Genomic DNA, 43,978 nt, shown 5'->3' on the forward strand with positions numbered 1-43,978 from the left:
AACGCTCTGCTGCGCGCGGACTTCTTGTTTTCGCCGCGCTTCTCACCGCCCCCCCCCCCCAACTCTAATTGTCTTTTTATCCAAACAAAACCCCCCACCCCGGGGGGGCCCGCCCCCCCCCCCCCCCACCAGGCTTGGGAGGCTTAGCGAGCTGCGGTCCAGCCCTTGTAATCCTTCAAATTGTCGGCCGTGATCAGCTTCGGGTCGAGCAGTACCGTCGGCTCGGCCGGCTTCTTGCCGGCAAGCAGGTCAGCCGCCATCGTCAGCGACTGGCCGGCCATCACATAGGGATCCTGCGAGGCCGAGGCTTTGATCATCGACGTGCCGGAAGCGAGTTCCTTCTCGATATCGGGCGCGCCGTCGACCGCGGTGAAGATGAACTCCGAGCGGTTGAGCTGCTTGGCCGCAAGCTGGGCGCCGATCGCGGTCGGATCGTTGATGGCGAAGACCGCGTCGATCTTGTCGAAACGGGTCAGCAGCGACTGGAACACTTTCAGGCCGCCGTCCCGCGAGCCTTCGGCGTTCTGGTCGTCGGAAAGGATCTTGATGTCGGGGTGTTTTGCCAGCACGTCCTTGCAGCCCTTGACCCGCTCTAGGATCGATGACGAGGCCGGGCCGTTGAGGATGACGTAGTCGCCCTTGCCGCCGGTATGATCGACCAGATACTGGCACGCCTCTTCGCCGGCCTTGACGTTGTTGGTCATCACGGTGACGTCGGCGCCCGGCGCCGAAACGTCGAAGGCGGCAACAACGATGCCTGCCGCCTGTGCCTTCTTGACCGCCGGCGCGATCGCTTTGGCATCGACGGCGTTGAGCATGATGACGTCGACGCCGGCGGCGATGAAGGAATCGACCTGCGAAACCTGCTTGTTGAGGTCGTAGTCGGCCGATACCGAGGTCACCTGCACATTCGGATTGATCTTCTTGGCCGCGTCCTCGATGCCCTTGATGGTGGCGACGAAGAACGGATTGCCGAGCAGGCCGACCGAGATGCCGACCTTGTTCAGGTCCTTGGCCGATGCCGGCGCGATGACGGCGGCCGCAAAGGCTACGCCGCAGAGCAGTTTAGCGATGGTCTTCATTGTTTTATTTTCCTCCTGATGCCCCGCGCCTCTCACGGTGCGTTACACATGAAACCGGCTCGTTGGATGCCGGCGACTAAGGGCCATCACGTTCTTGCTCCTGCCTGGAGCCGGTAACGGTCGAGGGCGACCGCCACGATGATGACCAATCCCTTGATGATGTACTGCCAGATGTCCGAAACGCCGGCGAGGATGAGCCCGTTGGACAGCACGGCGATGATCAGGCCGCCGATCAGCGTGCCCCAGATCGAGCCGACGCCGCCGACGAAACTGGTGCCGCCGAGGATGACCGCGGCAATGGCGTCGAGTTCGTAGGACTGGCCGAGCTGCAGCCCGTTGGCGGCATAGAGCCGGGCCGCCGACATAGCGCCGCCAAGCCCGGCCAGAAGGCCGGAAACGCCATAGACGAAGAGCAGCACCAGCGGCACTTTGATGCCGGTCAGCCTGGCGGCCTCGGCGTTACCACCGACGGCGTAGATCCAGGTGCCGAGCACGGTGCGCTTGAGCACCAGCCAGGACAGCACCACCACCGCCAGCGCGATGATTACCAGCCACGGAATGCCGAACAGCGAACCGTTGCCGATGAAGTCGAACGGCAGGTCCGCGTTGAACACCGTAGTGTCCTGGCCAAGCAGGCGGGCGACGCCGCGCACGGCGGTCAGCGACCCCAGCGTGACGATGAAAGGCGGCAGCTTGATATAGGCGATCAGCAGCCCGTTGATGATGCCGAAGCCGAGCCCGACGAGAATGGCCGCCGGCACGCCCAGCAGTCCCCAATCGGGCACCAGCGACACCATCACCGCCACCATCGCCGAGGCGGCAAGGATCGAGCCGACGGACAGGTCGATGCCGCCGGTCAGGATGACGAAGGTCATGCCGGCTGCCAGCACGATGTTGATCGACGATTGCTGCATGACGATCAGCAGATTGGTTTGGGTGAAAAAGCGCGGGTTGATGAACTGGAAGCCGACCGCCAGCAGAATCAGGATCGGCAGCATGCCGAGTGCGGCGATGGCGGTGCGCCACCTCGTACTTCTGCCGATCGCCCGGTCGTCCGCTTTCATCGTGTCGGCCACCTTGTCGGTCATCGCTGAGCCGCTCCCGTTGCAAGTTCAATGATCGCTTCCTGCCGCAGCGGCTCGCCTTCCGAGGCCGTCACCTCGCCGGCAATGGTGCCGTCGCGCATCACCAGCACGCGGTCGGCGATGCCGATCACCTCCGGCAGTTCGCTGGAGATCATCACGATGGCGATGCCTTTCTTGGCCAGGTTGTCGATCAGCCGGTAGATTTCCGACTTCGCCCCGACATCGACGCCGCGGGTCGGCTCGTCGAGGATGACGACCTGCGGCTCGGTTTCCAGCAGGCGGCCGAGCAGCACCTTCTGCTGGTTGCCGCCCGACAGCGAGCCGGCATTGGCCTGCACCGAGCTGGTGCGGATGGAGAGGTCTGACACCGCCTTGGCGGCGCGCTTTTCGGCAGCCGCGAAGTCGCGGAGACCGCCGGCCTTCGCGTCCTTTGCCAGCACGCCCATGCTGATGTTGTCGGAGATCGACATGTCGAGAAACAGGCCAAGTTGCTTGCGGTCCTCGGTCAGGTAGGCGATGCCGGCATCGAGCGCCTCGCTCGGCGAACCGATGGATATCGGTTTGCCGCCGAGCTCCAGCGTGCCCGAGATGTGCCTGTCGGCGCCGAAGATCAGCCGTGCCAGTTCGGTCCGGCCCGAGCCGACCAGGCCGGCCAGTGCCAGCACCTCGCCTTTGTGGAGGTCGAAGGAACAATTCTTTATGAGATTGCCGTCCGACATGCCGCGCACCGACAGCGCGACGGCGCGCTTGCTGTCCGGCGGGCGATGATCCTTCTTGTAGAAGGTCGACAGATCGCGCCCGACCATCATCGATACCAGGCGCGAGGCGTTCAGGTCGGCGCGGTCGAGCGTGCCGACATAGCCGCTGTCGCGCAGCACGCTGACGCGGTCGGCGAGCTGGTAGACCTCTTCCATGCGGTGGCTGATGTAGATGATGGCGATGCCTTGCGACTTCAGCGTCGCGATCACCTCGAACAGCCGGTCGGTCTCACGCGAGGTCAGCGACGTGGTTGGCTCGTCCATGACGATGATGCGCGCATTGGTCGACAGCGCCCGGGCGATTTCCACCAGCTGGCGCTCGCCGAGCGACAGGCTGGTGACCGGGGTGCGCGCCGAAAAGGCCACGCCGAGCCGCGCGATGATCTCGCTGGCGCGCCGGTTGCACTGCTCGCGGTCGACGATGCCGAACCGTCTTGGCTCGTTGCCGAGGAAGATGTTCTGCGCCACCGACAGATTGGGCGCCAGCGACAGCTCCTGATAGATTACCGCAATGCCGGCGGCGCGCGCCTTGATCGGGTCGCCGGTGGCGGCCGGTACGCCGTCGATCAGGATTTCGCCGCCGGGGTCCGGGCGGTAGGCGCCGGACAGCACCTTCATCAGCGTCGACTTGCCGGCACCGTTCTCGCCCATCAACGCGTGCAGCTCGCCGGCGTGAATGGTCAGCGACACATCATGCAAGGCGCGGATCGCCCCGAACGTCTTCGAGATGTGGCGCATCTCCAGCAACGGCCGGCGCACCGTCTCGATCCGGGCGGCGGCGCTCATCGTGCACCTCCCGAGGCTGCCCTGGCCACGCCCCGGTCGGCGGCAAGGCCGCGCCAGTCGTTGCGGTAGCCGGCAAGGCCGCTGAAGCTTGCCGCGTGCACCGCCTCCGGCGCCTCGGTGGCAAACTCGCGTCCGACGCTTTCAAAGGCAAGTGCGGCAGCACCGGTGGCGCTGCCCTCCAGCGTTGCGCCCTGCAGGAAGGCCTGCCCGGGCCGCAATTGCGCCAGCAGCGCGGCAAGCAGCCCGCCATTGTTCAGGCCGCCATCGACGATCACCGTATTGTCCGAATGGATCAGCTCGAGGCACAGATCAAGCATCAGCGCGACGTAGAGCAGCGCCACGGCCGCGCGTTCCTCGGCATTGGGCGTACGCCCGACCAGTTCGCCTCGGCGGTGCGGCATCGGGCCGCCGGGTGCGAAGCTCGGCAGCGCCATGATGCTGGCGTCGATCACCCGTTGTACCGATGACGGAGCAATTGCGCCCTGCCAGCCGGCGCTGATCGTGGCGAATTCGCGGCCGCCCATGAAGCGGATGGTCGGCACCGGGCCGCCGTCGACATCGACATTGACCAGCATGTCGCGCTCGCCATCGAGTGCATCGAGCGGACAGTCCGGATTGAGCACGACCACCCAGGTGCCGGTCGAGACCACGGTCACCGGCCCGAGCTGCTGTCGGCGGTAGGCATGGAGCGCAGCATTGCTGTCATGGACGCCGTTGTGGACGGCGACCGGCTTGGCGGCCCGGCTGAAGCGCTGCTCGCCGATCACCGCGCCGGCACGCTCGAAGGCGGGCATCTGGCCGCGCCAGCCCTCGGCATCGACCAGCGAGCTGAAATCGCGTTTGCGCGGCGCCCATAGATGCGAATGGCAGCCTAGATAGGAGACCTCCGACACCGGCCGGCCGCCAAACCGCCAGCTCCAATATTGGGGGTAGCCGAGGATCGATTTCGCTGTGGCGAAGGCACCGGGCTCCACCTCCTTCAGCCACAACATGTGGCGGCCGTAGTTGAAGCCAAGCGGCAGGCGCGGCGAAAAGGTCTCGGCAAAATCTGGAATGCGGCGGTCGATCTGCGCGGCGATTTCAGCTGGCGGTTCCTGCTCGTAATCGAGGATCGGATGCGTCAGCGCGGCTTCGTCGACCAACGCGAAGGTGCAGCCATGGCCGGATACCATCAGCCCTTCCACGCCATGCGTGTCGACTGCATCATCGATGGCGCGGGCCGCCCAGTCGTGCAGCGCTGGCTCGTCGAGCACGCTGAAGCCGCCTTTGCGGATCCAGCTCGGCTGGGTGCGGCGCTCGTCTAGGATCTGTCCGTTCTGGCCGAAGACGAACAGCTTCGAATTGGTCTTGCCGAAATCGAGGACCGCGATGTTCACTGGGCGCCTCCCGAGGAAGCGGCGATCCTCACCGTGACGCCGGCATCTTCGAGCATGCGGGCATCTGTCTCGGACAGGCCGTCATCGGTGACCAGCGTGCCGATCCGCGACAGCGGCAGTGCCACATTGCGCGCGTGGATCGACAGTTTTCGGCTGTCGGCCAGCACGACGATCTGGTCGGCGCAGAGGCTGAGCTCGACGATCGAGCGGACCAGCAGCGGGTGCGATTCCAGAAGGCCTTCCTGGCCGATGCCTTGCGCGCCGAGAAAAAACTTCGAGGCGTAGAACGGCACCGTCTGCGTCAGCGAATGGATGATGCCCGGCTCGCGGTAAAGGTCGCCGCCGGCAACGGTCAGACTGCAATGGCCGTGATCGCTGAGATAGGCCGCGAGCGGCATCGAGTTGGTGTAAAGCCGGATATTGCGGTCGGCGAACTTGACGCCGAGATGGAAGCAGGTCGAACCGCCATGCACGATGACCGCGTCGCCGTCGCGCACCATGGTGGCGGCGAGAGCGGCGATCTGCCGCTTGGCCTCGACGGCGAGGTCGCGGTTCTCGTCATAGGGCCTGGCATAGGCGACGCCGGCTTGCGAAGCGCCATCGAGCGCCGAGATGCCGCCATAGACCTTGCGCGCTTCGCCGGCCTCGTCGATCTTGTCGATGTCGCGCCGCACCGTCGCCGCCGACACGCCAAGCCGCTCCTGCAGCTCGCGCACCGATGCGAAAGGCCGGTCCCGCAAAAGCTCGACGATCTGGCGCTGGCGGCCGGAGTCGCTCAACCCTTACCTCCCAATGCGCTTGCCTCCCAAGCATTTTGCACGCATTGCCATTTTGCACGGCAATTGGTGCAACTTACTCAACGCGCCTCGGATTGCAAGCCTGATCTGACGCGATAACATCACTGTTGACGTAACTTACTCGCATCTGCGATACCAGCGTCGGTCTTCGTCCCGGCACCGGGACGTCCAAAGCCGTGGCCACGCGGCCGGTTTGTGGAGGAATTTCGATGACGATCAGTGCGGATGCGCAGGAACTGGCAGCGCTGCGGTCGCTTTCGGCCGCCATCGGCAGCGACCCGCATCTGACCCAGGCCGCCGGCGGCAACACCTCGCTGAAAGCCGGCGACACGCTCTGGATCAAGGCCTCCGGCACCTGGCTGAAGGACGCGCTCATCGCGGACATCATGGTGCCGGTCGGCATCCCGCCATTGCTCGACGCCATCGAACGGCGCGACCCGGCCGCCGAACAGCCGCAGGCCTTCACTGTCGGCGCCCTCAACGCGCGCGGCTTGCGCCCGTCGATCGAGACCACCGTGCATGCGCTGATGCCGCAGCGCATCGTTCTGCATGTTCACTGCGTCGAGACCATTTCGCTGGCCGTGCAGGCCGACTGCGAGGCCGAGGCCGCAAGGCGGCTCGACGGCCATCAATGGGCGTATGTTCCCTATCGCCGGCCGGGACTGCCGCTCGCGCAGGGTATCGCCGAGCGCCTTCGGCCAGGCGTGGATATCCTTATCCTCGGCAATCACGGCCTGGTCGTTGCAGCCGAGACCGTCGCGGCGGCCGACATGCTGCTGCGGCGCGTGACACGACTGTTGGCGCGGCCGCCGCGCCAGGTGGCGGAACCGGACATCGCGGCATTGACGGCGCGCGCCGGCGACAGCGACTACAGATTGCCGGCGGACGTTGAGGCGCATGCGGTGGCGATCGACCCCGAAAGCTGCCGCATGGCTTCGGGTGGCAGCCTCTACCCCGACCACGTCATCTTTCTCGGCGAAGGCTCGGTCGTGGCGAGACCGGACGAGGGTGTGAAGCGCGTCATCGAGCGCTGCGGCGCCGCACCCGTGGCGATCCTGTTTCCTGGACTCGGCGTGTTGATGCGCGGCGACGCCGGCGCCGGTGCCGACGCCATGCAGCGCTGCCTTTCCGACGTGACAGCGCGGATCGATGTCGCGGCGAAGCTGAATTATCTGACAGCGGCGGAGAATAACGAGCTGATCAACTGGGACGCCGAAAAATATCGCCAGAAACTCAATGCCGGAGGCAGCTGACATGCCGCGTTCGTCTGGTCCGCTTGCCATCGGCATCGACATCGGCACATCCGGCGCGCGCGCCGTCGCCATGCGTCCGGATTTTTCCATTGCCGCGCATTCCGCTATTACCCTCGAGCGATTTGGGCCGAACGGCCGCGACCCCGCCATATGGTGGGGGGCGGTCGGCGCGACGTTGGCGGAACTGCTCAAATGTATCGATCGCGCGGCAGTGCGCTCGATCGCCGTCGACGGTACGTCGGGCACGCTGCTGCCGGTCGACGGCGCCGGGCGGCCGCTGGCCGAACCGCTGATGTACAACGACAAGGTCGCTGACGACACTATCCTGACAGCAATAGCCGGCGCGGCACCGGCAACGAGCGCTGCACTCGGGGCGACGTCCGGTCTCGCCAAGGCGCTGTCTTTCCAGCACCTGCCCGGCGTCGCCGCTGTGCTGCACCAGGCCGACTGGATCGCCGGACAGTTCTCCGGCCGCTTCGATGGCAGCGACGAAAACAACGCATTGAAAACCGGCTACGATGTCGAAACCCGCCGCTGGCCCGACTGGATCGCGGCCACCGGAATGCGCATGGAATTGCTGCCTGGCGTCGTGCGGCCGGGCGATGTCACGGGCACGCTCACCGCCAGCGCCGCGAAAATGTTCGGCCTGCCGCGTGATGTGGTCGTGGTCGCCGGCACCACCGATGGCTGTGCGTCGTTCCTGGCAACCGGTGCGACGGCGGCGGGCGACGGCGTCACTGCGCTCGGCTCATCGCTGATCATCAAGATTCTCTCCGACCGGCCGATCTCGGCGCCGCAATTCGGCATCTACAGCCATCGGCTGGGTGACACCTATCTGGCGGGCGGCGCCTCGAACTCCGGCGGCAAGGTTCTGGCCCAGCATTTCCCCGTCGCCCGCATTGTCGAACTCAGCAAAAAAATCGACCCGGCGACCGAGACCGGTCTCGACTATTACCCGCTGCCGGCGCCGGGCGAACGCTTCCCCATAGCCGATCCGGCCTTGCCGCCGCGCCTCGAGCCGCGGCCCGCCGACGACGCCGATTATTTGAAAGCGATGCTTGAGGGTATTGCGGCGATCGAAGCGCTCGGCTATCGCCGGCTTGCCGAACTCGGCGCACCCCGGCTGACATCGGTCAGGAGCGTCGGCGGCGGAGCGGCCAATCCGGCCTGGACGGCAATCCGGCAGCGCAAGCTTGGCGTCGCTCTCGTGCCGGCTCTTTCGGAGGAGGCCGCCGCCGGCACGGCGCGGCTGGCGCTGATGGGCGCTAGCGCAGCGGGGCTTTTATGACGGCCAAGGCAATTCAACACCTCGACGGCATCGCCGCGCTGGCCGAGCGCTATCAGGTATTCCTGCTCGACCAATTTGGTGTGCTGCACGACGGCACCAGCGCCTATCCAGGCGCTGTCGAGGCCTTGTCGGCACTCAAGCACACCGGCAAGACCATCGTGCTGATCTCGAATTCCGGCAAGCGGGCGCAACCCAATGAGCGCCGCCTGCTGAAGCTCGGCTTCGAACCGGGAAGCTGGGATCACTTTGTCTCCTCCGGCGAGGTGGCGTGGCGCTCCTTCCATCAAATGGCGGCATCCGGAGCCCTGCGCCCGCAGACAAAATGCCTGCTGATCCGCCGCGACAATGACCGTTCGGCTGTCGACGGCCTGCCCTTCGTCCTGGCCAAGGACGGCGACGATGCAGAACTGGTGCTGATTTCCGCCAGCGAGGGCGATCGCTACGACCTCGACCATTATCGCCGGCTTCTTGGTCCGGCGGCGGCGCGCCGGGTGCCATGCTTCTGCACCAATCCCGACAAGATCATGCTGACTGCCGTCGGTCCTCGCTTCGGCGCCGGCCGGCTCGCCGATCTCTATGAGAGCCTCGGCGGCAGCGTGGCGCGCATCGGCAAGCCCAATCCGCAGATATTCGAGGCAGCGCTGGCACTGGCGGGTCACCCGGAGCGCGACAGCGTGGTCTGCGTCGGCGACAGCGTCGAGCACGACATCGCCGGCGGCAACGGCGTCGGCGTCGCGACGACGCTGGTCCTGTCGGGCATATTGGCGGGGGCGCCTGATCTGGACGACGTTTTCGCCGCGCTCAACGCCCGTCCCGACTACATCGCGGATAGCTTCAGGTTTCGTTGAGTTGTTAAGGCGAGACAAAGCTATCGAGGTTGAAACGCCCGATCACCGGCACGTGGTCCGAGGGCCGTTCCCAGCCGCGTGCCAGCCGCAGGATTTCATAGCCGGCAAAATGCGGCACCAGGTTTGGCGACGACCAGATATGGTCGAGGCGGCGGCCACGATTTGAGGCCTGCCAATCCTGGGCGCGATAGCTCCACCAGGTGTAGAGTTTCTCCTCATAGGGCACATTGAGCCGCATCAGGTCGACCCAGTCGCCGGAGAGCCGCATCGCCTCGAAATTTTCCGTCTCGACCGGCGTATGGCTGACGACATTGAGGAGCTGCTTGTGCGACCAGACATCGTGCTCGAGCGGCGCGATGTTGAGGTCGCCGACCAGGATCGAGCCGGAGTGCTCGTCATGCTCGGCCCGCACGGCGTTCATCTCGGCAACGAAATCGAGCTTGTGTTTGAACTTTCGGTTGACGGCCGGGTCGGGCTCATCGCCGCCGGCCGGAACGTAGAAATTGTGCAGCAGGATCGTTTTGCCGCCGGCCTTGACGGTGACCGACAGATGCCGGCTGTCGTCGATCTCGCAGAAGCGGCGCTTTTCGACCACCTCGATCGGACGGCGCGCGATGGTCGCAACGCCGTGATAGCCCTTCTGGCCATGGAAGGCGATGTGCTCGTAGCCGAGCTTGCGGAACGCCTTCTCCGGAAACAATTCGTCCGGAACCTTGGTTTCCTGCAGGCAGAGCACGTCCGGCGCCTGCTCGACCAGCAGGCGCTCGACGATTGGCATGCGCAGTCGAACGGAGTTGATGTTCCAGGTAGCGACGGAAAACGGCATGTGGGGTTCCGGACAACGCAAGATCCGCCGGATGGCTCCGACGGAAGTCAATCGCGGAAACTACTGCCAGCCGCGCACCGCAAAAACAAGCCGCCCGCACCAACGCGGAAAAGCCATCCCGCAGCAGTAGAAAGTTACCGCGTCTTGGTGTTCAGCTCGCGGTTCGCCGTATAATCGATGGCGAAGGTGTCGGGGGCGAAGCTGACGCCCTCCTTGGTGTTGAAGATCATCACCGTTGTGTCCTTGCCCTGCGCATCGGTGATGGTCCACTGCCGCAATTCATAGGATTTCGGATCGAACATCATGGTGATCTTCGAATTGCCGAACACCGATTTGTCGGCAAGCTGGATGGTGGTGAGATCGTTTTCTTCCTTGACGCTTCTGACGCGCCCGCCCGACAGATCGATCTTGTCGTCGAGCAGCAGCTTCAGCGGCGTCTTCGACAGCGGATAGAGGTCGGAGGTCCGCAGTTTCTTGTTGAGGATGACCACCGACTTGCCGTCGGAAATCACCCTGAAATTCGAGGCGCCGTCATAATTGAAGCGGATCTTGCCCGGCCGTTCCAGAAAGAACTTGCCGCCGGTCTGCTCGCCCTTGGGCCCGAACTGCACGAACTCGCCGCTCATCGATTTGACCGAGGAGAAATGATCGGCGATCTTCTGCGCCGTCGCCGGAACCGCTGCTTGCGCCGACGCCAGCAGCTGGAAGCCGGGCACGACATTGGCGGCCGCCGCACCGGCCAGGACCAGACCGAGGCCGAGCACCTGCCGGCGGGTTGGGGCAAAATCCCTTTTTGGGGCGAGAGTTGCGTTTTTCATGCCGGTCACCATCATCTGATTGCTTGCTCGTTATATTGGTCTGGCCCCCCAGTTGGGCTTAAGTTTGGCGGGCCGCACGGCGCTCATCGTTGCAACGCGCCAAAAGGTTCAAAGTTGCCGGCGCGGATGCGCTCTAGAACTTGTCGTCCTCCGTCGGCACCAGGATTTCGCGTTTTCCGGCATGGTTGGCCGGGCCGACAATGCCTTCCTTCTCCATCTTCTCAATGATCGAGGCGGCGCGGTTGTAGCCGATGCCGAGCCGGCGCTGGATGTAGCTGGTCGAGGCCTTGCCGTCGCGCAGCACCACCGCAACCGCCTGGTCGTAGGGATCGTCGGAATCCTCGAAATTGCCGCCGTCGCCGCCGCCACTGCCTTTGCCCGTCGGCTCGTCGTCATCCTTGTCGTCGTCCTCGGTGATAGCGTCGAGATATTCCGGCACGCCCTGCAGCTTCAGATGCGCGACGATCTTCTCCACCTCGTCGTCGGAGACGAAGGGACCGTGCACGCGCTGGATGCGGCCGCCGCCGGCCATGTAGAGCATGTCGCCCATGCCGAGCAGCTGTTCGGCGCCCTGCTCGCCCAGGATGGTGCGGCTGTCGATCTTCGATGTCACCTGGAAGGAGATGCGGGTCGGGAAATTCGCCTTGATGGTGCCGGTGATGACGTCGACCGACGGCCGCTGCGTTGCCATAATGACATGGATGCCGGCGGCGCGCGCCATCTGCGCCAGGCGCTGCACCGCGCCTTCGATGTCCTTGCCGGCGACCATCATCAAATCGGCCATCTCGTCGATGATGACGACGATGTAGGGCATCGGCTCGAGGTCGAGGTTCTCCGTCTCGTAGATCGCTTCGCCGGTCTGGCGGTCGAAGCCGGTCTGCACGGTGCGGGAGATCCTTTCGCCCTTTTTCTCGGCCTGCTGCACGCGCGCGTTGAAACCGTCGATGTTGCGCACGCCCACCTTCGACATCTTGCGGTAGCGGTCCTCCATCTCGCGCACGGTCCATTTCAGCGCCACCACCGCCTTCTTCGGATCGGTGACCACCGGCGTCAGAAGATGCGGAATGCCGTCATAGACCGAGAGTTCCAGCATCTTTGGATCGATCATGATCAGCCGGCAGTCCTGCGGCGTCAGCCGATAGAGCAGCGACAGGATCATGGTGTTGATGGCGACGGACTTGCCCGAGCCGGTGGTGCCGGCGACCAGCACGTGCGGCATTTTGGCGATGTCGACGATCACCGCCTCGCCATTGATGGTCTTGCCCAGCGCCAGCGCCAGCTTGGCCTTGGTGGTCTCGAAATCGCGGCTGGCCATGATCTCGCGCAGATAGACGGTCTCGCGCCTGGCGTTCGGCAATTCGATGCCGATGGCATTGCGGCCCGGCACCACGGCGACACGGCAGGCGATGGCGCTCATCGAGCGGGCGATGTCGTCGGACAGGCCGATGACCCGCGACGATTTGATGCCCGGCGCGGGTTCCAGCTCGTAGAGCGTGACGACCGGACCCGGACGCACATGGATGATTTCGCCCTTGACGCCGAAATCCTCCAGCACGCCCTCGAGCAGGCGGGCGTTCTGCTCCAGCGCGTCCTTGGACAGGCTTGCGTCGCGCACCACGTTCTTCGGTTCCGACAGGAAATGCAGCGACGGCATCTCGAATTTCTCCGAGCCGATCAGCGACGCCTGCGCCTCGCGCTGGACGCGGGCGCCTGGTGCCGGCCGCGGCGCCGGCGCCTCGACGCGCGTCGCCGCGTCGGAGCGGAAGTTCTGCACCTTTGCCGTCGGCGCGGCGCGGCGCTGGCCGGCCGGCTCGGGCGCGAAATCCATGTCGTCATTGTCGTCGTTATCGAAGACGTCGGCATCGTCGGGGTCGATCGAGGCACTGCGGTCGTTGACCATGGCGGCGAAGAATTCCGGCTCGACGCGGGCGCGCCCGCCCGGGCTCATCCGCGCCTCGGCGAACTCGGCCGATTCGACCCGTTCGGCCGCCCGTCGCCAGGCGCTGGGGCGCGGTTCCATCTCCGGTTCGAAATCGTCGCGCTCGCGCCGGCGCGCGGCGCGGCGGCGCAGATAGGCCCGCAGCGACAGCCACCAGTGGGTGATGGCGCCAAGTGCCAATATGCCTTCGTCGCCCTCGTCCTCGTCATTGTCGAAAAGCAGGTCGTCCTGCGGATCGGGCACGGCAGGCTGTTCGAGGACGGCAAAGCCGTTCTTGCGCGAAATCAGCGCCGAGCCATACAAGAATACCCACAGCGCCGGCGCTGCCAGGAGCACGGCGAGCACGCTGGCGACGAGGCCGGTCGGATAGCCGCCGATGATGAGGCCTGGGATATTGAGCACCATATCGCCGAATACGCCGCCGAGGCCGGTCGGCAGCGGCCAGGTCTTGGGCGGCACCACGCAGCCGGCGATTGCCGCGCCAAGCAGCGAAAACCCGAACCAGGCGAGCGCCCGTTTCGGCAGCCTGTCGACGCCGCGCGCGGTAAACAGCAGAAATCCCCAGATCACCGCCGGCACCAACGCCGCAACGGCGGCAAGCCCGAAGAACTGCATGGCGATGTCGGAAAAGACGGCGCCCGCATAACCCATTGCATTGGTGACGATATTATCGGTGGCGTGCGAAAAGCTCGGATCGGCGACGTTCCAGGTGGCAAGGGCGGCGACGCCGAAGCCAACCAGAGCAAACAGCCCGGCACCGACCAGCCGCCCGACCTGGCGCCTTGCGAACGCCCGGATGCCGTGCCCCGTATCGGCCAGCGCAAGCGGTGCTGAAACCCCTGAACGCATGCTCTTCCTCGTCTGTCGTTGCCCGGCCGGGCGCGGACGCGCAACACGGCAGATTCGGCTGTCAGACTAGCGGCGGGAAGGTTAAGGGCGCATTAACCATGGGCAATCTGCGTCTCAGGGACGGGCGCAAGATGTCATGCCTGACGTCCCATTCGAACATGACGACCGCCACCACAGTTCGGAGCCGCCGCGGCCGATGTTTCACGCCGCCGGCGGATCGAGCACCCTTGATCAAGCGACCGCGATCGAGCCATCACGGCCATCCGCGCGCAAAAAAGAGGCCCGGAAGGTTTCCGGGCCTCAAGGCGTGAGTCCTTTCGGGAGCGTCACGACGGGATCTTCCCGGCACCGGCAAAACGCCGATGCCGGCCAATGCCTTTACGCCACCACTTCGCCGTGCTGGCTGATGTCGAGGCCTTCGACCTCTTCCTGGGTGGAAGGACGCAGGCCGACCAGCGCCTTGACGATGTAGAGGATCACGAAACTCGCGATCGCCGTCCACAGGATGGTGAAGACGATACCGTAGAGCTGCTTGCCGACGGAGGCGCCCGAGCCGAGGCTGTTGATCGCCGGATCGGCGAGCACGCCGGTCAGCAATGCGCCGATGATGCCGCCGATGCCGTGCACGCCGAATGCATCGAGCGAGTCGTCATAGCCGAACGCGTGCTTGAGCTTGACGGCTGAGACGTAGCACAGCACGCCGGCGACGATGCCGACGATGAAGGCGCCGGTCGGATTGACGAAGCCGGAAGCCGGCGTCACCGCGACCAGGCCAGCAACGGCGCCCGAGATGATGCCGAGAACGCTCGGCTTCTTGGCGACGATCCATTCGGCGAACATCCAGGCAAGCGCCGCGGCGGCAGCGGCAACCTGGGTGTTCAGCATCGCGGCACCGGCAAGGCCGTCGGCGGCCAGTTCCGAACCGGCGTTGAAGCCGAACCAGCCGACCCACAGCAGCGAAGCACCGATTACGGAGTAGACGAGGTTGTGCGGCGCCATGTTGGCGGTGCCGTAGCCTTCACGCTTGCCGAGAACCAGCGCGCAGACCAGGCCGGCAACACCGGCATTGATGTGAACGACCGTGCCGCCGGCGAAATCGAGAACGCCGGCTGTGCCGAGGAAGCCGCCGCCCCACACCCAGTGCGCGATCGGGGCATAGACCACCAGCAGCCACGCCCCCATGAAGATGAGCAGCGCCGAGAACTTCATGCGTTCGGCGAAGGCGCCGGCAATCAGCGCCGGCGTGATGATGGCGAAGGTCATCTGGAACATCGAGAAGACGAACTCAGGGATGTTCGCCACGCCCGGCAGCCACAGCGACGAGGTGGTGATGCCGTTGTGGAAGAACTTCGAGAAGCCGCCGAGATAGGCATTCATGCCGCCGCCATCCGAGAAGGCCAGCGAGTAGCCGAACATGAACCACAGCACCGTCACCAGGCAGGTGATGGCAAAGCTCTGCATGATGGTGGCGAGCACGTTCTTCTTGCGCACCATGCCGCCATAAAACAGCGCCAGGCCCGGTATGGTCATCATCAGCACCAGCGCCGTCGAGGTCAGCATCCAGGCGGTGTTGCCGGTGTCGAGCGCGGGCGCTGGGGCAGCTGGTGCTGCCGGTGCCGCTTCCTGCGCGAACGCAGCAACCGTGCCCAGTGCAGCGAGAGCGAGCGAGCCCAAAACGGCCGCGCGTCCCGTTATCTTCAAGGTGGAAGGAATATTCATTGAACTCTCCATTGGAATACGTATCGGCGGCTCAAAGCGCGTCGGTGTCTGTTTCGCCGGTGCGAATGCGCACCGCCTGGTCGATGCCGAAAACGAAGATCTTGCCGTCGCCGATCTGGCCGGTCTTGGCCGCGGCGGTGATGGCTTCGACCGCCCTGTCGACCATGTCGACGGCGACCGCGACTTCGATCTTGATCTTCGGCAGGAAGCTGACCGCGTATTCCGCCCCGCGATAGATTTCCGTGTGCCCCTTCTGGCGTCCGTAGCCTTTTACTTCGGTGACGGTCAGGCCCTGGATGCCGACCGCGGTGAGCGCCTCGCGCACCTCGTCGAGCTTGAACGGCTTTATGATTGCCATCACGATCTTCATAAGGTTTCACCCTTTGCTGTTGCGGGTCCCCGCGTTTTGCACGACTTCGCCGATCCCCATGAGAGCCGGAGAGTGCCCGCTAGGATTCAAGCTCCGTGCCAATTGCCGAAGCAGGGTATTAAGCTGTTGTTAAACAACGAAATCGGGAAGGTTTGCCGGCTGCCTGTTCACAGTCGCGGCAGCGCATATGATTAAAAAATAGGCAAATTTCGAAAAATGCCTACTCCGCAGGCGGTCGCCTTAGCCGGATGAGTCCTTCTTGGGCAACCGAGGCGATCAACGTGCCGTCGCGGGCAAACAGCGAGCCGCGGGTAAAGCCTCGCGATCCTTGTGTCGACGGGCTGTCTTGCGTGTACAGCATCCAGTCGTCGAGTGGATGGCTACGATGGAACCACATGGCGTGGTCGAGGCTCGCCGCCTGGATATCACGATCGAAAATGGCGCGGCCATGGGCAAAGGTCGAGGTGTCGAGCAGAGTCATGTCGGAGAGGTATGCGAGCACGGCCGCCCGCGTGGCGCGATCGGCCGGCACCGGACCGGTGGTGCGGATCCAGATATTCTGCTTCGGCTCGAGCTTTTCCCGGCTGGTATAATGCTTCAGCATCACCGGCTTCATCTCGATCGGCCGGTCGCGCTCCCAATAGCGCTTGATGCCCTCGGGCACCGCTTCGCCGAACTTGCCCAGCAACTCGCGTTGCGACAGCAACGTGTCGGGCGCCGGCACGTCCTGCGGCATCGGCACCTGATGTTCCAGGCCGACCTCATCCTGCTGGAACGAGGCTTCCAGCGAAAAGATCGCCTGGCCGTGCTGGATAGCGACGACGCGGCGCGTGGTGAAGGAGCCGCCGTCACGGATACGGTCGACCTCGTAGATGATCGGCACCTTGGTGTCGCCCGGCCGCATGAAATAGCCATGCAGTGAGTGCACATAGCGCTCGGGCTCAACCGTTCGCTGTGCGGCGACCAGCGCCTGGGCGATGGTCTGGCCGCCGAAGATGCGCTGCCAGTCGAGCTTGGGGCTGCGACCACGATACAGGTTGTGTTCCAGCTGCTCGAGGTCGAGAATGCCGAGAAGCTCGTCCATGGCTGCCGTCATCTTGACCTCGCCGCAAAATTACCATGGCGGTTTCCGACAGGAACAGCGGGCAGTCAAGGGCGGAATGCCCGGCGACGGTCAGGCTGCGAAAGGAATTGCCATGGTGGACAGCAAGAATTCGCTCGACGTTCTTGTCGCCGGCGCCGGCTATGTCGGCCTGGCCGCCGCCGTATCGCTGAAGCAGGCGCGGCCGAGCCTTGCCGTAGCCGTCGTCGATGCAGCACCCGCCGGGGTCTGGGGGAAGGACGGCCGCGCCTCGGCGATTGCCGCCGCCGCGTGCCGCATGCTCGACCAGCTCGGCGTCTGGAACGAGATCGCGCCGGAGGCGCAGGCGATCACCGAAATGATCGTCACTGATTCGCGCACATCCGATCCGGTCCGCCCGGTGTTCCTCACTTTCGATGGCGAGGTCGCGCCCGGCGAACCCTTCGCGCATATGGTCGCCAACAAGGATTTGAACGGCGCCTTGCGCCGGCGCGCCGAACAACTCGGCATCGGCATCATCGAAGGCGTCGCCGTCAGCGCCTTCGACATCAACGGCGCCGGCATAACCGTGCATCTTGCCGACGGCGCGACGCTGAAGGCGCGGCTGCTGGTTGCCGCCGACGGCGTCAATTCGAAGCTGCGCGACATGGCCGGCATCAAGACGGTGAAATGGGAGTATGGCCAGTCCGGCATCGTCTGCACGGTGGCGCATGAGCGGCCGCACAACGGCCGCGCCGAAGAGCATTTCCTTCCCGCAGGCCCGTTTGCCACGCTGCCGCTCAAGCCGGGCAAGGACGGCACCAACCGCTCGTCGATCGTCTGGGTCGAACGGTCGCAGGATGCCGACAAGCTGGTCAGTGGCGACACCCTGGTCCTGGAATATGAGCTCGAGCAGCGCTTTGGCCTGAAACTCGGCGAAATCCATATCGCCGACAAGCCGCGTGCCTGGCCGCTTGGGCTGATCATTGCGCGCGCCTTCGTCGCGCCGCGCATCGCCTTGGCCGGCGACGCCGCCCACGGCATCCACCCGATCGCCGGCCAGGGTCTGAATCTCGGCTTCAAAGACGTGGCGGCGCTGGCCGAAGTGGTGGTTGAGGCCGACCGGCTCGGCCAGGACATCGGCGCGCTGGACGTGCTTGAGCGCTACCAGCAATGGCGGCGTTTCGACACGGTGCAGATGGGCATCACCACCGATGTGCTGAACCGGCTGTTTTCCAACGATTTCGGCCCGCTGCGCACTTTGCGCGACATCGGCCTCGGCCTTGTCGAGCGCATGCCGCGGCTGAAGGGGTTCTTCATCCGCCAGGCGTCGGGTCTGTCCGGCGACACGCCGAAACTGTTGAAGGGCGAGGCGATCTAGGGCCGGCAAGCGCGCGCGTTTTACTAGCGTTCGGTCAGTTGACCTCAAAGCCTAGCTTCTGGCGGAGCCGGAGCATGCGCTGGTCGGGAATCGGCAGGTTTTGTCCACCAGCTTCCGCCGCACGGCTGACCATTCGCAGCAGATCGTTCCTTTCAGCTGCGTCGAGCCGTTCGCGCAGGAACGGTGCCAGCTTGTCGATGACGACCGTGGCGTCGTCGATTTGCGATGCCGCCCATTTGGCGTAGATCACGGCTTCATCGGTCTGCTTTTTGTCGGCGATCTCCGAGATCACCGATCGAATGGCGGCTTCGCGTTGCGGCAGCACAGGACCATGCTCGGAAACAATCGCGGTGATCAGCGTCGCGGCGGCGACGACCGGATCGTCGATCGCCGTCAGCGGCGAGAGCGCCGCCTGCTTGCGCAGCTTCTTGCGGCGGATATTGCCTTGGACGCGGCCAACGACGTCGGCAACCTCACGCGCCGCGTCGTTCATGATCTTCAGCCGGTACCACCAGAACGCCGCTGCCCCCAGCAGGCCGATTGCAGCAATCAATATATGCATACCTCAAGATCCCCAATCTCGGGCGACGATAGGAGAAGTATTGCTTCGCTTCAACACGCAAAAGTTGCATCGATCGAAGAAAACGAAAGCCTGCGCCAGTCATCGGCCGCCATCACTTTGCCAAGGATCTTATCGGGACATCCCTACGACCCCGGCACCTTGTAGATCGCCCGCACCTCGATCGTGCCGATTTCGGCTAGCGGAATGCCGCCGGCGATCTCCAGCGCCTCGTCGAGATCCCCGGCCTCGATCATGACGAAACCGAGCAGCTGCTCCTTGGTCTCGGCGAAGGGGCCGTCAGTGACCAGCCGCTTGCCCTGGCGCCGGCGCACGGTCTTCGATGTCTTCACCGATTGCAGCGCCTGCGCGATGATCAGGCGGCCGCTTTGCGCCACCGACCTGTCATAGGCCAGCGAATCGGCGTCGAGCTTGGCCAGCCTCGCAGGCGTCATTGCGTAGAGATCTTTTTCTTCACCGTAGACCAGGCAAACGTATCTCATCTTTACCTCCATTCCTGGGTTGGACCGTAGGGCGAGGCGACGGACACGTCAGCTGGGCCTTTGGCCGCTGCATAGTCGAGAAAGGACACCGCAATGCCGATGATGGCAATCGCCGCAAGCAGTCGGCCGAAGCCGGAAGGCTGCAGGCGCGACCAGTCGGCTTGTTGTTCACCGGCCCCGTGGCCGGTGCTTGTCCAGTGAGCAGAAAACAGATTGTTCATGTGGTCCTCCATCCGGCCACCAAGTCCATGGCCGCCCGCAGGACGGCCGGGACAGATGGAAGTCGACATTTTTGCACGCGTATTTTTTCGAATTTTTTTCGCTCGACATGATGTGTCACGCTGCCGCCGATACGAAAGCGTGGATGGCCTTCGCTCCGGAGCGCGCTATAGTCGACCGGACGCCGACTACGGGTTCAATCACGACAATCAAGGAGGAATTGATGGACCGCACCGCCAACGCCGTTTGGAAAGGCAGTTTCAAGGAAGGCAAAGGCACGCTCGATACCCAGAGCGGGACGCTGAAAGGCACGCCCTATTCTGCCAAGATGCGTTTCGAGGACGAGAGCGGCAAATCCGGCACCAACCCGGAAGAGCTGATCGCCGCCGCCCATGCCGGCTGCTTTGCCATGCAACTTTCGCATCTTCTTGCCGAGAACGGCACTCCGGCTACCGAGCTCGACGCCAAGGCCGTGGTGACACTGGTCCCCGGCACCGGCATCACCGGCAGCGCGATCACGCTGGTTGGCAAGGTACCGGGCATCGATGCCGCCAAATTCCAGGAACTAGCCGAAAAAGCCAAGGGCGGATGCCCGGTCTCGAAGGCGCTCGGCGCCATCAAGGTGTCGCTCGACGCCAGGCTCGGGTGAGCCGCCAAACGAACGTCGGCGATCCTTCGCGCCCCCCTCTGCCCTGCCGGGCATCTCCCCCTCAAGGGGGGAGATTGGCAGTTTTGGCGACGGCTCTCGTCCTTCAACCTTGGTGATTGGCGAAAGTGGAGATGACAGCGCAATCTCCCCCCTTGAGGGGGAGATGCCCGGCAGGGCAGAGGGGGGCGCGAAGGATCGCCGACGTTCGAGTGACTATGTAGTGCCTTCGCCGGTCAGCGCATCGAGGCGGGCGCGCAGTGTCGCGACCTCCTCCTCGAGAACCTGCACGCGCGTCTCCAGATCCGAGGCCGGCGAGGACGATTGCAAGGGCGCTGCTGCAGTCGACAGCTGCACCGGCCCGCTGAGCAGATGGACATAGCGATCCTCGCGCTGGCCTGGGCCGCGATCGATCTGCTGCACCAGTGGCGGCCTTCGGCCGATCAGCAGATCGAGATTGCCGCGAAGCTCCTCGATCGACGGCAACCGCGCCAGGCGCTCGCTTCGCGCCAGCAATTCATAGGCCGTCTGCGGGCCGCGCAGCAACAACAGGCCGAGCAGCGCGATCTGCGCCGAGGTCAGGGAAAAGCGCTGTGCCACGACATGCTCATAGCGCTCGACGCGCGACGCGAAGACCTGCCTGACGAGGCCCTTCTGCTCCAGCTGGCCAAGCGCCCTTCTGACTTCGCCAACCTCGACCGACATTACCGGCTCGCGCGCCGTTTTCTGGTTGGCCGCCGCATGTGCTGCATTGAGCGTCAGCGGATAGACGTCCGGCGTCAGCTCCTTCTTCTCGATCAGGCAGCCGAGGACGCGCGCTTCGATGGGAGAGAGGATGGGAAGGTCGGAGTCGGTCATTGGATCGGCTATCCTTCTGAGGCCGGAGGGACAGCACCCCCCTCCGTCCTGCCGGACATCTCCCCCGCAAGGGGGGAGATCGGCAGCTTCAACGCTGTGCGTCCATTCTTGCAATGGTGGAGATTAGCGAAAGCCAAGATGACGGCCAATCTCCCCCCTTGCGGGGGAGATGTCCGGCAGGACAGAGGGGGGCGCGAAGGATCGCTACGGACGAGACGATCTCGGCTGCAACCCGCCCGCCCCCTATACCCGTCGCTCCACCATCATCTTCTTGATCTCGGCGATCGCCTTGGCCGGGTTGAGCCCCTTGGGGCAGGTCTGGGCGCAGTTCATGATCGTGTGGCAGCGATAGAGCCGGAACGGGTCTTCGAGATTGTCGAGCCGCTCGCCCGTCGCCTCGTCCCTGGAATCGATCAGCCAGCGATAGGCCTGCAGCAGCGTCGCCGGGCCGAGATAGCGATCGCCGTTCCACCAGTAGCTCGGGCAGGAGGTCGAGCAGCAGGCGCACAATATGCACTCGTAGAGCCCGTCGAGCTTTTCGCGGTCCTCATGGCTTTGCAGCCATTCCTTGGCCGGCTCGGGCGACACCGTCTTCAGCCACGGCTCGATCGAGGCGTGTTGGGCGTAGAAATTGGTGAGGTCGGGCACCAGGTCCTTGACCACTTGCATGTGCGGCAGCGGATAGACCTTGATCGCACCGGAAATGTCGTCGCAGCCCTTGGTGCAGGCCAGCGTGTTCGATCCGTCGATGTTCATGGCGCAGGAGCCGCAAATGCCTTCGCGGCAGGAGCGGCGCAGCGTCAGCGTCGGGTCGATCTTGTTCTTGATCCAGAGCAGCGCGTCGAGCACCATCGGCCCGCAATCGTCCATGTCGACGAAATACGTATCCATGCGCGGGTTCTCGTCATCGTCGGGCGACCAGCGGTAGATGCGGTATTCGCGCAGATTGGTCGCACCCTCCGGCTTCGGCCAGGTTTTTCCGGCCATTATCTTCGAGTTTTTCGGAAGCGTGAGTTCGACCATTACCTCAGGTCCTTTCGGATGACGAGCTTCAGCCCGGACCAGATCTCGTTCACGGCGGCGACCTTGACGTCGACGAGGTCGAGCTTCAGCGCCTCTGTGCGGATAATGTCCTCGGTGACGTCGGTCGGCACTTTCGATGCCTTCTTTGGCCATGACACCCAGACCATGCCGTCCCGCTTGATCGCCGCTTCGATGTCGCCAAGACGGTCCTCGATCTCGACACGCTGCCGGGTGAAAGCGTGCACGGCATCGTATTTCTCATGAACGCCCGAAATCGCCGACCAGTTGGCCAGCCGGTCGAGCTCGGCAAAGTCCACGGCTTCGGCAAGGTCGTCAAGCTCGGCCGGCAAGGCGACGAAGGCGGCAATCATCCCGTCCTTCAGGCCGAGCTTGGCTGGAAGGGGCGTGCCGGAATATCCAGCTGTCGCCAGCGCCATCTTCAATACACTCTCGCCTTCGGCGCAATCTTGGCCGGATTGATGCCGCCGTCTGCCTCCTTGAGCAGCGTCTCGGTGTGCACCGGCCGGTAGCTGAGCGCCACCTCGCCGGCCTCGTTGAGCCGGGCCAGCGTATGCTTGCGCCAGTTGGCGTCGTCGCGGGCCGAAAAGTCCTCCCGCGCGTGCGCGCCGCGGCTTTCCTTGCGCGCCTCGGCGCCGTAGACGGTGGTGATGGCGTTGGCCATCAGATTTTCCAGCTCCAGCGTCTCGACCAGGTCGGAGTTCCAGATCATCGAGCGGTCGAACACCTTGACGTCCTTGAGCTCGCCCCAAAGCTGCGAAATGCGCCTGCAGCCGCTTTCCAGCGATTCCTGGGTGCGGAACACCGCCGCGTCCTCCTGCATCGCCTTCTGCATCTTTTCGCGCAAAACCGCTGTCGGCGTCGAGCCGTTGGCGTGACGCAGCCGGTCGAAGCGGTCCATGATCTTTTCGACGGCGGCCTCGTTGGGCGAAGGGATCGCCGATGTCCGGTCGATCACCTGGCCGGCCCGGATCGCCGCCGCACGGCCGAACACCACCAGGTCGATCAGCGAGTTCGAGCCCAGCCGGTTGGCGCCGTGCACCGAGGCGCAGCCGGCCTCGCCGACCGCCATCAGCCCGGGCGACACCTGGTCCGGGTTCAAGGCAGTAGGGTTGAGCACTTCGCCCCAGTAATTGGTCGGCACGCCGCCCATATTGTAATGGACCGTCGGCAGCACCGGGATCGGCTCCTTGGTCAGGTCGACGCCGGCAAAGATCTTTGCCGATTCCGAAATACCCGGGAGCCTCTCGTGCAGAACGGCCGGGTCGAGATGGTCGAGATGCAGGAAGATGTGATCCTTCTTCGGGCCGACGCCGCGGCCCTCCCTGATCTCCAGCGTCATACAGCGCGAGACCACGTCGCGCGAAGCCAGATCCTTGGCTGACGGCGCGTAGCGTTCCATGAAGCGCTCGCCCTCGGAATTGACGAGATAGCCGCCCTCGCCGCGCGCGCCCTCGGTGATCAGGCAGCCGGCGCCGTAGATGCCGGTCGGGTGGAACTGCACGAACTCCATGTCCTGCAGCGGCAGCCCTGCGCGTGCGGCCATGCCGCCGCCATCGCCGGTGCAGGTATGCGCCGAGGTGGCCGAGAAATAGGCGCGGCCATAGCCGCCGGTCGCCAGCACCACCATTTTCGCCGAAAAGCGGTGGATGGTGCCGTCGTCGAGGTTCCAGGCGACGACGCCGGTGCAGGTGCCGTCCGGCTCCATGATCAGGTCGAGCGCGAAATACTCGATGAAGAACTGCGCATTGTGCTTCAGCGACTGGCCGTAGAGCGTGTGCAGCATGGCGTGGCCGGTGCGGTCGGCGGCCGCGCAGGTGCGCTGCACCGGCGGCCCCCCGCCGAAATTCATCATCATGCCGCCGAACGGCCGCTGGTAGATTTTCCCGTCCTCGGTGCGGCTGAAGGGGACGCCGTAATGCTCGAGCTCGTAGACCGCCGCCGGCGCTTCGCGCACCATGTATTCCTGCGCGTCGGTGTCGCCCAGCCAATCCGAGCCTTTGACGGTGTCGAAGAGATGCCACTGCCAGTTGTCGGGACCCATATTGGCGAGCGAGGCGGCAATGCCGCCCTGTGCCGCCACCGTATGCGAGCGCGTCGGGAACACCTTGGTGATGCAGGCGGTGCGCAGGCCCTGCTCGGCCATGCCGAGCGTGGCCCGCAGGCCGGCGCCGCCGGCACCGACGACCACGACGTCGAATTTGTGGTCGACATAGCTATAGGCGGAAGCCGTGTTGGCGTTCTTCGCGTCCTTGGCCAAAACTCAGCCTCCAAATGCCAGTTTAAGCAGGGCGAAGACCGAAGCGACGCCGACGACTACGGGAAAGAATGTGTTGAGGGCGAGCAGCGCCAGCCTGGCGCCTTCGCCATGCACATAGTCTTCGATGATTGCCTGCATGCCGAGCCGCATGTGGTAGAGCACCGACAGCAGCACCAGCGCCAGCACCAGTGCCACGAACGGATTGGCAAGTGCGGCGCGCACCTCGATATAGCTGGCGCCGTTGAGTGCGATCAGGAAGCCGACGAAGAACAGGACCAGCGGGATGTTGGAGATCGCCGTCAGCCGCTGGCGCCAGAAATGGCCGGTGCCCTCGCGGGCGGAACCGAGGCCGCGGACCTTGGCCAGCGGCGTGCGCATGTCGGTGTTTTTGCCGCTCATGTCAGGCTCCCCGCGCCAGGTAGCCGGCGATCCAGATCAGCAGCGTCAGCATGACCGAGCCGGCAAGCGTCGCCCAGGCGATCCTCGATGCGGTATGCTTTTCCAGCCCTGCCCCAGTGTCCCAGATAAGATGGCGCACGCCGCCCAGCATGTGGTGCATCAGCGCCCAGCTGTAGCCGAACAGCACCAGCCGTCCCAGCCACGAGCCGAAGGCCCAGTTGACGGCATTGAAGGTCGCCTCCGAGCTCGCCGCCGCCATCAGCCACAGCGCGACCAGCAGCGTGCCGAAATAGAGCGCCCCGCCGGTGATGCGGTGGACGATCGACATCGTCATGGTGATCGGCGGCCGATAGACGGTCAGATGCGGCGAAAGCGGCCGTTCACGTCTGGCAAATTCGCGGGTGGCTGGTGATTTGCTCATGGCTCCCCCAGTTCGGCGTCTCTGGAGCCTCAGGTGGGAATGCGGCATTACCGCTTCCGGTTGCGACTTCGGACAGCCGGTTTCTAATGCTCTTTTTGCACCGCGTCAAAGCCGGAAAACCGTTTCGAAAACGTAATTTAGTCTGATGAAAGCGAGGCTTTCAGCTTCAATCGATTAGGGCTGTCGCCTTGCGCCGGCACAATGTCGCCGCACTGCAAAATATGGCTGGCGCAAGGGGCGGATCAGCGCTTGCAGGCCAGCGGTGATGCACCGCCCTTCATCACCAGCGCCTCACGCCCATCGATCACGATTGCGTCATGCGCCTCGCCGTAACGGCTGGTCTGATTGGCCGGTGATGCCGGCAGCTCGGCGCTGGCGCCGTTCTGGCCGAGGACGCGCACCGACGTGCCGAGATTCTCGATGGTCATCACGCTACCGTCGGCGCAGTTGTAAGTAGCTGTGCGCGGCTGCGGTGCCGTCGGTTCGCTAGCGGCGGGAGCAAGCGACACGGAAGCGGCGGCCGTGTTGCTGAGCTTGGGCGCGCTGGTCTGCGGCGCGCAGGCGGCTGCAGCCAGCAGCGGCGGAATGGCCAGCGTCATCCGAAACGTGCGGCGTAATCTCATTTGCTGCTTTCCCCACCGCGTATCGAGCCCGCCGCGATGCTCCGGCAAGCCACCGGATTTCATGCTTTTTGAGTCGCGCCCGATGCTGGGGATGGTGGGAACAAGGCGTGGCCGAATGATGGCCGGTGGGCGATCGGGTATTAACCATATTTTCCGAGACCTCGCCCCTGCTGCGGTTGCCCTCTTAACAAAGGTTAATAAAAGATTAATTTCTGATTCGAGGAGGCTTGCCTCTTAGCAATGGAGCAGCACGCCATGCATTCGAATTCAGCAGGATCGCGCCTTCCCTGGTTCCTATTGGCGGCGCTCGCCGTCGGCGTCGTCGCACCGGCATTCGCCGGGACGCGCCATCATGACCGCGTCTATGCCGATTCCTTCGGCAATCTCGTCATCGACAGCGCCGCCGGCTACAAGCGTATCCTCGTTGGCGAGGGCAAGCTGGCCAAGGAATTGTCCGACTACACCAGCGCCGGCCAGCCCGACGTGATCTACGAAAACGAATCGGACGATGTCCGCGGCGGCGACTGCTATAGGCCGCCGGTTTTCGTCAAGGGCCGCAGCTATATGTACGGCCTCTCCGACGGCGAAATGCCGGAGCTCAGCCCCTGCCGCTGACGGCCACGCCGCCCTTGGTTGACGGCGCCGGCAGGGCAACAGCCGGCCCCACCGAGACACGCACGCAATCGCGACCGCTGCCCTTCGCCTGATAGAGCGCTTTGTCGGCGCGCCGCAACAGGTCGGAAAAGCTTTCGCCCGGACCAAGCTCGGCAACGCCGAAGCTGGCGCTGCAGCGGTGATCCGCGGGCAGGCAGTCGATCGGCGTGGCACCGAAGGCGCTCCGCGTGCCCTCGGCAAAGAGCCGGGCGGCGGCTAGATTGGTCCCCGGCAGGAAAATCGCGAATTCCTCGCCGCCGATGCGGCCGGCGACATGATGGTCGGCCGCGGCATCGCGGAGAAAACCGGCAAAGGTCTCGATGACCCGATCGCCCGACGCGTGGCCGTAAGTATCGTTGATGCGCTTGAAATGGTCGAGATCGGCAATGACCAGTGCCGCTGGAACGGCGCGCCGCATGGCGTCACGCAGTGCGATCTCGGCATGGCGCTCGAAGCCGCCACGGTTGAGCAGCCGCGAAAGCGTGTCGGTTTCCGATTTCGACGTCGCCTCGGCGAGCACGTCGCGGACCAGGATAGCCAATGTCACCAGCGCAAGCGCCAGGCCGAACACGGTGCCGACCGACTGCGACACCAACGCATAGCTGGTCTGCGCATAAGATTGCGGGTTGGCGCCCCAGCCACCAAGCGCATGGGCGATGAAGGGTTTGCTGGCGAACTGCAAGGTGCTGGCCGCAAGGACAGCCATCAGCATATAGTCGAGCCGCTCGCGTCTTTGCCTGGACGACAAGACGATCGCCAGCCCGGTGAACTGCATGGCCGCATAGGGAAGCTGGTAGGCCGCCATTCGCACGAACGATTGGCGTGGCAGGTCCTGCACGAAGTAGACCGCGAGGGTGGCGAAGACCAGGAAGAGCAGCATCGGCGGCCAAGGCGGCGAAACGCGGTATTTATGGGCAAGCCCGCCATTGAAGGCGATGGTAGCAGCAAGGAAAGCGGCAAAGGCGGCGACAACTACGGGGCGCGCATTGTCGAAGGCAGGAATGCTGAACTCGATCGCGAAATAAGCCATGCCGAGCACATAGCCGAACGCCAGCCAGCGCGCCGACACCCGGCCGGCGTCATAGACCGCGATCGTCATGAAGGCCGCCGCCAGCAGCCCGGCAACGAACAGGTTGATCAGCAGGATGAAATTAGCGCTGCCCATGGCGTTTTGGCACTCCCCCCGAACAGCAGATCACCAACGGGCGAAAAAGACGTTAATTCGAAGCCGCCGCTGACGCTCAGCCAGCACTGGTCCGATTGGGAAGGACGACCGTTTCAGGCCGCTGATGGGACAGGCACACGCTGTCGCGGCCATTCCTTTTGGCTTTGTAGAGCGCTTCGTCGGCGCGGCGCATCAGCGGGTCCAGCCCTTCGTGGCTGGTGCGGGCGGCCACGCCGAAGCTCGCGGTCACTCTTGTCTCGGGCGGAAGCCCGTCGATTCGGCCCGCCGAATAGAGCGTGCGAATGGTTTCGGCATACAGTCTTGCCGCGCCAAGGTCGCTGAGCGGCAACAGCACGGCGAACTCTTCGCCGCCGACGCGGCCGGCAACGCCGCGCGCACCTGCAGCCGACAGAAGCTTGGCGGCGAAATCGACGATGACGCGATCGCCGGCCGCGTGGCCATGCTGATCGTTGAGTGCCTTGAAATGATCGAGATCGGCCAGCACCAGCGTAACCGGCAATCGCGCCGTGGCACAGTGCTGCAGCACCAGCGTGGCGCGCTCCTCGAAGCCGCGGCGGTTGAGCAGGCCCGACAGCGGGTCTGTCAGGGTTTCGGTCTTCAGGGCCTTCGTCACATCGAGCGCGGCGGCGCCAAACAGGCAAAGTGCAATAAGCAGCGACAGCAATGCATGCGACAGCAGCGCCGTCGTCCAATAGGAGGAGGTGTAAAGCCCTTCATAGCTGGTGAACGGCCCATGCGCGATGACGACGGCAAGGGTCCGCGCCAGGAAGTTCATGCCGGAAAGCAGCGACAGTACGAACAGGACCATTTCTGTCGGGCCGTTGTTGCGCACTGCGCGCAACTCGGCGGCAACAACCAGGCTGATGCCGCCGAAGCTGAAATTGATGGCAAGGATGCGCCAGGTGAGATCCGGCCGGGCAAAAAGAAACCACGAGAACGCGGCCAGTCCGCCGCAGGCCAGAATGCCGACCGCCGTGTAAGGCACGCGCCGCCCATAGCGCGCAATGACCGCGCCGGCGAGACAGCAAGTGGCAAAGGTGAAGCACAGGATCGAGATGAGCTTGGTGGGCGCCATACCGACAGGCAGCGTGAAATACTGGAGCAGGAAGCCTGCGGCCGAGGCCGAGTAGCCCGCCGCCAGCACGGCCAGATAGGGACGGTGACGCTGATAGAACCACAGCACGAGAAATGCAGTGCCGAGTGTGAGGGCGATGCCTGGATTGAGCAGCGCTATGAGCAGGCCGGTGTCCAAGCGCTGTAATTTCCCCTCGCTTCCCTCAGGAGACGTTAGAGCGGAAGCCCAAACAAGCGGTTAAGCGAAAGCGAATATACGACAGGTGCGTCGACGCAGCCGCTGGGCGGAACCGCGAACGGCGAGCGGCGTTTCACGACGGCAACCAGGAGACGCTCCGATGGCCGACACGATCATGCTGACCGATCACGATGCAATTCGCTCTTGGGCGGCGGCGCGCGCCGGCTTTCCGGCGATCGTCGACGTGTCGCCCGAAGCCGGAACGCAGCCCATGCTGAGGCTGGTCTTCGGCCAGCATGCCTATCAGGACCAGGATGAGCCCGAACGTCCGGTCAATGCCGGCGGCTATGAACTGGTCGAATGGGATGAATGGTTCAAACTCTTCGACGAGCGCCAACTGGCGCTGGTCGTTGCAAAGGACCAACCCGGCCGACGTGAGGGATTTCACGAATTCGTCAGGCGGCCCGGCTGAAGAATGCCCGAACCGCATTGCGGCTCGGGCACTCTCATATCCGACTGGGCGCGCCCTGCGCTATTTCCACTCGCGGATGTCGACGAAATGGCCGGCAATTGCCGCCGCCGCCGCCATTGCCGGCGACACCAGATGGGTGCGGCCCTTGAAGCCCTGGCGCCCTTCGAAATTGCGGTTCGAGGTCGAGGCGCAGCGCTCATGCGGCTTCAGCCGGTCGTCGTTCATGGCAAGGCACATCGAGCAGCCCGGCTCGCGCCAGTCGAAGCCGGCCGCGACAAAGATCTTGTCGAGGCCTTCGGCCTCGGCCTGTTCCTTGACCAGGCCGGAGCCCGGCACGATCATCGCGCTGACCCGCGGATTGACCTTCTTGCCTTCGATCACCTTGGCGGCGGCGCGCAGATCCTCGATGCGGCCATTGGTGCAGGAGCCGATGAAGACGCGGTCAAGTTCGATATCGGTGATCTTGGTGCCCGGTATCAGGCCCATATAGTCGAGTGCACGCTGCTTGGACGTGCGCTTGTTCTCATCAGTGATGTCGTCTGGGTTCGGCACGATGCCTTGAACCGAGACAACGTCTTCGGGCGAGGAGCCCCAGGAGACGATCGGCGGCAGCTTTGCCGCGTCGAGCACGACGACCTTGTCGAAATGCGCGCCTTCGTCGGACTGCAGCGTCTTCCAATAGGCGAGCGCGGCATCCCAGGCTTCGCCCTTGGGGGCGCGCGGCTTGTCCTTGACATAGGCGAAGGTGGTCTCGTCCGGCGCGATCAGGCCGGCGCGCGCGCCGGCTTCGATCGACATGTTGCAGATCGTCATCCGACCTTCCATCGACAGCGCACGGATTGCCTCGCCGGCATATTCGATGACATAGCCGGTGCCCCCGGCTGTGCCGATCTCGCCGATGATGGCGAGGATGATGTCCTTGGCGGTGACGCCTTCCGGCAGTGCGCCGTCGACGCGCACCAGCATGTTCTTGGCCTTGCGCTGGATCAGCGTCTGCGTCGCCAGCACATGCTCGACTTCCGAGGTGCCGATGCCGTGCGCCAGCGCCCCGAACGCGCCATGCGTCGAGGTGTGGCTGTCGCCGCAGACGATGGTCATGCCGGGCAGCGTGAAGCCCTGCTCGGGACCGATGATGTGGACGATGCCCTGGCGGATATCCTTCTCGGAATAATATTCGATACCGAAATCCTTGGCGTTTTTGGCCAGCGCCTCGACCTGGATGCGGCTTTCCTCGTTCTTGATGCCGAACTTTCGCTCGGGCGAAGTCGACACGTTGTGGTCGACGACAGCCAGCGTCTTTTCCGGATGCCGAACCTTGCGGCCGGTAATGCGCAGGCCTTCGAAAGCCTGCGGGCTGGTGACTTCGTGGACGAGGTGGCGGTCGATATAGAGCAGGCAGGTGCCGTCGTCCTGGCGGTCGACGACATGGTCGTCGAAAATCTTGTCGTAGAGGGTGCGCGGTGCGCTCATGTGCGTAAATCCGTCGATTTAAAAAGGGAAAGGGACGCCGGTCGGCCGGCGAAACAGCCTGGCGAGTCCGCCCTAGCGAAGTCGGCTGGTCAGCGCCCCGCAGACGCGCGCGGAAAATCGCGACGGCAGGCGTTTCCTGTCCTGCAGCACGAAACCTTTATAGGCCGGATCGCCAAAAAGCTCTTCCATGGCGCTGCTCATATCAATGTTTTGGCTTTTCAGCAATCGCGTCTGCCTTCGCAGGCGCTTCACAGCACCTCGAACACGAAGGTTTTCACCAGCGCGTCGGGCTCGGCGATCGCGTAGCAGCGGAACCATGGGCTCTCCTCGACCGGCCGCCATTTTTTCGCCTGCTCCAGTTCGCCAAACACGGCCTTGAACCCGCTGCTTTCAAACACCTGGTCACGGACCGTAAAGATGGCGTGGCCGCCCTTCCGGGTGATGCGCACCAGCTCATGCAGGCCCGACGCCGGCGCGTGGCTGATGGTGAACACGCCGGTCGAGAAAAAGGCCCGGAAATAGCCGTCCGGCCAGGGCAATGGCCCGCCGAGTATCGCCTGTTTCAGCTCGCTGTAGGCCTGCCGGCCGCCGGCGATTTTCAGCATGTCCTGCGACAGGTCGAGGCCGGCAACGTCGTGGTAGCCTAGCGCCTTGAGCGACGGCCCCGACAGGCCGGTGCCGCAGCCGGCGTCGAGCAGCGGTCCTTCGCCCGGCGGCACGTAGCGCGCCACCCAGGCGGTGATCAGGAACGGCAGGAGATAGCCGAGCGCCGCGGTTTCGCCGTCATAGGTCGCGGCCCATTGCGCATAGGCCTTGGCGAGCGCCTCAGGCGTGTCGGCCGTGTAGACCGCTTCAAGCGCCGCATTGGCCTTGTCGATGATCATGGGTCCTCCCCGGTCGCGTCCGCTCGATGGTAGCGCCGTTTTCGCCTGCCTTCTATTCCCCATGCTGGTGGCGCAGCCGCTTCTCCAGCGCCCGCATGGCCAGCGACAGGCCGACGGTCAGGATGAGATAGATATAGGCGACGATCGAATAGGTTTCGAAGAAGCGGAACGAGCCGGCGGCGTAGATCTTGCCCATCTGGGTGATGTCGGCGACGCCGAGCACCGAGACCAGCGAGGAATCCTTGACCATGGCGACGAAATCATTGCCGAGCGGCGGCAGGATGGTGCGGATCGCCTGCGGAAAGACGACCAGCCGGAAGCGCTGCGTGCGCGTCAGCCCGAGCGCCTTCGCCGCCTCGATCTGGCCCTTCTCGACCGCCTGGATGCCGGCGCGGAACACCTCCGAGATGAAGGCGGAATAGCCGATGGTCAGCGCCATGACGGCGCGCCATAAAAGCGAGACGTCGCGTACCAGCAGCTCACCGAAGAGGCCGGCGCTTTGCAGCGGCGCCGTCAGCGCGTTCCACGCTGCGACGAAGGCCGGCGCGCCGGCAAAGGCGATCCAGAACAACAGCACCAGCATCGGTACGCCGCGGATGATCTCGACGTAGAAGCGGGCGATCTGGCTGAGCCAGCGTGAGTCCGACAGGCCCATCAGAGCGACGCCGAGCCCGATCGCGCAAGCCAGCGCGAAGGCGACCACGGTGACGAAGATGGTGACGCCGATGCCCTTGGCGACGGTTGCGAAGACCTGGGCATAGAGGTCGCTGGCAACGATGAAGACGGCGGCGGCCAAGGCGATCGCCAGGGCCACGGCAAGCCACCACGGGAAGTCGGATTTGGCCGAGGCGAGAGGCGGCGACGGCATCAAGCGGTACCGGTGACAGAGTCACGAAGGCAGCGTTCTGTCACACCCCCCTCTGGCCTGCCGGCCATCTCCCTCTCAAGGGGGGAGATCGGCAGCTTTGACCTCGCCGTCCGTTCTGCAACACTGAAAATTAGCGAAAACCGATGCGAAATCCGATCTCCCCCCTTGCGGGGGAGATGGCCGGTAGGCCAGAGGGGGGTGTACGAGCGCAGAGTCAGCGCGAGTTCCCGCGCACAATCGTCATGAAATGCGCGCAACAAGCGGGCCTACTGCCCCATCTTGTAGTCGAGGAACCACTTCTTGTTGAGCGCGTCGAGCGTGCCGTCGGCCTTGAGCGCGGCGATCGCCGCGTTGACCGGCTTCACCAGGTCGGAGCCCTTGGGGAAGATGAAGCCGAAATCCTCGGTGCCGAGCGGCCCGCCGATCAGCTTCAGCCCGCCATTGGACGCATCGACATAGCCCTTGCCGGCAGTGCCGTCGGTGAGCACGACATCGACGTCGCCGGCCTTCAGCGCCTGCACCGTCGCGCCGAATGTCTCGAACAGCTTTATGCGCGGGTTCTGCTCATTGCCGTCGAGCACGCTGTAGACGGCGGTGTAGAACGGCGTGGTGCCGGCCTGCGCACCGATCAGCCCGTCCTTGAAGGCAGCGAACGTCTTGGCATCGGTGAAGCGTTTCTCGTCGCCGCGCACCAGCATGAACTGTTCCGAGCGCATATAGGGATCGGAGAAATCGACCTTCTGCTTGCGGTCGTCCTTGATGGTGATGCCGGTCATGCCGATGTTGTATTGGTTGTCGGAAACCGCCTGGATCATCGCGTCCCACGAGGTGTTCTGGTACTCGACCTTGAAGTTCAGCCGTTTGGCGATCTCGTTCATCGCGTCATATTCCCAACCGATCTGCTTACCGGTCTTGGCATCGATAAACTGCAGCGGCGGATAGGCGTTTTCGGTCACCACCACCACTTTCCTGCCGCCAAGATCGGGCAGCGCCTGCGCCAGGGCCGCGATGGGCAAGAGAAGGCAAGCCAGCAGGCCGGCCAGCAGCAGTTTCGATTTGGTCATGACACGCTCCCCAAGAACTGAACCGCCTCGATCGACCGAGGCATGCAGGAAATCCGGCGCCGACTTTAGCTTTCCGCAGGCGCCTTGCAAGCCGCTCCGATGCGCCGCTCGGCACGAAAATGAGTTTCCGATGCTTTCAATGGCGGCATTACGGAACGATCCGTATCGATTGCGGACCGGCAAAATCGAATCCACCTCGCACAACAAAAAGGCGGCCGAAGCCGCCTTTCCGAAACCATGGGTTTCGACGACGCCTTATTCGGCGGCAGCTGCCTCCGCGGCCTTGGCGGCCTCGTCGGCGGCCTTCTTCTCGGCGGCGTCCTGCGCCGCCTTCTCAGCGGCCAGCGCCTGGGCGGCGGCCACCTTCTCGGCCTCGATGCGCGCCTTCTCGGCGTTCAGCGCATCGCGCTCTTCATCGTTGAGCTTGCGGGCGCGCACGCCGGTGTTTTCCGAAATACGCGCCGACTTGCCGCGACGGTCACGCAGATAGTACAGCTTGGCGCGACGCACCTTGCCGCGGCGCACGATCTCGACGCCCTCGACCATCGGCGAATAGACGGGGAACACCCGCTCCACGCCTTCGCCGTAGGAGATCTTGCGGACGGTGAAATTTTCCTGGAAGCCGGCACCGGCGCGGGCGATGACGACGCCCTCATAGGCCTGGACGCGGGTGCGGGTGCCTTCGGTCACGCGGACCTGAACGCGCACGGTATCGCCGGGCTGGAATTCGGGGAGCTTGCGCTTGGCTTCGATCTTGGCGGCCTGCTCGGCCTCGAGCTGACGGAGGATGTCCATCTCAAAATCCACTTCTTGTTCTTCCGACAGTCAGAGCGTCCGACACTCGCCTTGCAGTCGCATCGACCGCTCGGCTATGCCCTTCGTTCGAGAACTTCTGTTCGAGAACATCGGGCAGGGGCGACTACACCGTCATTGTTGACGGGCCAGAAGATCGCTCTTGGCAGATTTTCTTCCGGTTCGGCGCGCACATACAGCTATTTCGGCGCTTTGTCACGCCTTCGCTGGCTCTTTTTTGGCGCTGCTTCTTTTTGGCTGGCGCCGCTGTGGCAATCCCGTGATCGCTTGTGGTCCAGGGGGTTGCGCCCGCGCGTCAAGCTTTCTAAGCCGGAAGATAAGCATTTTTCCTCCAGCGACGACACCCCTCATGCCAATCTTGGACGCGGTCCTGCTCTTTCTCGCCGGCTTTCTATCAGGCGCGGTCAACGCCGTTGCCGGCGGCGGCACGTTCATAACCTTTGGCGCCATGACCCTGGCCGGCCTGCCGCCGATCGTCGCCAACGCGACATCGTCGGTGACGCAATTTCCTGGCTATATCACCTCGACGCTGGCCTATTGGCACGACATCAAGCATTTCTGGCGCGGCGCACTGCTGCTCAGCCTCATTTCGGCTCTCGGTGCGCTGTCTGGCGCGCTCATCCTTCTAGGCCTCGACAACCCGTCGTTCCGCGCCTTGGTGCCGTGGCTGCTGCTGGCGGCAACAGCGTTGTTCGCTGCCGGGCCATGGCTGAAACCGGCGCCCAAGCCGGAGCATGAAGCCGCGGTGGGTTCGCTGGTCGGGTCGCTGGCGCAGTTCGCCACCGCCGTCTATGGCGGCTTCTTCGGCGCCGGCATGGGCGTCATGATGCTGGCGACGCTCGGTCTCACCCAGTCCGGCGATTATCATCGGCTGAACGCATTGAAGAACATGCTGGCCGTGGTCATCGCTGCGGTTGCCATCCTGGTCTTCGTCTCTGGCGGCGTCATCGCCTGGCTGCAGGCGATCATCATGATCCCGGGTGGCGCGCTCGGCGGCTATGCCGGCGTCTGGATCGCCAGGCGCGTGCCGCAGAACGCGGTGCGCGGCTTCGTCATTGCCGTCGGCCTGTTCCTGGCCTTCTACTATTTCGATAAGGGCTGAGCGGCTAAAAGATCCGGCCGTCGCTCCTTCGTCAGCCTCTCCGCTTCGGCCCGCCGCCACGCCGCGATCTTGCTGTGATTGCCCGAAATCAACACTTCGGGAATCGGCCGGCCCTCGAATTCCTGCGGCCGCGTATAATGCGGATGTTCGAGCAGGCCGTTTTCAAAGCTCTCTTCCTCGCCCGATACCGCATTGCCCATCACGCCGGGCAGCAGGCGCACCACGGCGTCGAGCAGCACGAGTGCCGCCGGCTCGCCGCCGGACAGGATGAAATCGCCGATCGAGACTTCCTCGAGGCCTCGCGATTCGATGACCCGCTGGTCGACGCCTTCGAAGCGGCCGCAGACGATCACCGCACCCGGCCCGGCGGCGAGGTCACGCACACGGCGCTGTGTCAGCGGCTTGCCGCGAGGGCTCATCAGCAGGCGCGGACGTGGATCGCCTGCCGGCGAGGCATGGTCGATAGCGCTGGCCAGCACGTCTGCCCGCATCACCATGCCGGCGCCGCCGCCGGCCGGCGTGTCGTCCACGGTCCGGTGACGATCGCGGGCAAAGTCGCGGATCTGGATCGTTTCGAGCGACCAAATGCCGGTGTCGAGCGCGCGGCCGGCCAGCGACAGGCCAAGCGCGCCGGGAAACATCTCGGGATAGAGCGTCAGCACCGAAGCCGAAAAACTCACCGGTTGCCTCCGGCGTCCCTCGGCCCGCGCGGCCGGCCCTTGGGGTCGAAGCTGTCGCGCTCGGCAGATTCTCCGTCCTCGACCAACCCTGCCGCAGCCGGATCGATGCGGACAAAGCCGCCGGCGATCGACACTTCCGGAACAGCGGCCCGCGTGAACGGGATAAGCACGCCTTTGCGCCCCGCCAGCGTCACGTCGAGAATGTCGCCGCCGCCAAAATTATGCACGGCGACGACCTTGCCGATAATGGCACCGGTGTCGTCCTTGACCTCCAGCCCGACGAGATCGGCGTGGTAGAATTCGTCCTCTTCGCCCTCATCAGGCAACACCGAACGGTCGACGAACAATTCGGTGCCGGCAAGCGCCTCGGCGGCATTGCGATCGTTGACGCCTTTGAAGCGCACCACCACGACGGTGTTGGCAGGCCTGATGTCGACGATCTGGAAGGCGCGGCCATCCCTGGCGTAGAGCGGACCGTAATCGGCCAGCGCCAGCGGGTCGCCGGTAAAGCTCTTGACGCGCAATTCGCCCTTGATGCCGTGCGCGGCACCGATCACGGCCATCTGGACGGGGTTTTGCGGTTTGCTCATCTGCGGAAAATCCTTTGCCTTGCTCTAACCCCAGCCCATCGTCATTTCAATGATGCCGCTCTTCACCGCTTCCTAACCCGCATGCCGGAAGATGGCGGGGAACTGGAAGAGCGCAATGCAGGAATTCCTCATACCGGCAAAACCCGATCTTCAGGCGGCGCGCGAGGCCTGGCTGAAGATGCTGGCGCGCGAACGCCGGCTGTCGCCCGAAACCGTCGAGGCCTATGAGCGCGACACGCGCCAGTTCCTGCATTTCCTGACCAGCCATTGCGGCGGCTCGCCTGGTATTTCAGACATCGCCGATCTGCGCCCAGCCGATCTGCGCGGCTTTCTCGCTGCCCGCCGTGCCGAGGGCGCCGGTGCCCGCACGCTCGGGCGCGGGCTGGCCGGCATCCGCTCGCTGCTGCGTTTCCTGGAACGGCGCGGCCTCGCCAATGCGGCAGGTGCGGCAGCCTTGCGCGCACCGCGGCAGCCGAAATCGCTGCCCAAGCCGCTGACCGCAAGCGATGCAAAACACGTCGTCTCGGTGGAAGGCCAACTGGCGGAGGAGCCGTGGATTGCCGCGCGCAACGCCGCCGTGCTGACTCTGCTTTATGGGTCCGGCTTGCGGATCTCCGAGGCGCTCGGCCTGTCGGGCGCCGATCTATCCTCACCTGGTGATACTGTGCTGCGCGTCACCGGCAAGGGCGGCAAGACGCGGCTGGTGCCGGTGCTGCCGGTAGCGCTGCGGGCGATTGCCGAATACCGCCGCCTCTGCCCCTGGCATCTCGATCCCAAGGGCCTGCTGTTTCGCGGTGCGCGCGGCGGCCCGCTGAACCCCGCGATCGTTCAGCGCGACATGGCCAAGCTGCGCTCGGCGCTCAACCTGCCCGACACCGCGACGCCGCATGCGCTGCGCCATTCTTTCGCCACGCATCTGCTTGGGCGCGGCGGCGACCTGCGCACCATCCAGGAGTTGCTCGGCCACGCCAGCCTGTCGACAACCCAGATATACACCGGCGTCGACACCGCGAGGCTGCTCGAGATTTACGAAGCAGCTCATCCTCGTGCGTGATGGACGCTTGAATAGGTGACGATCTCGCAACAATTTTGATGCGCTGATTAACCGTTTTGCCGCTTTTTGCGCCTAGAAGCGCAGCATGAAACGCCTCATCGCCATCGCCGACCGCGCGACCCAAGTGTCGCTGAAGCTGCTCGTCGCGCTCAACGCCCTGTTTTTCCTCTCCTTCCTCATCATCGCGCTGCTCGCCGCGGGCAAGGCACGCGCCGAGGCCCCGGCCTGCACCGGTACCGATATGCTCAGCGCGTTGCAAAAGAACGACCCGGCTGGCTACCGCAAGATCGAGGCGGACGCGGCAGCAACACCGAACGGCAAAGGCTTGCTGTGGAAGCTGGAAAAATCGGGCGAAAAACCGTCCTTCCTGTTCGGCACCATGCACCTTACCGACCCGCGCGTCACCACGCTGCCACCCGCCGCGCAGAAGGCGTTTGATGCGGCTGGCACCGTCATCATCGAAACCACCGAAGTGCTCGATAAGCAGAAGATGATGGCAGCATTGCTGAAAGAGCCGGATCTGATGATGTTCACCGACAAGACGACGCTTTCGTCGCTGCTGTCGCCAGAGGACGCGGCGGTGGTCGACAAGGCGCTCGACGCGCGTGGCATCCCGCCAGCGACTGTCGCCAAGATGAAACCTTGGTTGCTGTCGGCGATGGTGGCGCTACCAGCATGCGAAGTCGCCCGCCAGGCTGGCGGCGCGCCGGTGCTCGACGTCAAGCTTGCCAAGGACGCCGAGGCTGCGGGCAAATCAGTCGAGGGGCTGGAGACAATCGCCGACCAGCTGCGCGCCATGGCTTCGCTGCCGATCGCCTTTCACCTGAAGGGTCTGGTCGATACGCTGAAGCTTGGCGACAAGGTGAACGACGTCAACGAAACCATGATCGTGCTTTACCGCCGTGGCGACACTGGCATGTACGTACCGCTGTTTCGGGCTGTCGTCCCCGAACAGGTCGACGACCAATCGGGTTACGCCGAATTCGAGCAGACCATGATCACCAGCCGCAACAGGGTGTGGTTGATCGTGCAGCGCCGATCCTCGCCCACGGCAATGTCTTCATGGCGGTCGGCGCCATGCACCTTCCCGGAGCGCAAGGCTTGGTCGAGGGTTTCCGCAAGACCGGCTATACGGTGACTGCCGTCAACTGAACAACACGGCGGAGTTGCACACCGAATCATCGCCACGCCTGGGTCAACCCCTACTCGCGGCGCGACGGCGGACCAGCCGCGCTTCGTGTCAAGAAACTGAAAAAGGTTCGCTTTGGCTCGACCGAACCCATTTTGCGGTGGAAATGCATGCCTGCAAGGGATTCCGGATCAGAATTGCCCTGTTTTCGGCGTTTTCAACGCCTAATGTGAAACCGATTCAACGATTGTACGTTGATGGCTATTACTTGATGTTTTTCATCCACGGAGGACACTTTTATGGCGAACACACCCAATCCGAACGACCCATTCACCTCGCCGGGCTCCGCGCGGCCAAGCGGCGGCGGCAGCGGCTGGCTGATTGCCCTGGTCGTCGTTATCCTGGCAATTGTCGCCTATTATGTTTTTGGAAGACGTAGCGAGGCACCTGCGCCTGCCGAACCGCCCGCAGCCAGCACACCAGCTCCGGCCCCAGCGCCCGCCGAGCCGATGAAACCAGCCGAACCGGCTCCTGCGCCAGCTCCGGCAACACCGGCTCCGGCTCCGGCTCCGGCAGAACCCGCTCCTGCTCCGGCCCCTGCGCCAGCCCCGGCACCAGCACCAGCACCTGCCCCGGCTCAGTGATCAAACTGCTGATTTGATATATGAACGGCCCGCTGAAAAGCGGGCCGTTTTGTTTTTGGGAGCAGCCGTCGAGGGCTTTGGACGTTTCAGCCAATCTCTAAGGTTTGCGATTCACCGCGTTTGCTCAGATATGGATCGGCTTGAAGAACGTCGCCAGTGCCGCCTCCTTTACCGCTTCCGACATTGTCGGATGGGCGTGACAGGTGCGGGCCAGGTCTTCCGACGAGCCGCCAAATTCCATCAGCACGGCCGCCTCGTGGATCATCTCGCCGGCGCCGAAGCCGACGATGTGGACGCCGAGCACACGGTCGCTGGCCTTGTCGGCCAGGATTTTCACAAAGCCGTCGGTGTGCAGCATGGCGCGCGCGCGGCCATTGGCGCTGAACGGGAATTTTCCGGCTTTGTAGTCGATGCCGGCCTTCTTCAATTCTTCTTCGGTCTTGCCGACCGAGGCGATTTCGGGCGTGGTGTAGACGACGCTCGGAATCACGTCATAGTTCACATGCCCGGCCTGGCCGGCGATGGTTTCGGCCACCGCCACGCCCTCGTCCTCAGCCTTGTGTGCAAGCATCGGTCCGGCGATGACATCGCCGATGGCATAGATGCCAGGCACGTTGGTCCTGAGATGGCCGTCGGTCTTGACCCGGCCGCGCTCATCGACGTCGACGCCGGTCTCCTTCAGCCCGAGAGCGTCCGAATAGGCCCGCCGTCCCGTCGCAATCAGCACCGCGTCCGCCTCGATCGTCTCGGCTGCTCCGCCCTTGACCGGCTCGAAGGTGACAATCGCTCCCTTCTTGGCCTTGGCGACGCCGGTCACCTTGGCGCCCAGCCTGAACTCAAAGCCCTGCTTCGACAGCAGGCGCTGGAACTGCTTGGAGACCTCGCCATCCATGCCGCCCAGGATGGTGTCGAGGAACTCGACCACGGTGACCTTGGCGCCGAGCCGCGCCCATACCGAGCCGAGCTCCAGACCGATGACACCACCGCCGACCACCACCAGATGGCCCGGCACCTTGTCCAGCGACAGCGCGCCGGTCGACGAGATGATCACCGTCTCATCGAAATCGACCTTGACGCCGGGAATGCCGGCGACGTCGGAGCCGGTGGCGATGACGATGTTCTTGGTCTCGATCTCCTCGACCTTGCCGTCATCGGAGGTCACCCACACCTTGCCGGCCGCAACTACCTTGCCGGTGCCACGAAAACTGTCGATCTTGTTCTTCTTGAACAGGAAGGCGACGCCATTGACGTTGGCCGTCACCGTCGCATCCTTGTGTGCCATCATCTTCCCAAGGTTGAGCTTGGGCGCGCCGATCTCGACGCCGAGCGCCTCGAAGGAATGGCCGGCCTCGGCAAACATCTCGGTCGCATGCAGCAGCGCCTTTGACGGGATGCAGCCGATGTTGAGGCAGGTGCCGCCGAAGGTCGGGTTCTTTTCGACCACCGCCGTCTTCAGACCGAGCTGTGCCGCCTTGATGGCGCAGACATAGCCGCCTGGTCCCGATCCGATGATAACGACATCATAGGCCATGATACTGTCCCTTTTGCTTTAGCGGCCGCCGCCGATTTCCAGATTGGCGCCTGTTGTGTAGGACGCCTCGTCCGACAGCAGCCACAGAATTGCGGCTGCGACTTCCTCGGCGGTGCCGACGCGCTGCATGGGCACCACCTTGCGCATTCTCTCGGCGCGATCCGGCTGACCGCCGGAGGCATGAATTTCGGTGTCGATAATGCCCGGGCTGACCGCGTTGACACGAATGCCTTCGCCGGCCACTTCGCGGGCAAGCCCGATGGTGAAGGAATCGAGCGCGCCCTTCGAGGCGGCGTAGTCGACATATTGACCCGGCCCGCCAAGCCTTGCCGCGATCGAAGAAACATTGGCGATGGCGCCACCCTTGCCGCCATGCCTGGTCGACATCCGCTTCACCGCCTCGCGGGCGCAAAGCATCGGCGCGATCACATTGATGCGCATCATGCGCTCCAGCCTTGCAGCGCTGAACTCGTCGACGCGCGCGCTCTGGTCGACCACGCCGGCATTGTTGACGAGCGCGTCGAGCCGACCGAAACGGCCATCGACAGCCTCGAACATGGCCAATACGTCCGTCTCGTTGCCGACATCGGCCTTGACTGTGAAGGCTTCTCCGCCAGCAGCCTCGATGTCGGCGACCACCGTTTCGGCGGCTTTTGCATTCGACGCGTAATTGACCGCAATGCGATAGCCGGCCTTGGCGGCAAGCCTGCATGTAGCGGCGCCAATGCCGCGGCTGCCGCCGGTCACCAGCAGGATCTTTCCGCTCGCGCTCATTCCTGACATCCCTTCAGGGCAAAGACGTCCCAGGGCACCCTGGAAAAGCCGTTGGCGCCATAGGCCGCCGACATCTGCAACGACGCTCCCAAGTCAGGCAGGATCAGCTTCTTCGGCGCATCCTTTCCTTCGCCCGGCAGCAACGCGATATTGCCCTGGTCGTCGGCAGTGTAGATGACGCCCTCCCACACGGTGCAGGCGGCGAGCTCGTCGCCGGTGACGTCGCCGGCCGGGCATTTGTACATCAGCGAGCCGTGCGGCCGCGCCACGCCCTCCGTCCACATGACGATGCCGTCGAGCACGACGCCATTGTCGAGCACCATCTTGAAGGTATTGGTGACGGTAGCCGACTCCATGGTCGGCCTGAAATCGATCTCGGCGGCGTTCTCAGGATCGCCATAGACGGCCAGTTCGAGCGGGCAGGCGGCGAGGGCCGCGGAGACCGTCTGCACGCCGAGTGCGCAGATTGTGACAAACAAACCGGACCGGAAACGGCACGAACTCATCCGGCGGCGCAGATCCATGCTCCGGCCCACGTCGGCCGCCCCCTAGAGGTCGAGCACCAGCCGCTCAGGATCCTCCAGGCTTTCCTTGACCCGCACCAGGAAGGTCACCGCTTCCTTGCCGTCGACGATGCGGTGGTCGTAGGACAGCGCCAGATACATCATCGGCCGGATGACGATCTGGCCGCCGACCACCACCGGCCGCTCCTGGATCTTGTGCATACCCAGAATGCCGGACTGCGGCGCATTGAGGATCGGCGTCGACATCAGCGACCCGTAAACGCCACCGTTGGAAATCGTGAACGTGCCGCCTTGCATATCGGCGACGGAGAGCTTGCCGTCGCGCGCCGCAAGCCCCAGCCTGCCGATGTCCTTCTCGATTTCGGCGATGGACATCTGGTCGGCATTGCGCACAACCGGCACGACAAGGCCTTTCTCTGTACCGACGGCAACGCCGATATGAGCGTAGTTCTTGAAGATGATGTCGGTGCCGTCGATCTCGGCATTGACCGACGGGATCTCCTTCAGCGCATGGGTGACGGCCTTGGTGAAGAAGCCCATGAAGCCGAGCTTCACGCCGTGCTTCTTCTCGAACACGTCCTTGTATTTGCTCCTCAGCGCCATCACCGCGCTCATGTCGACCTCGTTGAAGGTGGTCAGCATGGCGGCGGTCGATTGCGCTTCTTTAAGGCGGCGCGCAATGGTCTGGCGCAGCTTGGTCATGCGCACCCGCTCCTCGCGCGACGCATCGTCGGCAGCGGACGGCGCGCGCGCGGCAACGGGTGCCGGTACAGGCGCGGCCTTGGGCATTTCTGCCGGCTGCGACGGCGCGCCCCTGGCGATAAGATCGAGCACGTCGCCTTTCAGCACCTGGCCGCGCTTGCCCGAGCCCGACACCTGGTCGACCGCGAGATTGTGCTCGGCCAGCAGCTTTGCCGCCGACGGCGCCGGCGGCATGGTGCGTGTCTCGATCGCGCCGGCGTCACCGGCAATCTTGGCGGTCTCGGCCGCAGCCTGCTTGACGCTCGAGGCTGCAGTCGGAGCCGAGGCCTGCGACACCGCCTCCTGCTTCGTTGCCGGAGCGGCGGCGGCATTGGCTGCCGCGCCGGCGCCTGCCGAAATCGTGCCGAGCAGCGCGCCGACGCCGACCGTCTCGCCTTCCTTGACGGCGATCTCGGCGAGCGTGCCCGCGGCGGCGGCCGGCACTTCCACCGTCACCTTGTCGGTTTCGAGCTCGACCAGCGGCTCATCGGCGGCGATCACGTCGCCGACCTTCTTGAACCACTTGCCGATGGTCGCCTCGGTGACGGATTCACCAAGTGTCGGGACGCGGATTTCGGTTGCCATTGTGCCTGTCCGTTTCTTTCGGTTCTGTTCTATTCACCAAGCGCGTCGTCGAGCAAGGCGGCAAGCTGGGCGAGATGCTTCGACATCAATCCGGTCGCCGGCGAGGCGGCGGGCGGGCGGGCCGGATAGCGCCCCCGCTGATTCTTGGCGGCGCTATTCGCCCCCACCCATTGGAGGTACGGGTCGCTGAACGACCA

Annotated in this window: 45 protein-coding genes and 1 pseudogene; 10 read left to right on the plus strand and 36 right to left on the minus strand. The window is 64.3% G+C overall.

Annotated features, from left to right (window positions below):
• Positions 1–143 precede the first annotated feature (143 nt).
• The 5 genes from NKJ84_RS26825 to NKJ84_RS26845 form a co-directional block, all read right to left on the minus strand.
• A complete protein-coding gene (locus NKJ84_RS26825; protein ID WP_254817805.1) occupies positions 144–1,082 on the minus strand; it encodes an ABC transporter substrate-binding protein in 939 nt (312 codons plus the stop codon).
• An 86-nt stretch (positions 1,083–1,168) separates the two neighbouring features.
• Entirely contained in the window at positions 1,169–2,146 is a 978-nt protein-coding gene (locus NKJ84_RS26830; RefSeq protein ID WP_502904046.1) for an ABC transporter permease subunit, read from the minus strand.
• A gap of 20 nt (positions 2,147–2,166) precedes the next feature.
• The gene (locus tag NKJ84_RS26835) at positions 2,167–3,711 is read right to left on the minus strand and encodes a sugar ABC transporter ATP-binding protein (protein ID WP_352508937.1); all 1,545 of its coding nucleotides are present in this window, start codon (positions 3,709–3,711) and stop codon (positions 2,167–2,169) included.
• Positions 3,708–5,087, minus strand: a complete 1,380-nt coding sequence (locus tag NKJ84_RS26840; protein WP_352508938.1) for an FGGY-family carbohydrate kinase — start codon at positions 5,085–5,087, stop codon at positions 3,708–3,710. The genes NKJ84_RS26835 and NKJ84_RS26840 overlap by 4 nt, the downstream gene beginning before the upstream one ends.
• Positions 5,084–5,866, minus strand: coding sequence for a DeoR/GlpR family DNA-binding transcription regulator (locus NKJ84_RS26845; RefSeq protein ID WP_352508939.1), 783 nt, complete (start codon positions 5,864–5,866; stop codon positions 5,084–5,086). The genes NKJ84_RS26840 and NKJ84_RS26845 overlap by 4 nt, the downstream gene beginning before the upstream one ends.
• A gap of 227 nt (positions 5,867–6,093) precedes the next feature.
• Here NKJ84_RS26845 and NKJ84_RS26850 point away from each other — a divergent pair, with 227 nt between their 5' ends.
• The 3 genes from NKJ84_RS26850 to NKJ84_RS26860 are packed head-to-tail and all read left to right on the plus strand — an operon-like array spanning position 6,094 to position 9,273.
• Complete coding sequence (locus NKJ84_RS26850; protein ID WP_352508940.1) at positions 6,094–7,137, plus strand: class II aldolase/adducin family protein; 1,044 nt, start codon at positions 6,094–6,096, stop codon at positions 7,135–7,137.
• A gap of 1 nt (position 7,138) precedes the next feature.
• On the plus strand, positions 7,139–8,425 hold the full coding sequence (locus NKJ84_RS26855) for an FGGY-family carbohydrate kinase (RefSeq protein ID WP_352508941.1): 1,287 nt from the start codon (positions 7,139–7,141) through the stop codon (positions 8,423–8,425).
• Positions 8,422–9,273, plus strand: a complete 852-nt coding sequence (locus NKJ84_RS26860; RefSeq protein WP_352508942.1) for a TIGR01459 family HAD-type hydrolase — start codon at positions 8,422–8,424, stop codon at positions 9,271–9,273. The genes NKJ84_RS26855 and NKJ84_RS26860 overlap by 4 nt, the downstream gene beginning before the upstream one ends.
• Positions 9,274–9,277: 4 nt before the next feature.
• On the opposite strand, the gene NKJ84_RS26865 is transcribed toward NKJ84_RS26860, so the two are convergent.
• The 6 genes from NKJ84_RS26865 to tesB all read right to left on the minus strand — a co-directional run bounded on the left by NKJ84_RS26865 (position 9,278) and on the right by tesB (position 16,890).
• The gene (locus NKJ84_RS26865; RefSeq protein WP_352508943.1) at positions 9,278–10,099 is read right to left on the minus strand and encodes an exodeoxyribonuclease III; all 822 of its coding nucleotides are present in this window, start codon (positions 10,097–10,099) and stop codon (positions 9,278–9,280) included.
• Between the two features lie 134 nt (positions 10,100–10,233).
• The gene (locus tag NKJ84_RS26870) at positions 10,234–10,917 is read right to left on the minus strand and encodes an outer membrane lipoprotein carrier protein LolA (protein WP_254817814.1); all 684 of its coding nucleotides are present in this window, start codon (positions 10,915–10,917) and stop codon (positions 10,234–10,236) included.
• 133 nt (positions 10,918–11,050) lie between these two features.
• Positions 11,051–13,705 carry an FtsK/SpoIIIE family DNA translocase gene (locus tag NKJ84_RS26875; protein WP_352508944.1) on the minus strand — a complete coding sequence of 885 codons (2,655 nt, stop codon included), beginning with the start codon at positions 13,703–13,705 and terminating at the stop codon, positions 11,051–11,053.
• A 378-nt stretch (positions 13,706–14,083) separates the two neighbouring features.
• Positions 14,084–15,406: an ammonium transporter gene (locus NKJ84_RS26880; RefSeq protein WP_352508970.1), complete on the minus strand. Its 1,323-nt coding sequence runs from the start codon at positions 15,404–15,406 to the stop codon at positions 14,084–14,086.
• Positions 15,407–15,455: 49 nt separating this feature from the next.
• Positions 15,456–15,794: a P-II family nitrogen regulator gene (locus NKJ84_RS26885; RefSeq protein ID WP_254817816.1), complete on the minus strand. Its 339-nt coding sequence runs from the start codon at positions 15,792–15,794 to the stop codon at positions 15,456–15,458.
• Positions 15,795–16,014: 220 nt separating this feature from the next.
• Positions 16,015–16,890: an acyl-CoA thioesterase II gene (tesB, locus tag NKJ84_RS26890; RefSeq protein WP_352508945.1), complete on the minus strand. Its 876-nt coding sequence runs from the start codon at positions 16,888–16,890 to the stop codon at positions 16,015–16,017.
• A gap of 100 nt (positions 16,891–16,990) precedes the next feature.
• Between tesB and NKJ84_RS26895 the strand changes: the two genes are divergently transcribed.
• The gene (locus NKJ84_RS26895) at positions 16,991–18,235 is read left to right on the plus strand and encodes a ubiquinone biosynthesis hydroxylase (protein ID WP_352508971.1); all 1,245 of its coding nucleotides are present in this window, start codon (positions 16,991–16,993) and stop codon (positions 18,233–18,235) included.
• A 34-nt stretch (positions 18,236–18,269) separates the two neighbouring features.
• On the opposite strand, the gene NKJ84_RS26900 is transcribed toward NKJ84_RS26895, so the two are convergent.
• The 3 genes from NKJ84_RS26900 to NKJ84_RS26910 form a co-directional block, all read right to left on the minus strand.
• The gene (locus NKJ84_RS26900) at positions 18,270–18,797 is read right to left on the minus strand and encodes a hypothetical protein (RefSeq protein ID WP_352479975.1); all 528 of its coding nucleotides are present in this window, start codon (positions 18,795–18,797) and stop codon (positions 18,270–18,272) included.
• Between the two features lie 143 nt (positions 18,798–18,940).
• Positions 18,941–19,297, minus strand: coding sequence for a YciI family protein (locus NKJ84_RS26905; protein WP_352508946.1), 357 nt, complete (start codon positions 19,295–19,297; stop codon positions 18,941–18,943).
• A gap of 2 nt (positions 19,298–19,299) precedes the next feature.
• Positions 19,300–19,518, minus strand: a complete 219-nt coding sequence (locus NKJ84_RS26910; RefSeq protein ID WP_352508947.1) for a hypothetical protein — start codon at positions 19,516–19,518, stop codon at positions 19,300–19,302.
• Positions 19,519–19,739: 221 nt separating this feature from the next.
• Between NKJ84_RS26910 and NKJ84_RS26915 the strand changes: the two genes are divergently transcribed.
• Positions 19,740–20,165, plus strand: a complete 426-nt coding sequence (locus tag NKJ84_RS26915; protein WP_352508948.1) for an OsmC family protein — start codon at positions 19,740–19,742, stop codon at positions 20,163–20,165.
• 213 nt (positions 20,166–20,378) lie between these two features.
• Here the strand turns inward: NKJ84_RS26915 and NKJ84_RS26920 are convergent, their stop codons facing one another.
• The 7 genes from NKJ84_RS26920 to NKJ84_RS26950 all read right to left on the minus strand — a co-directional run bounded on the left by NKJ84_RS26920 (position 20,379) and on the right by NKJ84_RS26950 (position 25,764).
• Positions 20,379–21,020: a YceH family protein gene (locus NKJ84_RS26920; protein ID WP_352508949.1), complete on the minus strand. Its 642-nt coding sequence runs from the start codon at positions 21,018–21,020 to the stop codon at positions 20,379–20,381.
• 243 nt (positions 21,021–21,263) lie between these two features.
• On the minus strand, positions 21,264–22,043 hold the full coding sequence (locus NKJ84_RS26925) for a succinate dehydrogenase iron-sulfur subunit (RefSeq protein WP_352508950.1): 780 nt from the start codon (positions 22,041–22,043) through the stop codon (positions 21,264–21,266).
• Positions 22,043–22,480 carry a DUF3052 family protein gene (locus NKJ84_RS26930; protein ID WP_352508972.1) on the minus strand — a complete coding sequence of 146 codons (438 nt, stop codon included), beginning with the start codon at positions 22,478–22,480 and terminating at the stop codon, positions 22,043–22,045. The genes NKJ84_RS26925 and NKJ84_RS26930 overlap by 1 nt, the downstream gene beginning before the upstream one ends.
• Positions 22,481–22,482: 2 nt before the next feature.
• Positions 22,483–24,321 (minus strand): succinate dehydrogenase flavoprotein subunit, encoded by a 1,839-nt coding sequence (gene sdhA / locus NKJ84_RS26935; RefSeq protein WP_352508951.1) that lies wholly within the window; start codon positions 24,319–24,321, stop codon positions 22,483–22,485.
• A gap of 3 nt (positions 24,322–24,324) precedes the next feature.
• Positions 24,325–24,720: a succinate dehydrogenase, hydrophobic membrane anchor protein gene (sdhD, locus tag NKJ84_RS26940; protein WP_352508952.1), complete on the minus strand. Its 396-nt coding sequence runs from the start codon at positions 24,718–24,720 to the stop codon at positions 24,325–24,327.
• Position 24,721: 1 nt separating this feature from the next.
• The gene (gene sdhC / locus NKJ84_RS26945) at positions 24,722–25,141 is read right to left on the minus strand and encodes a succinate dehydrogenase, cytochrome b556 subunit (protein ID WP_352508953.1); all 420 of its coding nucleotides are present in this window, start codon (positions 25,139–25,141) and stop codon (positions 24,722–24,724) included.
• A 242-nt stretch (positions 25,142–25,383) separates the two neighbouring features.
• Entirely contained in the window at positions 25,384–25,764 is a 381-nt protein-coding gene (locus tag NKJ84_RS26950) for a hypothetical protein (RefSeq protein ID WP_352508954.1), read from the minus strand.
• Between the two features lie 255 nt (positions 25,765–26,019).
• Here NKJ84_RS26950 and NKJ84_RS26955 point away from each other — a divergent pair, with 255 nt between their 5' ends.
• Positions 26,020–26,379, plus strand: coding sequence for a hypothetical protein (locus tag NKJ84_RS26955; protein WP_352450158.1), 360 nt, complete (start codon positions 26,020–26,022; stop codon positions 26,377–26,379).
• Here NKJ84_RS26955 and NKJ84_RS26960 read toward each other — a convergent pair.
• Both NKJ84_RS26960 and NKJ84_RS26965 read right to left on the minus strand, forming a co-directional pair.
• Complete coding sequence (locus NKJ84_RS26960; protein WP_352508955.1) at positions 26,363–27,583, minus strand: GGDEF domain-containing protein; 1,221 nt, start codon at positions 27,581–27,583, stop codon at positions 26,363–26,365. The genes NKJ84_RS26955 and NKJ84_RS26960 overlap by 17 nt on opposite strands.
• A 76-nt stretch (positions 27,584–27,659) precedes the next feature.
• Entirely contained in the window at positions 27,660–28,856 is a 1,197-nt protein-coding gene (locus tag NKJ84_RS26965; RefSeq protein ID WP_352508956.1) for a GGDEF domain-containing protein, read from the minus strand.
• Positions 28,857–29,016: 160 nt separating this feature from the next.
• On the opposite strand from NKJ84_RS26965, the gene NKJ84_RS26970 reads away from it, so the two are divergent.
• Positions 29,017–29,328 carry a hypothetical protein gene (locus NKJ84_RS26970; RefSeq protein ID WP_352508957.1) on the plus strand — a complete coding sequence of 104 codons (312 nt, stop codon included), beginning with the start codon at positions 29,017–29,019 and terminating at the stop codon, positions 29,326–29,328.
• 60 nt (positions 29,329–29,388) lie between these two features.
• Here NKJ84_RS26970 and leuC read toward each other — a convergent pair whose 3' ends face one another.
• The 5 genes from leuC to rplS form a co-directional block, all read right to left on the minus strand.
• Positions 29,389–30,798 (minus strand): 3-isopropylmalate dehydratase large subunit, encoded by a 1,410-nt coding sequence (gene leuC / locus NKJ84_RS26975; protein WP_352508958.1) that lies wholly within the window; start codon positions 30,796–30,798, stop codon positions 29,389–29,391.
• 248 nt (positions 30,799–31,046) lie between these two features.
• Positions 31,047–31,682 (minus strand): class I SAM-dependent DNA methyltransferase, encoded by a 636-nt coding sequence (locus NKJ84_RS26980; RefSeq protein ID WP_352508959.1) that lies wholly within the window; start codon positions 31,680–31,682, stop codon positions 31,047–31,049.
• A gap of 52 nt (positions 31,683–31,734) precedes the next feature.
• Positions 31,735–32,550: an amino acid ABC transporter permease gene (locus NKJ84_RS26985; RefSeq protein WP_352508960.1), complete on the minus strand. Its 816-nt coding sequence runs from the start codon at positions 32,548–32,550 to the stop codon at positions 31,735–31,737.
• Positions 32,551–32,816: 266 nt separating this feature from the next.
• Positions 32,817–33,614 carry a transporter substrate-binding domain-containing protein gene (locus tag NKJ84_RS26990; RefSeq protein WP_352508961.1) on the minus strand — a complete coding sequence of 266 codons (798 nt, stop codon included), beginning with the start codon at positions 33,612–33,614 and terminating at the stop codon, positions 32,817–32,819.
• 255 nt (positions 33,615–33,869) lie between these two features.
• Positions 33,870–34,409 carry a 50S ribosomal protein L19 gene (rplS, locus tag NKJ84_RS26995; RefSeq protein ID WP_254817835.1) on the minus strand — a complete coding sequence of 180 codons (540 nt, stop codon included), beginning with the start codon at positions 34,407–34,409 and terminating at the stop codon, positions 33,870–33,872.
• A gap of 367 nt (positions 34,410–34,776) precedes the next feature.
• On the opposite strand from rplS, the gene NKJ84_RS27000 reads away from it, so the two are divergent.
• On the plus strand, positions 34,777–35,529 hold the full coding sequence (locus NKJ84_RS27000; protein WP_023679781.1) for a sulfite exporter TauE/SafE family protein: 753 nt from the start codon (positions 34,777–34,779) through the stop codon (positions 35,527–35,529).
• Here the strand turns inward: NKJ84_RS27000 and trmD are convergent.
• The gene (gene trmD, locus NKJ84_RS27005) at positions 35,511–36,209 is read right to left on the minus strand and encodes a tRNA (guanosine(37)-N1)-methyltransferase TrmD (RefSeq protein ID WP_352508962.1); all 699 of its coding nucleotides are present in this window, start codon (positions 36,207–36,209) and stop codon (positions 35,511–35,513) included. The genes NKJ84_RS27000 and trmD overlap by 19 nt on opposite strands.
• Positions 36,206–36,799 carry a ribosome maturation factor RimM gene (gene rimM, locus NKJ84_RS27010; RefSeq protein ID WP_352508963.1) on the minus strand — a complete coding sequence of 198 codons (594 nt, stop codon included), beginning with the start codon at positions 36,797–36,799 and terminating at the stop codon, positions 36,206–36,208. The genes trmD and rimM overlap by 4 nt, the downstream gene beginning before the upstream one ends.
• 115 nt (positions 36,800–36,914) lie before the next feature.
• On the opposite strand from rimM, the gene NKJ84_RS27015 reads away from it, so the two are divergent.
• Both NKJ84_RS27015 and NKJ84_RS27020 read left to right on the plus strand, forming a co-directional pair.
• Complete coding sequence (locus tag NKJ84_RS27015; protein WP_352508964.1) at positions 36,915–37,853, plus strand: tyrosine recombinase XerC; 939 nt, start codon at positions 36,915–36,917, stop codon at positions 37,851–37,853.
• A gap of 85 nt (positions 37,854–37,938) precedes the next feature.
• Positions 37,939–39,005: pseudogene (locus NKJ84_RS27020) on the plus strand (TraB/GumN family protein).
• A gap of 373 nt (positions 39,006–39,378) precedes the next feature.
• Here NKJ84_RS27020 and NKJ84_RS27025 read toward each other — a convergent pair.
• From NKJ84_RS27025 to NKJ84_RS27050, 6 genes are all read right to left on the minus strand, one after another.
• Positions 39,379–39,720: a hypothetical protein gene (locus NKJ84_RS27025; protein ID WP_352508965.1), complete on the minus strand. Its 342-nt coding sequence runs from the start codon at positions 39,718–39,720 to the stop codon at positions 39,379–39,381.
• A gap of 30 nt (positions 39,721–39,750) precedes the next feature.
• On the minus strand, positions 39,751–41,157 hold the full coding sequence (gene lpdA / locus NKJ84_RS27030) for a dihydrolipoyl dehydrogenase (protein WP_352508966.1): 1,407 nt from the start codon (positions 41,155–41,157) through the stop codon (positions 39,751–39,753).
• An 18-nt stretch (positions 41,158–41,175) separates the two neighbouring features.
• Positions 41,176–41,931, minus strand: a complete 756-nt coding sequence (locus NKJ84_RS27035) for an SDR family oxidoreductase (protein ID WP_352508967.1) — start codon at positions 41,929–41,931, stop codon at positions 41,176–41,178.
• Positions 41,928–42,383 (minus strand): hypothetical protein, encoded by a 456-nt coding sequence (locus tag NKJ84_RS27040; RefSeq protein ID WP_502894229.1) that lies wholly within the window; start codon positions 42,381–42,383, stop codon positions 41,928–41,930. Before NKJ84_RS27040 ends, NKJ84_RS27035 begins: the two co-directional genes overlap by 4 nt.
• Positions 42,384–42,479: 96 nt before the next feature.
• On the minus strand, positions 42,480–43,781 hold the full coding sequence (gene odhB / locus NKJ84_RS27045) for a 2-oxoglutarate dehydrogenase complex dihydrolipoyllysine-residue succinyltransferase (RefSeq protein WP_352508969.1): 1,302 nt from the start codon (positions 43,779–43,781) through the stop codon (positions 42,480–42,482).
• 29 nt (positions 43,782–43,810) lie between these two features.
• On the minus strand, positions 43,811–43,978 hold a 168-nt coding region (locus NKJ84_RS27050), incomplete at its 5' end, for a hypothetical protein (protein WP_352508973.1).

The organism is Mesorhizobium sp. M0048, from assembly GCF_040323405.1.
Taxonomy (GTDB): Bacteria; Pseudomonadota; Alphaproteobacteria; order Rhizobiales; family Rhizobiaceae; genus Mesorhizobium.

Bases quoted from the DNA above. Each gene is read 5' to 3' on its own strand.
- leuC (WP_352508958.1), bottom strand. From the start codon at position 30,798: ATGAGCGCACCGCGCACCCTCTACGACAAGATTTTCGACGACCATGTC.
- NKJ84_RS27035 (WP_352508967.1), bottom strand. From the start codon at position 41,931: ATGAGCGCGAGCGGAAAGATCCTGCTGGTGACCGGCGGCAGCCGCGGC.
- NKJ84_RS27000 (WP_023679781.1), top strand. From the start codon at position 34,777: ATGCCAATCTTGGACGCGGTCCTGCTCTTTCTCGCCGGCTTTCTATCA.
- NKJ84_RS26875 (WP_352508944.1), bottom strand. From the start codon at position 13,705: ATGCGTTCAGGGGTTTCAGCACCGCTTGCGCTGGCCGATACGGGGCAC.
- NKJ84_RS26915 (WP_352508948.1), top strand. From the start codon at position 19,740: ATGGACCGCACCGCCAACGCCGTTTGGAAAGGCAGTTTCAAGGAAGGC.
- NKJ84_RS26850 (WP_352508940.1), top strand. From the start codon at position 6,094: ATGACGATCAGTGCGGATGCGCAGGAACTGGCAGCGCTGCGGTCGCTT.
- lpdA (WP_352508966.1), bottom strand. From the start codon at position 41,157: ATGGCCTATGATGTCGTTATCATCGGATCGGGACCAGGCGGCTATGTC.
- tesB (WP_352508945.1), bottom strand. From the start codon at position 16,890: ATGACGGCAGCCATGGACGAGCTTCTCGGCATTCTCGACCTCGAGCAG.
- NKJ84_RS26825 (WP_254817805.1), bottom strand. From the start codon at position 1,082: ATGAAGACCATCGCTAAACTGCTCTGCGGCGTAGCCTTTGCGGCCGCC.
- NKJ84_RS26970 (WP_352508957.1), top strand. From the start codon at position 29,017: ATGGCCGACACGATCATGCTGACCGATCACGATGCAATTCGCTCTTGG.
- NKJ84_RS26910 (WP_352508947.1), bottom strand. From the start codon at position 19,518: ATGAACAATCTGTTTTCTGCTCACTGGACAAGCACCGGCCACGGGGCC.
- NKJ84_RS26895 (WP_352508971.1), top strand. From the start codon at position 16,991: ATGGTGGACAGCAAGAATTCGCTCGACGTTCTTGTCGCCGGCGCCGGC.
- NKJ84_RS27015 (WP_352508964.1), top strand. From the start codon at position 36,915: ATGCAGGAATTCCTCATACCGGCAAAACCCGATCTTCAGGCGGCGCGC.
- NKJ84_RS26955 (WP_352450158.1), top strand. From the start codon at position 26,020: ATGCATTCGAATTCAGCAGGATCGCGCCTTCCCTGGTTCCTATTGGCG.
- NKJ84_RS26930 (WP_352508972.1), bottom strand. From the start codon at position 22,480: ATGGCGCTGGCGACAGCTGGATATTCCGGCACGCCCCTTCCAGCCAAG.
- NKJ84_RS26985 (WP_352508960.1), bottom strand. From the start codon at position 32,550: ATGCCGTCGCCGCCTCTCGCCTCGGCCAAATCCGACTTCCCGTGGTGG.
- NKJ84_RS26990 (WP_352508961.1), bottom strand. From the start codon at position 33,614: ATGACCAAATCGAAACTGCTGCTGGCCGGCCTGCTGGCTTGCCTTCTC.
- NKJ84_RS26830 (WP_502904046.1), bottom strand. From the start codon at position 2,146: ATGAAAGCGGACGACCGGGCGATCGGCAGAAGTACGAGGTGGCGCACC.
- NKJ84_RS26885 (WP_254817816.1), bottom strand. From the start codon at position 15,794: ATGAAGATCGTGATGGCAATCATAAAGCCGTTCAAGCTCGACGAGGTG.
- sdhC (WP_352508953.1), bottom strand. From the start codon at position 25,141: ATGAGCAAATCACCAGCCACCCGCGAATTTGCCAGACGTGAACGGCCG.
- NKJ84_RS26920 (WP_352508949.1), bottom strand. From the start codon at position 21,020: ATGACCGACTCCGACCTTCCCATCCTCTCTCCCATCGAAGCGCGCGTC.
- NKJ84_RS26950 (WP_352508954.1), bottom strand. From the start codon at position 25,764: ATGAGATTACGCCGCACGTTTCGGATGACGCTGGCCATTCCGCCGCTG.
- NKJ84_RS26870 (WP_254817814.1), bottom strand. From the start codon at position 10,917: ATGAAAAACGCAACTCTCGCCCCAAAAAGGGATTTTGCCCCAACCCGC.
- NKJ84_RS26855 (WP_352508941.1), top strand. From the start codon at position 7,139: ATGCCGCGTTCGTCTGGTCCGCTTGCCATCGGCATCGACATCGGCACA.
- rplS (WP_254817835.1), bottom strand. From the start codon at position 34,409: ATGGACATCCTCCGTCAGCTCGAGGCCGAGCAGGCCGCCAAGATCGAA.
- NKJ84_RS26905 (WP_352508946.1), bottom strand. From the start codon at position 19,297: ATGAGATACGTTTGCCTGGTCTACGGTGAAGAAAAAGATCTCTACGCA.
- NKJ84_RS26865 (WP_352508943.1), bottom strand. From the start codon at position 10,099: ATGCCGTTTTCCGTCGCTACCTGGAACATCAACTCCGTTCGACTGCGC.
- NKJ84_RS26980 (WP_352508959.1), bottom strand. From the start codon at position 31,682: ATGATCATCGACAAGGCCAATGCGGCGCTTGAAGCGGTCTACACGGCC.
- NKJ84_RS26960 (WP_352508955.1), bottom strand. From the start codon at position 27,583: ATGGGCAGCGCTAATTTCATCCTGCTGATCAACCTGTTCGTTGCCGGG.
- sdhD (WP_352508952.1), bottom strand. From the start codon at position 24,720: ATGAGCGGCAAAAACACCGACATGCGCACGCCGCTGGCCAAGGTCCGC.
- NKJ84_RS26900 (WP_352479975.1), bottom strand. From the start codon at position 18,797: ATGCATATATTGATTGCTGCAATCGGCCTGCTGGGGGCAGCGGCGTTC.
- odhB (WP_352508969.1), bottom strand. From the start codon at position 43,781: ATGGCAACCGAAATCCGCGTCCCGACACTTGGTGAATCCGTCACCGAG.
- rimM (WP_352508963.1), bottom strand. From the start codon at position 36,799: ATGAGCAAACCGCAAAACCCCGTCCAGATGGCCGTGATCGGTGCCGCG.
- NKJ84_RS26835 (WP_352508937.1), bottom strand. From the start codon at position 3,711: ATGAGCGCCGCCGCCCGGATCGAGACGGTGCGCCGGCCGTTGCTGGAG.
- NKJ84_RS26860 (WP_352508942.1), top strand. From the start codon at position 8,422: ATGACGGCCAAGGCAATTCAACACCTCGACGGCATCGCCGCGCTGGCC.
- NKJ84_RS26925 (WP_352508950.1), bottom strand. From the start codon at position 22,043: ATGGTCGAACTCACGCTTCCGAAAAACTCGAAGATAATGGCCGGAAAA.